Origin of the sequence: Paraburkholderia phenazinium (assembly GCF_900100735.1) — a bacterium.
Classification (GTDB): domain Bacteria; phylum Pseudomonadota; class Gammaproteobacteria; order Burkholderiales; family Burkholderiaceae; genus Paraburkholderia; species Paraburkholderia phenazinia.
The window spans coordinates 1-57479 of record NZ_FNCJ01000030.1; the positions used below are offsets into that span (position 1 = coordinate 1).

Consider the following 57479-nt stretch of genomic DNA (forward strand, 5'->3'; position numbering starts at 1 on the left):
CCTGCGCGGCAATATCGCGCCCGACGGTGCGGTGATCAAGCCGGGTGCAGCCGATCCGAAGCTGCATGTGCATACCGGCCGCGCCGTAGTGTTCAAGGACTACAACGACATGGCCGCGCGCATCGACGACGACGCGCTCGATATCGACGAAACCTGTGTGATCGTGCTGCAGCACGCGGGTCCGGTAGGCGCGCCGGGCATGCCGGAGTGGGGCCAGTTGCCGATCCCGAAGAAGCTGCTGCAAAAGGGCGTGCGCGACATGCTGCGCATCTCCGACGCGCGCATGAGCGGCACGAGCTACGGCGCATGCGTACTGCACGTGGCGCCGGAATCGTTTATCGGCGGACCGTTTGCGCTGGTGCAGGACGGCGACCTGATCGAGCTGGACGTGCCGCAGCGCAGGCTGAACGTGCTGGTATCGGATGAAGAACTGGCGCGCCGCAAGGCGGCGTGGGTGGAACCTCAGCCGCGCTTCACGCGAGGCTACGGCGCGATGCATCAGGTGCATGTGATGCAGGCCAACAAGGGTTGCGACTTCGACTTCCTGCAGCGCGATGGCGCGAGCGGCGCCAGTAGCTGCAGCAGCGGCAGCGAGCCCGAGATTCACTGAGTTTAGCTGTGCGGCCGTTCGAAGCTGGGTGCTTCGAACAGCCGTAATCGCCTCGAAAGGCATCCGGGACAAGCAGGTTTTCGAATTACGTTTTTTGGTAGTCAGGCCGCGCGCAGGAGACCAGGCGGCGAAGCATACGATAAGGACTACATATCGTGCCGGTCGGCGGATTGGCGGATGTGTGGCGACGAGAGTGATTACTGGGTGCCGGACGGTGGCCAGGCAATTTCATGCGGCATAACGTGCCGCCATAATTCCAACGACGTGAAAGGATGATCTGATGAAAAAGAGTTACAAAGAAGCCAGGCTAGCCGTCGCCGGCATGGCAGCTATGCTCGCTACGGGCGGAGCGTTTGCGCAGAGCAGCGTGACCCTCTACGGGGTGATCGATACCGGAGTCGGTTATCTGAGCAGCCAGGCGCCCTCGACCGGCGCGACCAAGGGCGGCCAATCGGTGGTCAAGATGCTCGAAGGCGTCTGGGGCGGCGAGCGCTTCGGCTTCAAGGGGAGCGAAGATCTGGGCGGCGGCACGAAGGCGATCTTCCAGCTCGAAGAAGGTTTCAACACCGACACCGGCGCAGAGAGCAAGTCCGGCCTGATGTTCAGCCGCGCTTCGTGGGTCGGCCTGACCAATGCGAGCTACGGTACGTTCACCGCAGGTCGCCAGTACACCCCTTACTACAACATGCTCGCGCAGTACGGCCCGACCCCGTGGCTGACCGGCGCCCTCGGCGCCCATCCGGGCGACCTCGACGCACTCGACACCGACTACCGCGTCAACAATTCGCTCATGTACACCTCGCCGACCTTTGGCGGTCTTAAGCTGAGCGGCATGTACGCACTGGGCGGCGTGGCCGGCAGCTTCAACGCCGGTTCGACCTGGAGCGTGGGTGCACAGTATCTGGCGGGTGCGGCGGGCATCGGCGTCGGCTTCGCACGCTTCAACAACGCGACGAGCGGCGGCGGCGCCTGGAGCTCCAGCTCGACGGCCTACTCGGGCACGGGTGAGCAGGGCGAGTCGAGTATCACGAACGGCTATCAGAATGCGGCGGCACAGCAGCGCTTCGCCGTGACCGGTGGTTATCAGTTCAGCCCGCAATGGGATGTCTCGGCGTCGTACTCGAACGTGCAGTACATTGCCGGTCCCAATTCCGGCTTCTCGACGACGGCGATCTTCAATACCGGCGGCGCGGTGCTGCACTATCGTCCGGCCGTGTCGTGGGACTTCGCTGCGGGTTACAGCTACACGCGCGCCACCCAGGCAAATGGCGTTCAGGATGCTGCGACCTACCAGCAGATCAACCTGACCGAACTCTATAACCTGTCCAAGCGTACCCGTATCTACGTGCTGGAAGCATTCCAGCGCGCCAACGGCCAGACTATCAACGGCGGCAAGGTTGTCAACGCAACCGCAGGCATCGCCGAGCAATCGGCCGCGTCGTGCCGCAGCCAGTTCGCGGCGACCATAGGTATCAACCACCAGTTCTAATGCGGTAGCAGGTTGAGGGTGGCGGCATCGGATGTCGCTGTCACCCTTGCATCAAGTCTTACTGGTTCCTGTCAATTGTTAAGCATAACTTACGTTGTGCTTGGTAATAGATCTTCCGAATGGGCCAGGAGGAAGTTGTAGTTGCCGGGTCTGGATCCTTGCCAGGCGTGGCGCCTGGAGCGAGACCCGTGAAAAAAAAGCCTGTGCCCGCTGATAGCGCGAGTGCCAATTCGTCCGCCGGCAAATCCGCGGCGCTGCCCGTGGTGGCGGGAAACTTCCGTGCCCCGGCCGCGACGCCGACCCAGCAGGGCGGCAACGGCATTCGCTTCGACTTCAACGACGGTTGCCGGATCGCGTTGCCGGAGGGCGACTGGCATGTGCGTTTGAGCGATGCGCAGACCAACAACACGTTGTTTGAGACGCAGATCAAGGCGGGCGTCGTCGCAAGCAGCAAGAAGTATTTTGTGCCGTTTCAAATCGAAATTCGCTCGGGCGATCAGGAGGTCTTGCGGCACCGCTTCGACTGCAGCGGGCAGAACGTTCTGATCCAGTTTCCAGTGGGCACGCTGGGCGATCTGATTGCCTGGTTCCCTTACGCCGTCAAGTTCGGCGAACAACATGGTTGCCGGCTTACCTGTGCGATGGGCGCGACCCTGATTGCGCTGTTCAGGAACCTGTACCCATCGATCCGGTTCATGACACCCGAAGAGATCGATCCCGACGAGTACTACGCCACCTACAACATCGGCCTGTACTTCGACGATGAGTCGAACGTGCGCCAACCCAGCGATTTCCGCCTGGTGGGTTTGCACCGCACCGCCGGCTATATCCTTGGCGTCGATCCTGAGGAGGCGCCTCCCGGCATCGAGATTCCGGACGATACCCGGCCGATTGCCGAAAAATACGTGTGCATCGCCGCGCAGAGTACGACCCAGTGCAAGTACTGGAACAACCCGTCGGGCTGGCGCGAGCTGGTGCAGTTTCTGAAAGACCACGGCTACCGGGTGATCTGCGTGGACCAGAAGGCCACGCATGGCACCGGCATGGTCTGGAATCACATCCCATACGGCGCTGAAGACCACACCGGTGACCGGCCTCTCGCCGAGCGCGCGCGCTGGCTCAAACATGCGGAATTCTTCGTGGGCTTGAGCAGCGGCCTGTCGTGGCTGGCATGGGCGGTCGGCACGCCGGTCGTCATGATCAGCGGCTTTACCCACCCCACCAACGAGTTTCATACGCCCTACCGCGTCATCAATTACCACACCTGCAATAGCTGCTGGAACGACGTGCGCGTGAAATTCGACCACAAGGATTTCCTGTGGTGCCCGCGTCATGCGGGTACACCGCGTCAGTTCGAATGCACCCGGCTGATTACGACTGAGCAGGTCAAGAATGTGATTCGCCGCATACCGGTGTTTGCCGCATAGCGGGACAGCGGTTGCGCGCAGTGCGAGTTCAAAAAAACACGATAAAGCACATCAGGGAGGCATAAGAATGAGAAGCTTGACTTGCCGTAGAAAATACGGAGTCCGTTATTTCGGCAGAAAGAGGATTGGCCTGTCGCGCCTCGTGCGGCTGCTGATGGGCGTCGCGCTATTACAAACGGTCGCGATGCCGGTGCATGCGCAGACGTCGGTGGCCTCGGGGGTGACGTCCACAGGGGTGGCGGTTACCGCGGGCGATAACCAGACCGTCGATGGCGGCGGCCTCGCGATCAGTTCGTTTGTTTCATCCGGCGGCACGCAGATCGTCTCGTCGGGTGGCGTGGCGAGCAGTTCGGTCGTGTCGTCGGGTGGTACCCAGTTTGTGTCGTCCGGTGGGGTGGCGTACGGCGCGACACTACTGGCCACCTCGGCCAACCAGACGGTTTCCGCAGGCGGGGTGGCCAGCAATACAGTCGTGTCCGGCGGCAAGCAAGCGGTATCCAGTGGCGGTGCTGCGTATGGCACGGTGGTGAGCTCCGGCGGCTCGCTTTATGTGAGCTCGGGCGGTACGGCCATCTCCGCAGGTGTGCTCGCGGGCGGCAAGATCGTCGTGGGCAGCACGTCCGGTGGCGGCGTGACCAGCAATACGACGGTGCAATCTGGTGGCCAGGAGGTCCTGTCGTCTGGCGGTGTGGCTTCTGCTACGGAGGTGATGTCGGGTGGCTCGCTGGTGATGTCCGGTGCGGGGAGCAGCTATGCGACCACGGTTTTTGCCGGCGGCACCGAGAAGGTGGCAAGCGGCGGCACGGCGGTCGATACCGTGTTGAGCGGCGGTACCTTGGGATTGGCGTTGTCGGGCGTCGCCAGCGGCACGACGGTCGGCGGAGGCGTGAACTCCGGCGGCACCGCAGTGACCGGGCAGTTGAACGTGTCGGCATCGGCCGGCAGCGCTGGCTCCGCGCTCAATACGACAGTGATCAGCGGTGGCAGCGTGCAGGTGATATCGGGCGCCTTCGTTAGCGGCACGGTAGTGAATAGCGGCGGTAGCGTGTCTCTTCAATGGGGTGTGGCAAGCGGCACGACCGTCAACAGCGGCGGGATCCAGACCGTGTGGGACGAGACCAGCACCGCATCGGCCGGCACTTCGCTGGCGACGGTGGTCAACAGCGGCGGTCTCGAAGTGGTGTCGTCGGGCGGCAGTGCGGTCGGCACGAACCTGAGCGGCGGCACGCAGAGTGTGAGTCTGGGCGGCTCGGCCATCAGTGCGGCCGTCGACGCCGGCGGTGTGCAACAGGTCGCGGCCGGTGGGGCCGTGGCGGCGACCTCGGTGAACGCAGGTGGCAGCGAGGTGCTGTCGTCGGGAGGGGTGGCAAACGGCACGACGGTTAACGGCAGCGGCACGCAAAACGTGCTGTCGGGCGGTGTGGCTAGCGGCACGGTGGTCACGAGCGGTGGCGAATTGAGCGTGCAGGCGGGCGGCAGCGCCACCGGCGTGGTGCAGAGCGCGGGTGCGGCGCTGGTGGCCAATACGGCGGACACGGTCTCGGGCTCCTATGTATCGTCGGGATCGACCGCCACGTTCTCGATTTCGAACAATACGGCATCGAACGTCGTGGCTGAAGACGGCGGCAACCTGGCGGTGCTGGCCGGTGGCTCGTCGTTTGACACGCTTGTGAACAGCGGCGGCAGCGAAGTGGTGTCGTCGGGTGGTGTGGCGAGTGGCACGACGATCAATAGCAGTGGCGCGCAGGACATTCTGTCGGGTGGCTCGGCCATCGGTGCGACCGTCAACAACGGCGGTGCGCAGAATGTGGCGCGTCTTGGCACGGCTCTCGACACGTTGGTCAATAGCGGCGGCAGCGTAGTCGTGTCGTCGGGTGGTGCGGCAAGCGGCACCGTGCTCAGCAGTGGCGGCGCGTTGAACGTGCAGGCCGGCGGCAGCGCGACGGGCGTACTGCAGAGCGCCGGGGCGGCAGTCGATGTCAATACCTCGGCGACGCTGTCCGGCACTTACGTGTCGGGGGCGTCGTCCAGCACTGACTCGATTGCGAACAATACCGCGTCCAACGTGGTGCTCGAAAACGGCGGCAACCTGTCCGTGCTCGACGGCGGCACGTCGCTCAATACGGTGGTCAACAGCGGCGGCAGCGAAGTGGTGTCGTCGGGCGGCGTGGCAAGCGGCGCGACCATCAACAGCAGCGGCACGCAAGCGATTCTGAGCGGCGGCCTCGCCGTCAGCGCAACCGTCAACAACGGCGGCACGCAAAGTGTCGCTAACGGTGCGGTGGCGAGCGGCACGGTGGTGAACGCCGGCGGTACGCAGAACGTGAACTCGGGTGGTTCGGCTGTCGGTGGCGCCATCAACAGCGGTGGTCAGCAAAACGTGGCCAACGGCGGCACGGCGATCGGCACCGCGGTGAATAGCGGCGGCACGCAAAACGTCGCGAGCGGCGGCACAGTAACCAGCGGCGTGGTGAATGCCGGTGGGACGCAGAACGTCACCTCGGGTGCAACGGTCAGCGACGTCGTGCTCGACGGCACCGAGAACACCTTGTTGCCTCCGGCGGTTCTGCCGAATCAATCGGGCGGCGCCGTGCAGGACGTTTCGAGTGGCAGCAACGTGAGCGGCACCGTGGTGAATAGCGGCGGCACTCAGGTGGTGTCCTCCGGCGGCGTGGCGGGCGGGACGCTGGTCAACAGCGGCGGTGTGCTGAACGTGCAGACTGGCGGCAGTGCGACGGGCGTGGTGCAGAGCGCTGGTGCCGCATTGATTGCGAACACGGCGGAGACGCTGTCGGGCACCTATGTGTCGTCATCGGGTTCGACCAGCAATGCGTTCTCGATTTTGGATAACCTGGCCTCCGCGGTGGTGGTGGAAGACGGCGGCAGCCTGTCGGTGCTTTCGGGAGGTTCGTCGCTACGTACGGTCGTGAACAGCGGCGGCAGCGAAGTGGTGTCGTCAGGCGGTGTCGCGACCAGCACGACGATCAACACGAGCGGCGCCCAGAACGTGATGTCCGGTGGCCTTGCGCTCAGCGCGACCGTCAACTGCGGCGGCACGCAAACCTTGCTAGGCGGTGTGGCGAGTAGCACCACGATCAACAGCAGCGGAACACAGAGCGTGCTGTCCGGCGCTTCGGCGTTCGGCGCGACCGTCAACCATGGCGGCACGCAAAGCGTGTCGAGCGGCGGGGTGTCGATCAACACGGTGGTCAGCAGCGGCGGCATCGAGGTGGTGTCGTCGGGCGGTGTGGCGAGCGCGACCACCGTCAATAACAGCGGCACGCAAAGCGTTTTGTCGGGCGGTTCGGCGGTCAGCGCGACTGTCAACGGCGGCGGCCTGCAAGCGGTGGCGAGCGGCGGCACTGCGCTCGACACGCTGGTGAGCAGCGGCGGCACGCAGAACGTCAGCGCAGGCGGCGTCGTCAGCGGCACGACGATCCAGGTCGGTGGAATGCAGAACGTCCAGTCGGCGACGGTGACTGGTTCGGTGGTGAGCAGCGGCGGCTCGCAGACCGTCGCGAACGGCGCACTGGCGCTGGGCAGCATAGTCAGCAGCGGCGGTAACCAGACCGTCTCGTCGGGTGGTGTCGCTAGCGCCACGACGATCGATGCCAGCGGCACGCAAACGGTCGCGAATGGCGGCGTGGCAACCGGCAGCGTCATCAACAGCGGCGGCAGCCAGAATGTCTCCTCGGGCGGCGTGGCGAGCGCCACGACGATCAACGCAAGCGGCACGCAAACCGTGACGAACGGCGGCATCGCAACCGGCGGCGTGGTGAACAGCGGCGGCAGCCAGGTGGTGTCCTCAGGTGGGGTGGCGAGCGCGGCGACTATCAACAGCGGTGGCAGCCAGAGCATCGTCTCGGGTGGCACGGCGAACCAGACGACGGTGGGTAGCGGTGGCTCGCAACTGGTGCTGGCGGGCGGGGTCTCCAACGACGCGATGGTGAACAGCGGCGGCTACCAGTACATCGACGGTGTCGTCGAAGGCTATGCCTACAACGCCACGGTCAATAGCGGCGGCGTGCAGGAGGTCGCCACCGGCGGCACGGCACAAGGCACGCTGGTGGCGGGCGGTACCCAGCAGGTCGACTCCGGCGGCCTCGCGACCAGTACCACCGTGAATAACGGCGGGGTGCAGGATATTCTCGCGGGCGGTTCGGCTACGGGGACCACGGTGTCCTCGGGTACGGTGATCGTCGACGGTACGGCCAGCAACCTCACGGTAGGCTCCGGTGCGGTCGTCACCGGCACCGGCACGGTCATGCCGGGTCTGACGATGACGAGCGGCAGCACGCTTGTGCAGAACACGCTGGGCGCCGGCTTGCACGTGAGCGGCACATTGAGCCTCGAGAGCGGCTCCACGTACAACGTGACGCTGAGCCCAGGCGGCACGAGCGGCACCGCTGCCGTCACAGGCAACCTGACGATCGGCTCGGGCGCGGCGCTGACGCTGACCTCGCTAAGCGGGACTTATTCCGTCGGGACTACGTACACGGTGCTGACGTATACGGGTTTGCAGACTGGTGCGTTCGGCACAGTGACTTCGAACTTCGCTTACCTGACGCCCGGCGTCGCTTATTCAAGCGGGGTTGTCACGGTCACGCTGAATGCACCCAGCACAACGGGTACCTCGGGCACGACGACAACCACGGGCTCGGGTACAACGGCGACGACGACAACCACGACCAATGGCTCCGGCAATACGTTCAGCTTTGCCCTGGCGGGAGACTCGCTTAACCAGAACAACGTGGCGAGCGCATTGACGGCGAACTACGGCAAGGGCGGTAGCGCCGTGACGAACGCGCTGCTCGTGACGACCGTGGCGCAGGCCTATAGCGCCTTGGATGAACTGTCGGGCGTCGACGCCGTGCCGTTCCGGCAGATTGCCGAGGCGCGCACCGGCCAGGCGCAAGACACGGTTGCGCAGCATCTGGCGAGCCTCGACCCGGCCACCCAGCATGGTCTGTGGGTGAGCGCTGCGTATCAGCAGACCTCGGTCGACGGCGACGCTGCGCTGGGCAGTAGTCCATACGACGATCATTCGACTGCCGTGACGCTCGGCTACGACCAGCGCTTGACGCAGACCGTGCGCGCCGGCGCCGCGTTGATGTTCAACAACGACAACGTGGACTTCTCCAATGACGGGGCCAGCGCCCGCACCGACGGCGTACTGGCCGAACTGTACGGCTCCTGGACGCCTGCCGGCAGTCCGCTGTACGCCACCGGGATCGCCGGACTGGGGTACTGGAATAACCGGCTCTCGCGCCAGGTGAGCGTCGGCGCGGTGTCGAACCAGGACAGCAGCACCTTCAATACCTCGAGCCTGGCGCTGTATGGCGAAGCCGGCCTGAAGCTCGCGTTCGCGGTGGGGACCGTGCAACCGTACGCCGCGCTGAGCACCGGCCACTACGCGCAGCAGGGCGCGACCGAGGGCGGCGGCGTGACCGCGCTGACCTACGCCTCGGCGAACACCAACGCGCTCTCGAGCATCCTCGGCGCGCGCTTCCTGAAGCAGGGCATGTGGCTGTTCGGCCATGCCCTCGATCTGCAGGCGGACATCTCGTGGGAGCACCGCCTGACGGGCGCGGATCAATCGCTCACCGCTGCACTTGCCGATGCCCCGCAAGAGAGCTGGCAGGTGTTCGGCACGCCGTCGGACCGTAACGCCGCGAAGCTCCAGATCGGCGCCGACTGGCAAGTTGCTTCGCGCACCAAAGTGTTCGCCAGGCTGGGGGCCGAGTACGGCACGAATACCCATGACTACGGCGGCGAACTGGGCGCGCAGTGGAAGTGGTAAGTCTGCGCCGCGCGGGCAAGCCAGATCTTCTGGCTTGCCCCGGGACAAGAACACACATTGTTGAAGGGAGACAAAATTGATCAGGTATTCAAACCAGTTTTGCGCCGCCGGCCTTTGGGTCGCGCTTCTAGCCGGGTTGCTGGCCGGATGTGGCGGAGGCGGATCTTCGGGTTCGACAGGAGGCTCGGGCGCGGCGTACACGGTGCCGGCGAGCGGGTCTTCGAGCACAGGCACGAGCACCCCTGCGAGCACGCCAGCGGCGAGTACGCCGGCGGCGACCACCACCACGGCCTATCAGGTCGGCACGACGACGACCGATCCGAACCTGCCGGCCGCGCCGACCATGCCCACCTTGCCGCCGGCCAATGCGGCGTGCCAGCTAACGGCCAATTACGCGGCGCAGAGCAATGGTCTGTTGCCCACCACCACCGAGGCGACGGCCGGCTCGACCGCACCGGACACGGCCCGTATCCAGGCGGCGCTGTATGCGTGTGCGAACGCGGCCAATGCCTACACGGCCACCAACACGCTGAGCAGCAACGGCGTGGTCGAGTTGAGTGCGAACGGCGCCAACAATGCCTTTCTGACAGGACCGCTGTCGATGCCCGGCGGCGTGACGCTGGTGATCGACTCAGGCGTGACGCTGTTCGCCTCGCGCGACCCGACCCAGTACGAATCCGGCACCACAGGTGCTTCGACGGCGAACCTGCCTGGGACGCCCAACGCTGGACAGACCGGCGCGACGACTAGCGCCATTGCTGGCAACGGTACCTACTATTGCGGCCAGATCTATCCGAACGACGATGGTTGCAAGCCGTTGATCAGCAACGTGGTGTATAGCGGCTCGGCGAAAATCTATACGAGCAACAACGCGATCATGGGTCCGGGGACAATCGACGGCCAGGGCGGCCAGCCGCTCTACACGACGGCGGCGAATCTCGCGGCAGCCGGTGCGCCGCCGCTGATCAAGCGCCCGGACGGGACCAACATGAGCTGGTGGGATCTCGGCTGGGAAGGCAATGAGGCGCTGTCCGGCGAAGACGAGAACAATCCGCGTCTGATCGAACCGCTCTACGGCTACAACTTCACGCTGTTCAACCTGACGCTGCAGAACGCGCCCAAATTCCACATCACGCCGACCGGCATCAACGGTTTCACCGCGTGGAACGTGAAGATTTTCACGCCGACTGCGGTCTATCAGACGATGACCAATTACTGGGGAGCGCCGTACAGCTACGCCTCGATCAAGAACACCGACGGGATCGATCCGGGCAGCAAGAGCCCGACGACTTCGGCCACCCCCGCGTCGCCCGCGCTACCCGGCGGCTATAGCGGCTCGGCAGGCAGTTTTACCGGCGATATCAGCAACGTCCTCGTGGCCTATTCGTACATCAGCGACAGCGACGACAACATGGCGATCAAGGGCGAATCCAGTATCGCCGACGGCCGCGTCTACAACATCACGGTTGCCCACAATCACTTCTTTTATGGGCACGGCATGTCGATCGGCAGCCAGACGTCGGGGCTGGACGGCAATCCGGCCAATTTGGCCAGCGCCGATCCGGGTGTGGTTGCGAATACCACGCCGCTGCTCGTGCAGGGGCAACTCGTCTATCCGAGCGTGTCGAATGTCAATGTGTACGACCTGTCGATGAACTACACCGACAACGGCGTGCGGATCAAGACCAACTGGAGCGAAGGCGGTCTGGTGTCCAACGCCAACTACACGAACCTTTGCATGCAGGGCAATCCGAGCCCCAATACGCTCGACTCCACGCCGCAGGCGGCCATCATCATCACGCCGTACTACACGGCTACCGGGAACGCAGGCTTGTATCCGAGCTACCAGAACATCACCATCAATGGTTTGCACGAACTCACCGCGGCGAGCTGGACGTTCCAGGGCTTCAACTCGGCGAGTCCGAACCTGCAAGGCTGGCCGACCGGCAGCGTTGCGGTACCCAGCCCGGCGGTGGTGAATCCCTTGGGCCTCACGCTGAATAACGTGGTGGCCGACGTGGCGCCGCTTTCGGTCACATCGAGCGACGCCAGCATTACGCTCGGCAACAACGTGAATGTGCCGCTGGTGACGTCGACCACCAACAATGTCATCGCGGCGAGTAACACCGCTATTGCAGCCGCTCCGACAGTGGACTGCAGCAAAGCGTTTGTGCCGTTCCCGGGCCAGACCTTCCCATGACGAACGCCAGCGATCGATGAGCGCCTCTTCCCAAACCAACGGGGCCGGCCAGCCGCAGCCCGCTGGCCCCCCGGCCGGCGGCCCCGCCGCTGGGCCGGGTCAAGCCCCTTTCGTCAAGCTCGGCGAGCCGCTCTTCGAGGGGCCGGCGGGGATTCGCTACGACTTCAACTACGGCTGCCGCGTCAAGGTGAGCGGGGCGGGTTGGCGCGTGCGTTTGCTGGATCGCAACGCGGACGTGGTGCTGTACGACGAGGAAGTTGCCGACGCAACGGTGTGCAGCACCAGCCGTTACTACGTCAATTTCCGCATCGAAGTGCTGCGCGACGGCAAACTGGTGTTCGAGCACGATCAGGATCTGTACGGCAGAAAGGTGTTTGCGCGCTTGCCGGTCTCGACGATTGGCGACGTGATTGCCTGGTTTCCGTATGTGGATGAGTTTCGCAAGCGGCATCAGTGCGAGATGTACGTGTCGATGGGCGAGGCGCTCTGGTCGCTCTTCGAAGACGCTTACCCGCATTTGCACTATGTTCACCCCGAGGACGAGGATGCCGGCGCGTACGGCTTCTACGCCAGCTATTTTCTCGGCATCTTCTTTCCGAGCAGCGACCGAACGCACCAGCCCACGGACTATCGGGTGAGCGGCCTGCAACGCACCATTGCCTGGCTGCTCGGCCTGCCGGCGCAGGAGTGCCGGCCGCGGATCGGCGTTCGGGATACCCGCAGGCGAATCGCGGAGCCCTATGTCTGCATCGCGGCGCAGGCGTCGTCGCAATGCAAGCACTGGAACAATCCGACCGGGTGGTACGAGACGGTCCGGTATCTGAAGGCGCAGGGGTACCGGGTGCTCTGCATCGATCGCGACGCGTTGACCGGCCAAGGTCTGCAATGGAACCACATTCCCTACGGCGCGGAGGACTTCACCGGCGATCTGCCGCTCCAGGAACGCGCCAGCCTGCTGCTGCATGCTGAGTTCTTCGTCGGCCTGTCGAGCGGCCTGTCGTGGCTCGCATGGGCGCTCGGCAAGCCGGTCGTGATGATCAGCGGATTCACGCATCCGCAGAACGAGTTCGGGACGCCGTACCGGGTCATCAACTTTCATGCTTGCAACAGCTGCTGGAACGACACGAGCGTCGAATTCGACAACACGGACTATCTGTGGTGCCCGCGCCATGCCGGCACCGAGCGGCAATTCGAATGTTCGCGCCTGATCGCACCGGGGCAGGTCGTCAAGACGATTGCGCGGGTGATCGACGATGTGAAGCATGACCCGCGCCCTTAGGCCCGGCTCGACGGCGGTGACGGGCGGGTAGGGCCTGCCGGGCCCCCGGCCTGAAGACGGGCCCGGCGTTGCTTCAATGTGTAAGACATCGCGCCGGATCGTCTGAACGTCATCAGGCAAATATTGAATGCCAAACGTGGTCGCAGCGACCCCGCCGGGCTTGGCTGGGACGGCCATAAAGCATATTTTCAGCGGCCTTGGCCATCAATTTAGCGTACGGGTATGTCCTAGGCCGCAACACGGGGAGATATCAATACAATCCCATCTTGTCTTACAACATAGCTGATTGCGCTAAGTTGTAAATCAGCAGGGGATAGACCGTAGCGACTGTGCCCATTCGAGTGAAGCAGCTATGCCAGGTCAGCGCCGACAGCCGCAGAGCGATTCAACGTCGGGGATCCGGGACAGGTTCGAATTGCGCCAGACACAGTCGATTGATGATTCATTTTTGAGGAGATCACACGATGAAACAAAATTTCGCCCTGACCGGTGTGTCGATGCTGGTAGCCGCCTCGCTGCTCGCGTTCAGCGCAGGTGCCGCGCAGGCTCGCACCTTCCGTGTCGCCGACGTGCATAGCGACACCTTCCCGACGGTCATGGCCCTGAAGTACATGGGCGACGAACTGGCCAAGGAGACTAACGGCCAGGACACCGTGAAAGTCTTTAGCAACAGCGCTCTGGGTTCGGAAAACGATACGATCGACCAGGTCCGGATCGGCGCGATCGACATGGTGCGTGCCAACGCCGCGGCGTTCAACGACATCGTGCCCGAATCGATGATCCCCTCGCTGCCGTTCCTGTTCCGCGACGTCAACCACTTCCGCAAGGTCATGTATGGCCCGGAAGGCCAGAAGATCCTCGACGCCTTTGCGGCGAAGGGCATGATCGCGCTGACCTTCTACGAGAGCGGCGCGCGTTCGATCTACGCCAAGAAGGCGATTCACTCGCCGGCCGACATGAAGGGCCTCAAGGTGCGCGTGCAACCGTCCGACCTGATGGTTGACGAAATCAAGGCGATGGGCGGCACGCCCACGCCGATGCCGTTCGCGGAAGTCTATACAGGGCTGAAGACGGGTCTGGTCGACGCAGCCGAGAACAACATTCCGTCGTACGTGGAAACCAAGCACTACGAAGTGGCGACGCAGTTCTCCGAAACCGAGCACTCGATGACGCCGGAAGTGCTGGTGTTCTCCAAGAAGGTCTGGGACACCCTGACGCCGCAGGAACAGACGGCGATCCGCAAGGCAGCGGCGGATTCGGTGCCTTACTACGTCAAGTTGTGGACCGCGAAGGAGGCCGAGGGCGTCCAGACCGTGACCAAGGCTGGGGTGACGATCACGCCGGCCGCGCAGATCGACCGTCCCGCTTTCGTCAAGGCGATGCAGCCGGTCTGGGCGAAGTATGAGAAGACGCCCGAGATGAAGCAGATCGTCAACGAGATCGAGGCGGTCCAGTAAGCCGTTCGCACAGCTAGCGCTGCCGGAAACCCTTGTGGAGCAATCTCGGGGTTGTCCGGCGTTCGTCGTTGGCGGCTGCGTTGCGCAATGGTTTGGCGGCGAGTCCGTATGGGCGTGCCGGCAGGTTCGTGGGGCCAGTCACGACTGCCCCGGAATGTACGAGGAAGAGAGAGAGAGATGAACTTCGTGAAACGCCCGCTCAGGGTGCTCGCTCGCGTGGCGACGGCGGTGTCGGCGATTTGCCTCGCCGTGCTGACGGTGCTGGTGATGTACAGCGTGGTGATGCGTTATGTCTTCAATGACGCGCCCGACTATGTCGAACCGATCGGTCTGCTGCTGGTTCTCGTCATCGCGTTCTTCGGCGCCGCCCTGAAAGTACGCGACGGCGGACATATCGGCCTCGATTCGCTGGTCAAGAAGCTGCCGCCGAAAGGTCAGGTCGCGATGGCGGTGTTCCAGCAGGTCTGCGTGGCGGGTTTTTCGATTGCGGTGTGCTTCGGCGCCTGGAATATGGCCACCACCACGCTCGACGACCAGATCCCGATTCTCGGCTTGCCGGAGGCCGTGCGTTACGCGATTCCGTTCGCCGCCAGTGCCTGCACCATTCTCTTCTCAATCGAACATCTATTGGAACTCTTCGCGCGGAAGCGGGCGTGATCAATCATGGAACTTTTGATTCTTACTATCAGTTTTCTCGTCTTCCTCGTGCTGGGGGTTCCCGTTTCGTTTGCATTGGGGCTGTCCTGCATCCTGACTTACCTGCATGAGGGGCTGCCGGCGGCGACGGCGATCCAGTCGATGGTGTCGGGCATCAACGCGTTCTCGTTCCTCGCGGTGCCGTTCTTTATTCTCTCGGGCGAGCTGATGCTGCACGGTGGCATTGCCGACCGCATCCTGCGCTTTGCGCAGGCCACGGTGGGGCATTTCCGCGGCGGACTCGGCATGGCCAACGTGGTCGCCTGTACCCTGTTCGGTGGTGTCTCCGGATCGCCGACCGCCGATACCTCGGCGATGGGCGGCGTGGTGATTCCGTTGATGAAACGCGAAGGGTATAGCGCGGCTTACGCGGTCAACGTCACGACCCACGCTTCGCTAGCGGGTGCGCTGATGCCGACCTCGACCAACATGATCATCTACGCGCTGGCGGCGCAAGGGATCACGGGGATCGTGGCCGGGCAGTCGGTGAGTGGCGTGTCGATCGGAGACCTGCTGTTTTCCGGCCTGATTCCGGTGCTGTGGGTGATGGGCTTCGTGCTGCTCGCCGCATACTGGCAGGCGGTGCGCTACAAGTTCCCGCGCCGCGCCGACGGTTCGTCCGAACTGCCGAAATTCCCCGGCTGGTTCATGGTGGCGAGGACTTTCGTGGGGGCGTTGCCGGGCCTGATGGTTATTCTCATCATCCTGACCTGCGTGGCGAAGGGGATTGCCACCGCAACCGAGGCGGCGGCGATTGCCGTGGCGTACTCGCTGGTGCTGACCTTCGTCGTGTATCGCACGATGACGCTGAAGAAGCTCTCCATGGCGTTGGCCCGTGCGACGCGGACCACGGGCGTGGTGCTGCTGTTGATTGGCGTGTCGAACATGCTGCGTTTCCAGATGGCTTACCTGGAAATTCCCGACGCGATTCAACATCTGCTTGAACATGCAACGACCATCCCCTGGTTGATGCTGCTCTACATCAACATCCTCCAGGTGTTCCTCGGCACGTTCGTCGACATGGCCGCGCACATCCTGATCACCACGCCGCTGTTCCTGCCGATGGCGATGCACTACGGCGTCGGTCCCGTGCAGTTCGGCATCATGATTCTGCTGAACTGCTCGCTGGGTCTCGTGCACCCGCCGATCGGCTCGGTGCAGTTCATTGGCTGCGCGATCGGCGACGTGTCGATCGGGGAGACGACGAAAATCGCCTGGCCGTACTACCTGGCCATTTTCAGCGCGATCAATATCGTCACCTACGTGCCGATGTTTTCGACCTGGTTGCCGAGCCTGATCAACGGCCATCCGGTGTTCTGATCCCGGAGCAACCGGCGCAATGAGGATACGGAACCCGGCTGGCCAGGTTCCGTTTTTTTTGTCCGAGACACTGCGAACACACCATGCTCAACAACATCAAGATCCGTACGGGTTTGACGCTGATCGTTTGCATTTTCGTTGCGTTCCTGATGACGGTGATCGGCGTCGGCTACGGCGCACTCAAGCAGGCGATGAACGGCTTTCAGGACGTGCAGCGCAGTTCGGCCGCGCTGGCGTCGTTGAACGCGAGTTCCGAGAAGTTGCTGCAGGCGCGGCTCGCATTGGGCAGCTTCGAGATCCTCTTTCATGTGGGCAAGCCCACGGACGGTTTGCTCGCGAGTGCTCAAGACATGCTGCGCGAGTCGAACAAGGACTTCCAGATCTACGCGAACGGTCCGTTCTCGAGCGATGCCGAGCGCGAGCTCGCGCAGACCGTGGGTGAGGCTCGCGCGGCTCTCGTCGAGCAGGCGATCGAACCGGAATACAAGGCGCTGATGGACGACGACTTCAGCACCTTTCGCGCGATTCAGGGGGACACGGCGGACCGCAGCTACCAGGTCTACGCCAAAGCGATCGATACGCTCGAGCACCTGCAGTCGGACAGCCAGGGCCGCAGCGGCGAAGCCATGACGCAGCGCTTCAGAATCTCTGTGTTGATGTTTGCGGGCATCGGCGCGGCGGCGATCCTGATTTGCCTGTTTGCACGCGCCATGCTGTCGGCGGCGTTGCTCAAGCCGGTCGAGCGGGCCATCGAGCATTTCGGCCGGATTGCCGCTGGCGATCTGACCGGCCCGATCTCCGGCCACTCCCACAACGAAATGGGGCACCTGCTTGGCGCCTTGAAGCAGATGCGCGGTGAACTTGCCGATACGGTGTCGAAGGTGCGCGGCAGCGCCGGGGTGATTGCGTATGGCGTCAAGGAAATCGCGGCGGGTAATCTCGATCTGTCCGCGCGCACCGAGCAACAGGCCGCCTCGCTGGAACGGACGGCGGCGACGATCGAGGAGTTGTCGTCAACCGTCAAGCAGAATGCCGACAACGCGCAGGAAGCGAACCGGCTCGCGCACGGCGCACTGGAGACGGTCACGCGGGGTGGCGCCGTGGTGAAACGCGTGATCGAGACCATGGACGATATTACCGGGTCGTCGCGCAAGGTGAGCGAGATCATTGGCATGATCGAAGGCATCGCGTTCCAGACCAACATCCTTTCGCTCAACGCGGCCGTGGAAGCCGCGCGTGCCGGTGAGCAGGGCCGCGGCTTCGCGGTGGTGGCCTCGGAAGTGCGCAGCCTCGCCCAGCGCTCCGCGACGGCGGCCAAGGAAATCAAGGACCTGCTGAGCGAGTCGGCGGCGCAGGTCGAGCAAGGCGCGTCGCTGGTCGCGCAGGCGGGCGGCACGATGCAGGAGGCGATGCAGGCGGTCGAGCGGGTGACGCACATCATGGTCGAGCTCGAAGCGGCCGCGCACGAGCAGCGTTCCGGCATCGAGCAGGTCAATCAGGCAATCAACCAGATCGACGATGTCACGCAGAACAACGTCGCGCTGGTCGAGGAAGCTGCGGCAGCCGCGAAGTCGCTCGAGGAGCAGGCGTTGGTGTTGCGGGAGGCGGTTGCCGTGTTTCGTCTTGAAGAAGCGGCTGCACCGGGGGTGGACAGCCGCTTCGCCGCGCGCGCCGATGTTCAGGGTAGGGACTTGAAGCGTGCGGCAAGTTGTTCGGCGCCGCGCCCGAGAATCCCGACGTCCGAGCCGACCGCCGTGAACGTGCAGCCGAGTTCGATATAGCGTCGCGCGAGCGCCTCGTCGCCGATCAGAATGCCGGCGGGCTTGCCGGCAGCGACGATGCGCGTGATCGCGTTCTCGATGGCCGCTTGCACCTCGGGATGTTTGATTTCACCGATATGGCCGAGCGCGGCGGACAGGTCGCCGGGCCCGACGAACACGCCGTCGATGCCCTCGACCGCGGCGATCCGTTCTAGATTCTCGAGACCGAGCCGGCTCTCGATCTGCACCAGCACACACAACTCGCTCGCACACTGTTTCGCGTAGTCGGCGACGCGGCCGAAGCCGGACGCGCGTGCGGCGGACGCATAGCCGCGCACGCCTTCGGGGGGGTAACGGGTGTAGGCGACCGCATTGCGCGCTTCCTGCTCGGTTTCGACGTAGGGAATCAGCAGGGTCTGTGCACCGAGATCCAGCAGGCGCTTGATCGTCACCATCTCGTTCCAGGCGGGGCGCACAATCGGATGCGTGCCCGATCCCATCATGGCCTGTAGCTGGGTGTGCACCATCTGCAGTTCGTTGGGTGCGTGCTCCATATCGAGCAGCAGCCAGTCGAAACCGGCCCCGGCCAGGAGTTCCACCGACCCGTGGCTCGCGAGACTCGACCACAAGCCAATCTGTTGCTCGCCTGCCGCGAGCGCGCGTTTGAAACGATTTTCGGTCAGCTTCATGGGTGTCTCCTGGCCGGTGAGTGGGTATGCGGTCTAGCGCCGCTGCTTTCTGCGTTCTTGCGGTGTGAAATCGAAGCTGGCGAAGCTGCCACCCTGATACTGCTGGGCGGTGGCATCGAGCGGATTCGGTTTGGCGAGAATCTCGGCCGCATACTCCTCGGCGTTCTGACGAGGCTGATAGCCGAGACGCGCGGCGCCGGCGTTATCCCAGTAGCTGCGCGTATTGTTGGAGACGCCCCAGACAACCTGATAGCCGAGATCGGGCACGTTGATCGACTGTTCGATCAGATGCAGCAGATCTTCGAAACCGAGCCATGTGCTGAGGTGGCGGAATTCCGTTGGCTTCTCGACGCAACTGCCGATACGGATGCACACGCTTTCGATGCCGTGCTTGTCCCAGTACAGACGCGCGAGCGCTTCGCCCCACACCTTGCTGAGGCCGTAAAAGCCGTCCGGGCGGAATTCGCAGTCGAGCGCGAGTTTGTCCTCGACCGGGTGCATGCCAATCGCATGGTTGGAACTCGCGAAGATGATGCGCCCCACGCCGTGGCGGCGCGCGCCTTCATAGACTTCGACGAGCCCGCGCAGGTTGTTCTCGATGATTTCCGGCAACGGGCGCTCGACGCTGGTGCCGGCCATGTGGATCAGCACGTCGACGCCTTCGAGCAGCCGGTCGACCACAGCCGGGTCGCGCAGATCGCCGTGCATGACTTCTTCGCCGTCCACGATCGGCTCCAGCGGGCGCGAACCCGCTGCCGAGCGCAAGTTAGCGCCGCGCTCGATCAGGGCTTTGCGCAAGACACGACCAAGCTGGCCTGCCGCGCCGCTTAATGCAATTTTTTTCACAGTACTTATCCTTTTCAAGCGGTGTTAGCAAAGCGGGCCGCCGGTCAGGCGTCCGGCTTTTCTGGGGAGAAATTGGCCATCGACTCGAGTGCGCGGACAATCGCTGAGTGGTCCCAGCCCTTGCCGCCGTGAGCGACGCACGAGCTGAACAGTTGCTGCGTGCTGGCCGTGTTGGGCAAGGCCATGCCGAGACTGCGAGCGCAATCGAGCGCCAGATTCAGGTCCTTCTGATGCAGCTCGATGCGAAAGCCCGGATCGAAGGTACGCTTGATCATGCGCTCGCCGTGCACTTCGAGCACGCGCGACGAGGCGAAGCCACCCATCAGCGCTTCGCGAACCTTGGCCGGATCGGCGCCGGCGCGGGCGGCAAACAGCAGCGCTTCGCCCACTGCCTCGATGTTCAGCGCAACGATGATCTGGTTGGCGACCTTGGCGGTTTGACCGTCGCCATTGCCGCCCACCAGCGTGATGTTGCGGCCCATCAGTTCGAACAGTGGCTTGGCGCGCTCAAAGGCCGTTTGCGGGCCCCCTACCATGATCGTGAGGGTTGCCGCCTTCGCACCGACTTCGCCGCCCGATACCGGCGCATCCAGATAGTCGCAGCCGAGTGAGTTGATGCGCTCGGCAAACACGCGGGTGTTGATCGGCGAGATCGAGCTCATGTCGATCACGAGCTTGCCTGGCGTCAGGCCCTCGGCGACCCCGTTGGCGCCGAATAGCGCGTCGGCCACATTGGGCGTGTCGGGCACCATCGTGATGATGATGTCCGCTGCCTGCGCCACCGCCTTCGCGTGTTCGCATACTGTCGCGCCGGCCGCTATCAGTTCGTCGGGCACCTTGCGACGGGTGTAGGCGAATAGTTGATGGCCGCCCTTTTGCAGGTTAAGGGCCATCGGGGTACCCATGATGCCCAGGCCGATAAAGCCAATCTTGCTCATGCTTTTGATCCTTGTGTTGCGGGTTACACGGCTGGTCGAAGATAGCTGGCAGCCCAGCCAAGCCCTGCAGCGGTGATCGAGGCAGGCTTGTACTCGCAGCCTATCCAGCCGTCGTAGCCGATTTTGTCGAGATGGGCGAACAGGAACGGATAGTTGATCTCCCCGCTGCCGGGTTCGTTGCGGCCGGGATTGTCGGCAAGCTGAATGTGCGCGATGCGTGGCAGGTGCCGCGCAATCGTCGCGGCGAGCTCGCCCTCCATGCGCTGCATGTGATAGATGTCGTATTGCAGATAGACGTTGTCGCTGCCGCTGGCGGCAATCAACTCAAGTGTCTGTTGCGTGCCGGTGACATAGAAGCCCGGTATGTCGTAGGTATTGATCGGCTCGATCAAGAGCCGTATGCCGGCGGCGTCCAGTTGCGCCGCGGCGAACTTCACGTTGGCGACGAAGGTGTCGCGGATCTTGTCGGCGGCCACACCGGCAGGCGCAATGCCTGCCAGCACGTTCACCTGCTTGCAGCCGAGCGCACGCGCGTACTCGATCGCCGTACCGACGCCGTCCTGGAACTCGGCGACGCGATCCGGCAAGCACGCAATGCCGCGCTCGCCGCTGGCCCAGTCGCCTGCCGGCAGGTTGTGCAACACCTGGGTGAGGCCGTGCTTGCCGAGCAGCGCGGCAAGCTGAGCCTTGTCGTAGGCATAGGGGAACAGGTACTCGACGCCGCGGAAGCCGGCGTTCGAGGCCGCCGCGAAGCGGTCCAGAAAGTCGACCTCGCCGAACAGCATCGTGAGGTTGGCACAGAGTTTCGTCATGGTGTGTCTCGTTGCAAGCGCGTTGTCGCCGACCCGGGTGCAGGTCGCGTGCGCGATAGGCGGAACGGCACGCCGGCCCGCTGGATCCGGGTGCGGCGCTCGAATGAGCCTGATTGATGGTGCCAGGCAATCATGTCGATTGGTCCAAAAGTTGTCAAGCAAATAAGATCTTAATCGGGATTTTCCCTGGCACAAACAGACACAATCGACGGCTTGTTCCACATTCCAGATACTAGCCGTGATGCCGGAAGCACCGAATTTTCTGCGAAAAACGAATTCAAGTCTGTTTGACTTCGCTGCTGGCGACGGTCGAGCAACGCAATTGTGATCTGCTAGCATCGCTTGACATCTATTGCGTTGTATAACAACAATGGTTTGGACCTTGCAGTATCGATACGCCGTTCGCATGTGGAGAGACCGCACCCATAGCGCTCTTGCGATCGATACCCGCCAGGTCAGCACAACGCTCAGAAAAACACAAAAACATCAGGAGGCATTCGTGGCAACACGCAATAGAAACGTTCGTCAAGGCAGGGAGCAGGGCAGTCGTAACAGCAGCGAACCGGGTTCGCGAGGCCGTCGCGCATTTATGGTCTTCGCGGGAGCATCCGCGGGGGCGACACTACTGGGCACGCTCCCAGGCTGTGGAGGAAGCGTGACGAGCAGCGCGGCCTCCGCCACGCCGGTCGCCGCCGATCCGATCTGGGGACCGACTGGCGCCGCCACGCAGATCATCAATTCGCTGCAGGGCATTACGCAGTCGATGTTCCCGGGTGTCGATTTCATCGTGACCAGTTACGGCGCGCAACCCTGTGCGGTTGTGGCCGCAACCAATCCTTATACTGGCTCGACCTCGCCCACCAGTCCGGGCGCTACCCTGACCAATGCAGCAGGCGCATTCGATTCGCGGCCCGCGTTCCTCGCTGCGATTGCGGCGTGCAACGCGGCCGGCGGCGGCCGGGTGGTGGTGCCGTCGGGTAACTGGTATTGCGCCGGGCCGATCGTGCTGCTGAGCAATGTCAATTTCCATCTGAGCGTGAACTGCACGATCTACTTCAGTCCCAACCCGGCGGACTATGCGAAGGACGGTCCGGTCAATTGCGGCGCCAACGGCAATCTGTTCTACAGCCGCTGGCAGGCGAACGATTGCCTGAATTTCGGCGCGCCGGTCTATGCCCGCAACCAGACGAAAATTGCGCTGACCGGCGAAGACACGACCTCGGTCCTGAACGGCCAGGCGATGACGCCGTTCGCCGGCAGCGGCAACACGAGCACCTGCTGGTGGACCTATAAGGGCTCGAAAGAGGAATATGGCTGCGCAGGTTCGTCGACCCCGTCGCAGGCCTATGCGAATCCGAACAACGTGGATCTGCAGACCATCGCGCCGAACATCTCCGCGACGCTCTACGCGCAGTTGACCAGCCCGACGACACCCTGGCAGCAGGACCAGAACTACCTGCCTGCCTTGTCCGAAGCAGGGGTGCCGGTCGCGCAGCGGATCTTCGGCCTGGGGCATTACCTGCGCCCGTGCATGGTGGAGTTCATTGGCTGCACCGACGTGCTGATGGAGAACTATCACACCAACAACACGCCGTTCTGGCAGCATCATCCGACCGATTGCAGCAACGTGGTGATACGCGGTGTGTTCGCAGACAGCATTGGACCGAACAACGACGGCTTCGACCCGGACGCGTGCAACAACGTGCTGTGCGATACCGTCACGTTCAACACGGGCGACGACTGCATTGCGATCAAGTCGGGCAAGGCGCTGGATACGGAATACGGCTCCGCACAGAACCACGTAGTGCAGAACTGCACGATGAATAGCGGACACGGTGGCATCACGCTGGGGAGCGAGATGAGCGGTGGCGTGCAGAACATCTACGCCCGCAATCTGCAGATGCTCAACCTGAACTGGGCCACCAATCCGCTCAACATCGCCATCCGCATCAAGACGAATATGAATCGCGGCGGCTTCGTGAAGAACTTCTACGTCGATACGGTCACGCTGCCGAATGGCATCAATCTCACGGGCGGCGGCTACGGCAGTTCGTTGCTCGCCGGCAGTCCGATCAACAGCACCGTGCCGCTTGGCGTGGCTACCGCAACGGCAGGCAATCCGTCCGCGTCGCAAGGCGGCCTGATTACCTTCGACTGCGACTATGATCCGGCTGGTGATGCCGTGCGGGAAAATCCGCCGGTCGTGCAGAACGTGAACATTTCGAATGTGCAGGTAAGCAACGTGACGCTAAACGGCACCACGGCGTCCTGTTTTCAGGCCATTGTGGCGCAAGGGCCGGTCGGCTTCGACTACAACGGACCGGCGCCCACACCGACGATTCCGCCCATCGGCGGTGTCACAATCTCGAACTGCAACCTCGGCACGCCGGTCAGCGACGGCACGGCCACCGCCACGACGCCGGGGCCGATTTACGCGTACAACGTCAACGGCATTGCGCTGAACAACGTGATCATTGGCGGCACGACTTACAACACGACGATTGTCGATCTGCGTTAGCAGGGTAGCGCGACGCGCATGCGTCGACATCGAGGGGACGAGACGGGCTTGCAGCGCGCTGAGCGTGGCTGTGACGCCCGTCTCGTCTTCGTATTGACGAAGGAGAAGCAGATGGAGTTGGGCGGAACGATGCGCGCTGAACGCGTGGAGGCGGCGGGTTCATTGCCTGCGACGGTTGGGGAAAGCCCCGTTTGGCATGCGCAGGAAGGGGCTTTTTATTGGGTCGACATTGTCGCGCAGAAGATCATCCGGTTGCATCTCGAGTCTGGCGCGAGAGCGGAATGGGTGTTGCCGGAACGCGTGGCGTGCCTCGCTTTCGGACGTGAGGGGGGCCTGCTGGCCGGCCTTGAAACAGGCCTCTTTGCTGTGACGTTGCCCACCTCGCACTCTGGAGCGGGGCCGATCCCGGCACAGGTGCGCAAGCTGGCTGCCCCTGTGTTCCCGTTGCCGGACATGCGTTTTAACGACGGCCGCTGCGACCGCCAGGGGCGCTTCTGGGCGGGCACGATGGTGCAGGACAATCCGGCGGCTCAACCCGCCGGTGCGTTGTTCCGTTTCGACACGGCGGGCAGGCTGTCGGCGCCGATCGTCGACGGGCTGATCGTGCAGAACGGACTCGCATGGTCGCCCGCTGGCGGCATCATGTATCTGTCCGATTCGCATACCTCCCGCCGGCTCATCTGGGCGTTCGATTACGATGGGCAAACCGGTGAGCCGCATAACCGGCGGCTCTTCGCCGATCTGCATCACTACGTGGGCCGCCCCGACGGCGCAGCGATGGACGCCGACGGTTGCTACTGGATTTGCGCCAACGACGCGGGCCGGGTGCTGCGTTTTACGCCACAGGGTAAGCTGGACCGGCAGATCGAATTGCCGGCGAGGAAGCCTTCGATGTGTGCCTTCGGCGGACGGGAGCTCGATACCTTGTTCATTACTTCGATTCGGCCGGACCAGGGGGCGAATGAAGACGATGGGCACGTGTTCGCGGTTCGACCGGGGGTGAAGGGGTGTGCCGAGACGGGGTATGGCGGGGTGTTGTGAGGCGGGGCTTGCGCGACATTGCCTGATTGTCGCTTCCGTCCGGCAAACGGCTCCGCCGATGTTGCCATCGACTAGGTGGATCCATCCGCATCCATAGGCTCACCGAACCATCGCGACAGGGCTTGGGAAGCCCCCTCATCGTCAGCGGCGGCCTCACTAGCCCAGGCGACGAACCCGTCCGGGCGCACCAGCACAGCGCGCAAACCCAGGCGGTCCCTGACGTCGCTTGCGACATAGACGACTCGCTCTCGCCAGCGGTTCGTAAGCGTCCGAAGCGATGCGGCGGCATCGAAGTCCAGAAAGAGGCCTTTTGCTTCGCGCAGAAGGCCGCCGACCTTCGTTCCGTCGATCAGTTCGAAATCAGGAACGCTTCGGCCCACCAGCGGATGAGCGCTGCCAAGATCGTATTGGAGCGAAACGCCCCACACGCGTTCGGCGAAGTACGTCGCACCATCGCGGGTCTCGATGAGATCGCGGATGATGGCTTCGAGTGCGCGCGTGCTTTGAGTGGGGCGCATGATTGCGACTTGCGCGCGTGACCAATCAAGCACGTCCGCCCCCACCGGATGCCGCTCCATCTGATACGTGTCGAGTAGATCCGCCGGCGCGTCGCCACGGATCGTGGCTGCCAGCTTCCAACCCAGGTTCATTGCGTCTCCGAGCCCGAGATTGAGCCCCTGACCGCCCAAGGGCGAATGGATATGCGCAGCATCGCCTGCGAGCAGCACCCGTCCTTTGCGATACGCTGCTGCCTGGTAAGCGCGATCTGTCCAGGTAGTAGCGAGCTGAAGGCTTGTCAGGGTGATCTCTGTGCCACACACCCGGCGCAACACCGCCTGCACATGCTCCAGCGTGATTGGCTGGATCCGGTGAAAGGCGCCGCCGTCGAATTCGATCATCGCTATCGTGCCGGGCCGCGCATAGGTGTACATACCGGTCGCCGTATAGTGCCGGCCGGGGGAAAGCGCTTCCGGATCGGCCATCTCGACTTCGACGGAATAGCCGGTAAATTCAGCAGAGGTGCCGACAAAATCGAAGGCGCCTGCCTTGCGTACCGCACTGCGGCCTCCATCGCAACCGACAAGCCAGCGTCCGCGAAAAGTCTCCGCGCTAGCGTGAACGGTTACGTCTTTGTCGGACGCGTGAAATTCGTCGACGCTGAAGGAGCGTCGGATCTCGACTCCCATCGCGTTGGCTCTGCGGGCCAGGACAGTTTCGAGTGTCTCCAGTGAGACTGCCATGCTCGTATCGGCCGGGCTTGGCAGGCGATACGGCCACTTCGAAGTGTCGACGTCATCGTGATAGAACTGGATGCCCGCGAAATGGCCGGCTGGCCGGCGCGGTTGCTGCATCCAGTGCGCGGGCGTCGCAGTCTTGCCCGCAGCATCATTCGCACGTTGCGCAGCGATTAAGTCGTCCAGCAACCCCCGACGGTAAAGGGCTTCAAGGGTGGGCGCCGAAAGTCCGCGCATGCCGAACGGAAGACGTTTCAAGGGAGAATGGGGGGCTTCGGCTTGCTCCAGCACCAGGACCGATAGGTCAAACAGGCGCAGCTCGCAAGCGAGAAACAGACCGACGGGGCCGCCCCCGGCAATCACGACGTCATAGATATCTGGATGGTGATGCTTGTGCATGAACGACTCCTCTGTCGATGTCCGACCGGAGCGTTTCTCAAGCTGAGACCCGCACGGACGAACGTTGGGACGCCTGAACAGCGTCATATGTTCGTCGCGGGGATCTTATGCACGAGGCCAAAGACCAGAGCTTTCGTTACCGAAAGGACTTGGGCTTACCAAACCAAGTCTGCCTTTTCCGACACGGCTTTATAACATTGTGACGATGACGCCGCAACAAGCGGCGCTCGGTCATGGTCATGGTCATGGTCGTGGTCCGATTCGAGCGCCGCAAAACGCTCGGATGGCGCAATTTAAGGGTTTTCCGTAAAATACGTCATTCCAGGTGTTGTCGGTTAACTACTTCATGACGCATAGAGTTGGATTTTTCGTTTGCGGTGGCCACGATGCTCTTGATCTTGCTGGGCCACTTGCGGCTTTCAATCAGGTGGCAACAGCAGCTGGCCATACTCCATATGTTCTGCATGTGCTCTCGCAGTCGGGCGGCCCGGTTATTGGCAATGCGGGCCTTCCGATCGAGACGAAGTCCATTGGGAAGCACAGGTTTGATACCGTCGTATTCGTGGGCGGTGATATCGATCCGATGCAGACATCGGAGAACATCGCCGCTGCCAAGCAATTGGCTTCCCGCGCCCCGCGGGTGGCAAGCGTATGTACGGGGGCGTTTTTGCTTGCAGAAACGGGCTTGCTGGACGGGCTGAGAGCAACGACGCACTGGCGGTACGCTGCTCAATTGCAGTCGCGCTTCCCTCGCACCAAGGTCGAGGGCGATAGCATTTATATAGCGGACGGCCGCATTTGGACATCGGCGGGGATCGCCGCGGGAATAGACCTTGCGCTCGCCATGATCGAAGCAGATATGGGTACGGCAATTGCGCGCGCTACCGCCAGGCTTTTGGTCGTTCCGTATCGTCGACCAGGAGGTCAGTCCCAATTCTCCGCTATGTCGCAAATGGAACCGGAGTCGGACCGTATCCGCATTGCTCTGAATTTTGCCAGGGAACATCTGGCTGAAGCGCTACCTGTCGAGCGACTCGCCGAAGCCGCAAGATTAAGTCCGCGGCAATTCGGACGAGCATTTCGCCGGGAAACGGGTGAAACGCCTGCTAAGGCGGTCGAGCGCTTGCGCGTCGAAGCCGCGCGGTTGCGCCTGCAGGATGGCAGCGAGCCAATCGAACAGATTGCTCTGGCTGTGGGATTCGCCGATCCGGAACGGATGCGCAGGGCGTTCGTCAAACTGCATGGACATCCGCCACAATCGATCCGGCGCGAGAGCAGACTAAACAGTGGGCGCTGATCGATCGACGGCCGATCAGCCCGCTGTTTAGTCGGTGGCCGTCTAACGGCCCATTGGCGCTTTCGGTACGTGACTATCTATTTCGCCGAACGCTCAGCGTCCGTCAGACTTTAGGGGTGCGTAATCATTCCAGATGTCGCGATGCAACTTCCAGGCGCCGCCCTGCTTCAGGAAGATGAGGATTTGTTTTCCTCGATATTTGAGCTTTCCACCAGGGTCGCGGATTTCCGCATCCGAAACTTCCGTCACGATCTGATCATTACCGTAGAACTCGTAATGGCTGAACGATACGGTATCGGGCTTTGATCCGGCATACCCCTTGGTGAAGTGTTCAGCGATCGCGCTGCCCCCCGTGACTTTGTCGCCCCCGGGCGGCAAGAGCGCACCATCTTTCGTATAGAGGCGGCCTATCGCCTCATAGTCCCCTCGCGCAAAGGCTTCCGCCCATCGTGCGTTCTCGGCTTTGATAGCCGCTTCGATCGGAGGTTGCGGGCCATCGGCAGTTGCTGGTACCGCAAACGCGAAAAGGGGGAGGCAGGCTGCAACGGCAGCCACACAAAGACGAATCTGTCGCATCTAATGATTTCCGATTTTGGTTTGAATTGGAGAGCGCTGCACCAGATTGGGCAGGTGGAGGGAGCAGATAATGTCGGTTGAATCTTCGTCGAGGCCAGCGGTTTGGCCTCGAACAGATTGCCGAGCAGTGTTTCAGCGAACGCCTGGGATTCGGGCGAGACCCCTGAATGCGCCGGGCAGTTCCTTGTCGACCATCGCGATTACTTCTGGCCGCGCGTCTCTGGGATGACCGGAGTGGAACGGCGGAGCGGGATCATATTCGATCACGAGTTGCGTGAATTCGGCGGCCTGTTGACCGCGCAGCTTCGCTGCAACGCGAAGTGCAAAGTCGATGCCCGCTGTCACGCCGCCGCCGCTCATGAAGCGGCCGTTGTCGTCTTCTACGAAGCGATCCGGAACGGGGATGGCGCCATATTCAGACAGCTTGTTGACGAAGGCCCAATGGCAGGCGCTTCGCTTACCTTTGAGAATGCCCGTTGCGGCAAGCACGAGCGATCCGTTGCAAACCGACGTAACATGTTTGGCGCTTTCGGCTAGACGCCGGATCTGCGCTTGATACTCTGGGCCCATCGGCGCTGTCAAATCAGATCCGCCGGGGACCAGGATCACGTCTGTCTTCTCAATGTCGGTCAGTCGTTCAGTCTTTCCATACACGACCCCAAATTCGAGCGTCACGTTGCCCCCATTGAGGCTCGCATAGCGAACGTTCGTATTCGGTAGCCGGTGAAAAATCTCGCTGGGGCCGGCGAAATCGAGAAGCGTACCTCCATCGTAATTCACGATCAAAATATTCAGCGGATCACTCGGGGCAAGTTCCCCCGCGCTGCCTGCCTGCGCAAGAGCAGGAGTGGCGCGTGCAAGCAGGCCTCCGCCTCCCAGGATGGCGCCGAGCGTGGCGACGCTTCCAAACTTGAGAGCATCGCGGCGGGAATGGCCTGCTCTGGTGAGTTGCTCGCCGGAGGCGTTGTTTTCGCTATTGTCGATCAAGATAATTTCTCCTTGCGCTTAAAGCTGCGAGGCGCCGCCATCGACGACAAGTTCGGTGCCGACGACGTAGGAGGATTCGTCGCTGGCGAGATAGAGCGCCGCGTAGGCAATGTCCTCGGCCTTGCCCATGTAGCCCACCGGAATAGCCTTGGCGAACTCGGCCTTACGGTCGCGAACCCACTCGTCGGACATGCCCCACTTGGTGATCAGGGGCGTGTCCATCGCACCGGGAGCGATCGCGTTAAAGCGGATTTTGCGGTTGAGAAACTCGTAGGACCAACTACGGGCGAGTGATCGCACGGCTGCCTTCGCCGCCGCGGTCAAAGAGATGCCATGCTTGCCGGTCTGCGCGACGAAGGATGTATTGAGGATGACTGAGGAGCCCTCTCGCAAGTCTGGCAACACCGCTTGCAGCGTGAACACCACGCCCTTGACGTTGATGTCCATGATCTCGTCGTAGAGTCGTGCGTCGATGTCGTCGACTGCGGACGGGAACGCCCAACCCGCATTGGCGAACACGACATCCAAGCCGCCGAACTTCTCTTTTACCTCTGCGGCAATCGCCCGCATGTCTTCGATCGAGCGTACATCGCCCTTTAGAACGAGTGCATTCTCGCCAAGCTCGGCCTTCACGCGCTCAAATGCAGCATCATCTCGACCAGTAACCGCGACACGGGCGCCTTCTGCAATGAAGAGCTTGGCGGTTGCAAGACCGATGCCGCTGGTACCGCCCGTGATCAAAGCTGACTTGTTCTTAAGTCTCATCTTATGTTCCTTTCCTTAATCTCATGATTGATCAAGCCGAAGGTTCAAAGTGCAACCGGAATGGCGCGTGTTTCGGTTTGATCTTCCATGCAAATTATGGAAGGTGACGCGAATGGCGCAAAGGTCGTATATCCCTCAAAAAACGTCGCCAAATCGGAGGCCGCGTCGGGCACGATCGGATCTCCGTCGAGCAGCGGATGGCTGCCAACCTATTCATCGTGAAGCCCCCGTCTGCTGATGCGTGCGGTCTGTACCGCGTTCAAAGCTGCGACCACCCCCCGTCAACCGGCAGTTCGGCGCCGTTCGTGAAGGTCGCGTCGAACCCGAGGAAGAGGACGGCCTTGGCGATTTCCTCCGACGTCCCGAAGCGCTTCATGGGGACCATACCGCTCGCATGTCCCCTCATCTGGGCGGCCGCATCTTTGTCGGGGAATGCCTTTTCGAGGATGCCCGTATCGATGGGACCCGGCATGCGTGCGCAGTTAGGCACGCCGCGCAAGACGCTCCTCAGGGATGCCGAGGAAGCGGCCGACCTGGTGCTCCTGCCGCGGCGTGGAAACGCGGGGCCAGAAAGTTGACGCCGGCGTTAGAGGGCGTTGCGGGGCAGTAGGCTTTGATAGTTGCCGATTTGAGAGCGCGCGAGATTTTATGGGTCAAACAGCAGGTCAACGGTTTTCTGTTCCAGCAACTGTGGCGCAATCCTATCTGAACATTTCGATTTAGTCCCGTACGTGGAGACACGCTTGTCGTAGCTGCCAATGGCGCAGGCAGGTGGATGTTAATTCGCAGAAATCATCTGGAAAGGCGCTCGCCAGTAAAACAGATAGGGAGCCTAAATGACGTGACAGCGTAAGTGGCGAGCGACCCTCGGCTGCATCGTTGGGAACGGCCGTTCCACTATCTGCAGGCGCAGGGTGGTCAGTGGCGGCTTGTGGCCCGAGAGCGTCGTCTCCCGCTTTATTCTTTATTGATAGCTGGTCGGTTCCCGATAGTAGTTTGCCTCAGCTTCGCGGGTGGGATATAGCCGAGTGGTTCCATCAGCCGATGGTGATTGAATCAGGCCACCCATTCCAGGGTCACGGAAAGTACTTCCAGCTTCCTTCCGACACCACCTCAACGGTGCCGCTGTCCACTTTTATGGCCGTCTGGTCGTCGATTGCATACGCGGGGCCGCCAATGCCAGCTGCCCAGCGTTCGGCGTTCGCCAGTGTGTTCTCGGGCATGAACTCGTTGCTTAGGTGCGGAAAGATTGAGAAGTCGACTATGCCCAAGGTACGGTCGTTCCCATTGGGTGACCTCCAGTTCACGAAGTCTTCACCGATGCGTGGCGTCATGACCATGCTCCCAGCACTGACACCAACCCACACTGTATTCGGCAGCGATGGAAGAAGTGCTGCCAGCCCGGATTGCCTCATCCAGTGGGACAGGTAACATGCGTCACCACCGTCTACGAGCAACACGTTTGCTTCTCTCACCCACGGTTCCCACCGCTCGTTTCCGATGCTAGGAAGCGCAGTGAGCTCCAGGAGACCGACTGACTTCCAACCCAGGTCGCTCATAGGCGCGGGCGACTTCCCCGCGACAAAGCGCCACGCCGACGCGGGCGTGCACATTGGATGGCCGTATTCCGCCGTGGGGATGCATAAGGCATTGCATTCGACAAGAGGCCTGCCGAGGAGACCTGTGAGTGCGCTGTGAATGCTGGCATTCGTGACACCGCCGGAGGTGAGGAGCAGCTTCATGTTCCCTGAGCGTGTTCCGCGAGGCTTAACGCTTGAGCTGAGCGGCGGCTGCCGCAACGCCCAATAGTCTACTGCAACCGACCCTCAGCCATCCGCTTGAGCGAATAGTCAGGTTGCAACTGGAGCATTACATTGATATCGAGACTGGAGCGACGGTCGCCGCAAAGTGCTTCGCGCGACTGCGTGAGCAGCAGATCGACGATTGAACGCACCCGCCAAAGCGAATCATCCCTGAAGTGTGCCACCGAACATACTCAGCGCGTTCTATGCGGATATATTAGGTCGCGTCGGCTACGCCCTAGCAATGCGATGGCTTGATGCTCTCGGCATCCATCAACCCGATCTCAGTGCGGTGCTTTTGATGAGCATACGTTTGAATTCGCCTACGAGCACCCCAGTCGATCTTGTCGCCTCGTCCGGACGGGAAACCCTTTCAGACCTTTCAGATCCGACACGCATCGACCGAAGGTTCGGGCGCATGCTCATCCCGGCGGTCCTTGTGGCGGCACCACTTGCGATCCTGCTTTTTCTAGTACTCCGGACTACGAACGGACATTTCACCTACACGCTCGACGACCCATATATTCACCTCGCGCTCGCTCGAAACATCTGGCATGGTCACTATGGGATCAATGGCTCAGAGTTTTCAGCGCCGAGTTCGAGCATCTTATGGCCGTTTCTGCTCGCGCCTTTTTCCGCGAGCGGCAGGCTCTTTGAATATGCGCCACTGGCTTTGAATTTTATGTGCCTATGGGCAACGATCGGTGTGATGTGTCGCATTTTCCGCGATCTGCCCGTGGTCTCGCGTGTCCTGGTTGTTGGCTCGATAGCCATTTCGCTCAATTTGTATGGGCTTGTGTTCATCGGCATGGAGCACAGTCTTCAGATCCTGCTCGTGACTGTCGTCATGCTGCCCCTTATCTATCGCGACTCGGAGGGCGGCATAGGCATCAAGGTGCCCAATTACGTCTTTGCTGCCTTGATTGCGCTGCCGCTGACACGCTACGAAGGCTTGGCGATCTCGCTGCCTGTGCTGCTCTTCCTGTTCGTGCATGGGTACAGGAAAGCAGCCGTTCTGTCGATAACGATCATCGCGCTAACAGTTGGCAGTTTTTCAGCTTTTTTACATGTAAACGGATTGAATTACCTGCCGTCTTCCGTTCTCGCGAAGACAGACCTGGGCGGAATACCGGGAATTGCGTACAACCTGCACGAGAACCTGCAAGCGTACGGCTTTATTTTGCTCCCGGTCGCATGGGTTCTCGGCGTGTATTGGCAAACAAGCAGGTCGCGCTGTTTTGTTGTGCTGGCCGCCACGGTGTTCCACTTTGTTTTTGGCCATTTTGGCTGGTTCGGCCGCTACGAAGTGTATTACATACTTTTTATCGTAGTCCTGAGCGTACGGCTCGCGGTTGATTCTGGACTTAAGATGATTCCGGCCATACTTTGCTTGCCATTTGTATTCCAGTCGCTAATCGTGGCGACCTTGTACACACCTCAGGCAGCAGAAAATATCTACGGTCAGCAGGCGCAAATGGCGCGGATTACCGCCATGCTCGGTGCGCCGATCGCGGTGAACGACCTGGGTCTCGTGGCGCTGCGCTCGGGGCAGTACACGCTGGATCTATGGGGGCTGGGGTCGATTGAGGCACTGCGCAATCGGCTGCGCGGAGGTGACTCCGAATGGATCGCTGCATTGATGGCTAGAAAGCACGCGCAGTATGCTTTCGTGTACGACGCGTGGTTTCCCCACAAGCCCGCTTCGTGGATCAGGGTGGGCGAACTCAAACTGCTGCAGAAGAAAATCACGCCGTATAGCGACCTGGTGAGCCTCTACGCCGTGGATCCGTCGTCCGCCGCGAAACTTCGGTCGACGTTGAGGAGCTTTGCGCAGCAAAACGTTTCGCAGGATTTCTCGGTGGCGATCTATTGACGTCCCGGGGATCGACAAACCGTTTCCGTTTTTTTAACACTTGAGCAACCGCCGACCGTGCGCAGACGCTCGCCTCGACCTGGCTCAAGGTTGGGGGAAATTAGGCGATGACCGCTGCACTCCAAAAGTCGTCGATGAGTTGACAACTGGTCCTGTGTTCGAATCGGGTCGGCTACGGCAGTTCAACGTAGGACCAGATTCGGCCAGCAGCAGCCACCGGGATTTGCTTCTATCTGGACAATCCAGTGTCGTGCGCGCTTCGGCGACGGACATTCCCTGTCTCGTCGTACACCATGATGTTGAATCCTTCGCTTGGATCTGGTGGAACGAAATACCGGGTGATCAGTTCATACTGAGCTTCGGATGTCTGGAATGGATGTTCGCCTGACGCGTTTCTCGCCCTTAGCCGGGATTTGCAGATCTCATCGCTCACATCCAGATAGTGGAGCTGATGTTCGCAGCCGGCGGCTCGAAATAAAGAGTGCCCCCATGCACGAGTGTTGGTCGTGTTAAACGGGAAGTCCAGTACCACCGATATCCCTGCCGAGAGGATCGATTGAATGTGCCCGGTGAGGACCGTCTTTAGGCGTCCCGCATAGCGCACGTAGTCTGCCAGCGCATGAATTTCGTCCGGATAAAGACGCTCGATCCATACGTCTTCGCTGATCAAGACCATCCGCTGAGAATTCAACAGGCCAGCCGTTAGCGTTGACTTGCCCGAGGCAATTTTGCCGCAGACCATATGGAGAGTGGTTGCGTTACAAGGTCCAACGCCGTCAAGAAAGCTGCTCTCACTCGTCATTTCCAGGCGCTCCAGTTGGGGCCCAGAAAGCAACAACCCGCCTTCTGGGCGGGTTGTGATTGCGTATTGTCAACTCAATAGCTATCCCGCCGGGACTGTCGCGGCGTTAATAATCGAGTTGATGTGGGATCGGCTCATGTGGCAAAGGATAATGCAGTGCACGGAATGAGACAAGTAAGAGTTGCTCTGAGAAATCCGGTCACCGGGGAATGACAACCCCCGCCGGACGGTAGCTAAAGCTTCTCGTGCTGCCGATCGCCGTCAGGCGGTGACCGGTAACGAGCTGCCGTTCGACGGCCACATACCAATCGTCGCAAGACCACTTCGAGAGTAGCGCAAATCGGAGAGGGGATGACAATGGGTTCACTTGAGCGAATGCTCTTCTCCTGGATAAAACGGACATGAGAAAACCGATTCATCGAAAACTAGAAGTGACCACGGATCATTGGGCACTAATCAGTGGACGAAGCCCTACCGACGCGCTGTCATTTCAGTCGGAGCGACTGCAAGTCATCTTCAACGACACCTCCACGCCATGGCATGACACCGTGGCCCGTGCTCATCGGGAAAGCGACGAGATTTATATCGTTCTCGAAGGGGAGATGGTAATCGCCGTCAACGACGAGTTGTTCAATGTCGCCGCCGGCGAAGTCCTGTGCGTCCCGTCGGGAGCAGCGCATCAGCTCATGCGCGTGGAAGTACCACATCGTTCACTGGTCCTGCGCTCACCTTCGGTGAACGACAAGATAGTGGAGTCACCTTCCGGCATGTCGTAGGTCAAGAGGATCCCGAGTTTGAAGGGGGACTCGGCGGCTTGAGGCAGTGGCCGGCTACTTTCATTGAGTCGAAATTCCGCAATGTTGGGGCCATTTGGTAATGGTCCGGTCGACCGCGAGGAAAGATAGCGGTCGCACGCAAGACTGCGCTGCCTCGCTCCGGTCGGTGCGAACATGATGCTCGGCTCAAAATGGCTCAGGTGCGCCGCAATCAGGATTCCATGCACTCCTAAAAAAAGTGCTGGATACCAACCGACACACCTGTCGTAGACCGGCCGGATGCCAGACCTGCGCCCGTAAGCGAGGCGACGCTATTGGGGCCAGACGCGTGCTGGAAGGTCACCTGCTGGTAGACCGTAGTTCTCTTCGAGAAGAGATAGGAGTTCGAGATGGTGATGGTCTTCCAGTTTCCGCCGTCGAGATTTTCCACCCACCCGCCAATCGCGAGGACATCATAGGGAGTGATCGTCCAGTTCGCCCCGGCGTCAACCGTGTTGGCGTTACCCTGACCAGTCGTCAATGTGATGCGTGACTGCGTGAACGTGGTGTGCAGAAGCACATTATTGAATTGATACGATGCCCCGAGCCCCCAATTGACGAGCTTGTTGGCAACAACGCCTTGGGCCTGCGGAAGTGGTGTCCCAAACAGCGACGGAAGACCAATAAAGCTGGAAAGCTCCAGAAAACGGTTGTTCTCGTTCGCGTACGTGGCGGCCAGACTCAGAGGTCCTCCCTTGTACTGAACAAAGAACGAGTAGTCCCTGCTTTCGCTGAAATTGCCAGCCACATTGCCAAATGCAAATTCCGCCCCTGAGGAGAACCCGCCAAGGGTCGGGCTCACATATTTCACCGCATTGTTGAACTGGAAGAAGTTGGCAATTTCATCCAGATTGCCCTCGTGAAGCGAGAGAATGTTGCCGAGGACGAGAGGCGTTTGATAATTGGACAGAATGTCATACATGAAGCTGGGTTGGTGACCGAGCGTCAACGTGCCATAGGTGTTCGACTGCAGTCCGACATACGATTTTCTGTTGAATAACGTCCCGGGAACCAGCGCCTGGCCATTGTTCAGCAAGTACTCGTTCTGAAGATCGAAGATGGCGCGCAGGCCGCCGCCGAGATCCTCAACACCCTTCAAGCCGAACATGTCGGGTGAGTGCGTGTTTGCCTCCTGAAACAGGGCATGTCCTCCGACATTGCTAATGTACTGTATTGCAGTGTCCGCAATTCCATACAAGGTAACGTTGGATTGCGCGTTGGCGGAACCGGTCACGGAAAGTGCCACGACCGCGCCTGCCACTGTACGTCCAAAACTTGCCATGCCCTGTCTCCAATCCGGTTGTTGCTTCTTCCGAGGAAGCTATATGAATAATAAATTTGTACTACTAATGATATGAGACGCTGAAAAATTCAGACGTTTGTTCCGGTTGCTCGCTTCTCGCCGATCCCCTCCCAAGCTTGCCGGCGTTGCATTCAACAATAATGAATGACATAATCTATGTTGAACACTATAGGGGGCCACTCCTAGACGTGTCAACATGAGGGCCGTCCGTGGAAACCCGGGGCGGCGATTTTTTGTGACTTCCCTATGGCCCAAAAAATGACCGATGTGACTGCGAGGCGCGGTATTCAGTCTGTTGAGATTGCATTCCGAATCCTTTCGGCGTTGCAGACCAGCGTGCGAGCACTCCCTCTCAAGGAGATTGCTGCGTTGTCCGAACTGTCGCCGAGCGCGACGAGCAACTACATGATTAGTCTGGTGCGCACCGGGCTGGTGTCGCCGGACGAAAAGCCAGGCTGCTACAAGCTCGGGCCGGCGTCGCTTGCCTTGGGTATGAGCGCGATCAACCAGCTGGACGGATTCGATATCGTTCGCCGGGAGGTGATCGCCTTGCGGGAAGCAACACTGAGCGGCGCTGCGGTGACCGCATGGACCGAAGATGGGCCGGTGAGTCTCTTCAAGCAGGAGGGGCAGACGCGCAGTATTCTCGAGCTGAGAACGGGCCTGATTCCGCTGGTTACGACTGCCGCGGGAAGGCTCTTCATTGCCTGTCTTCAACCGGCGCGCACCGACGATCTCATTAGCCGGGAACTGCCTGCGGGACCGGAGTGGACACCGGCTTCCTTGCGGGAGGCGGCGATCACTGAATTGCGCACCTGTGGCTTCACAACGGTTCATCTCGGGGACATGGGTTACGTGTCTATCGCGGCCCCCGTCTGGGACAGGGACGGAGATCTCCGATTTGCCATCAGTCTCATCGGATCGCCTGCAACACTGAATACGGAAGTTGATGGTAAAGAGGTGAAGGCGCTACTCGATAGCGCGGTTCGAGCTACGGTTGCACTGGGCGGAAAGGTCCCCCTTAAAATCGGTTAGAAGCCGCGTGCATTACTGCCGATGCGCGCCGTCTTTCCCCACTGCGGCAGCAGTCAACACGATGGAATTGAATATCCCCGGTGCTTCAAGCTTCGGCATGTGGCCGATCGCATCGAGCACGTGCAGTGCCGAACTGCGGGCGGCCTCGTGGATCGGCCGGGCATGCTCGTCGATTGGTGCGAGGCGGTCCAGCTTGCCGATGATGACGGAGATCGGCGCCTGGATAGAAGGGACGAGGGATGGCGTATGTGTGGAGAAGAGCATGTCCACCGCGTGTTCCCATCCTGTAGGGGTCACCGCGTCTCTTAATCGGGATACGACCTCGCGGACCAGGGGGCCGGCGTTCGGAGCGAGCAGGGTGTCGACCACAGCGGCGCGCGTCTCGCTCGATTGCGCCGCTGCACCTCGCATCAGGAGTTCTCGTGCGGCGTTACGTTCCGCACCGGATAGATGGCCTCGCGCAACATTCGGAGCGCTCAATACGAGGGCGCGGGTAGCCGCTGGGTACCGCGCTGCAAACGTTGCAGCGACGACGCTGCCCCATGAACTGCCTACGACGGTTGCGCGCGAGATGCCGAGCGCAGACATCAGGTCCGCGAGTGCATCCGCATAGTCCGTGGCAGCCGGCGTGCTGATCGCAAAGGGACTGCTTTGCCCATAGCCGGGGGCGTCCCATGCAATCACCCGATGGTTCTTGCTCAGTGCGGCGAACTGCGCGCGGTATCCCGCCGAGCTCGAACCAATGCCATGCAGCAGTACGATGGCGGGCGCGTGCTCGTCGCCGGCAGCCCGATACGTGATGACCGGTTTGTCGCCCAAGGTGGGCAGACGCAATTGCACGTGTTCGATCGCGGGCAGCGAGGCTTCAAGTAGATGGCTATCTGTGTCAGTCATGGATCGGGTCTGGCCTTTATATCAGTCGCTTTAGCTTAGGGAAATGCCAATTCACGCTTCGCTCAATGCAGCAGAGATCTCCTGCGCAGCGGCCTGGAGGGCTTCCGCACAAGGGCCGTCAACCGCGGCGTCGAAATGCTCTGCCGGCCCGATTGCCGTTAGCGCCAGCACCGCCAGTCCGCTTGGAGAAAGAATGGGCACGCTGATGGCGTTGGCGAGTGCCCGATCGTCATAAAACGGCCCGGGCCGTCTCGTCGCGACATGCGAGGACCTTATGGACTCAAGCACGTTTGCGAGTGATACCGCGGTGAGAGGTAGTTCGTCTACGGCTTGTCGCGTGTTGTCGCGCAGTTCCGCCGTTACGAATCGATCGACCGCTTCGGGCGGAAGGAACGCCGTCAGCGCCAACCCCGAAGCGGAGGAAGTCACCGGAAGCACAAGCCCCAACGGCAGATCGGCGGCCACCGGCGTGGTTGCGGCTTGCCACGCGATCACCGTGGGACCGTGATTGCCCCACGCTACCAGCGCAAGTGTCTTGTCCAGCGTCCGCGCGAGCCGCAACATGGCGCGGCTTGCCAGCCGTACTGCGTGTGGCTGCGATTTCATCGCGCCCTTCGTTCCGACTGGCGCGATGCCGAGGTCGTGCGGGTCGGTGACCAGATACTGGCCGCCGCCAAATACCAGCGGCCGTCGCGTGCTCTGGCGTATGCAATCCACCGATCCGACATAAATCACGTGGTCTCCCCCGGGGTAGCGGGCGGCCACCTTGCACTCCAGCCATGCGCTGCAATCGCGCAACAGCGGCAGGCCGTCGACCCCACGCTCATAGTCGATGCCGGAGAATTTGTCCGGCGACCGGGTCGCAAAGTGATTGGCGAGGTCGTATTGGTCCTCAGCCAGAATGTTGATGGTGAATCTCCCGGCATCCTTGAACGCCGAATGGCTTCCCGCGGATGTCGCCTGGCTCCATAGAACAAGAGGCGGGTCGAGGGAGACCGAGGAGAACGAATTGGCTGTGAGGCCGTGCATTCGCCCCTCGGCGTCGAGCGTGGTGATCACGGTGACACCGGTGACGAATGACCCGAGCACGTCTCTCAGTTGACGTTTGTCGAACGTCCTGGTCGCGGGACGTTCGTGGTCTAACGAAGTGCTTCCGGTCATGACAGAACCTTTTGCGACTCGCTGAATGCCGGCATGACGGCCTCGTGAAACAGACCGATCGATGTCCAGGCTTCCTGAACGGACATGTCCCCGAACATGAACGTTCCGATCAGGTAGTTGAAACCCCCGTCGTTCGCCTGCTCTAGCAGCTTTTCACGAACCGTTTCCGGGCGGCCCACGACGGCGAGACCCGATTCCAGGAGCGGTTCGATCGTCGGCGGAAGCTTTGCGTTGACCGGTTCCGTGCCGTGCTTTTTCCAGAGCTTGAAAAAGTTCGGATAGAAGACCGACCATGCCCGTGAGGCAATTTCCATTGCCTCCTGATCCGTTTCCGCGACGACGATATAGCGATTCACGCCGATCAGCGGCTCAGGGGTGGATGGATGCCGTTTGCTGAATTCTTCGCGATATCGATCGGTGATGGCTGTGACTCGCTGGACCGGACCGCCGCACACGATGTTCATCTTCTCCTGGGCGGGCCACACCGTCGACTCCGGCGAGGCCAGCGCGTACCAGGTCGGAGGGGGCGTCTGCAGCGGTTTGAGTTCGATCGGCATGTCGTTGAACTGCCAGAACGTCCCCTGATAGTTGAGGGTGTCCGAGCTGAGATACCGCTTGATGATTTCGTGCGACTCGATGTATCTGGCCTGAGCCGTGGACGGATCGATGCCGAGCGCCTCGATTTCGTGGGGCGAGGCGCCTCGCCCCACGCCATACTCCAGGCGGCCGCCGCTCAGATTGTCGAGCATGCAAATTTCTTCGGCGAGACGCACCGGATGGTGGATCGGCAGAATGTAGACCAGCGGAGACAGGCGCAGTTTTTGGGTGCGCTGCGCGGCAGCCGCAAGAAACACGCTTTGCGATGGGCAAGCACTCAGGGTAGTCGCATGGTGTTCCGACATGTGGTAGCAATGGAAGCCGAGCCTGTCGTAGAGTCCGATAATCTCCAGCCTGTCTTCGTACTGCTTATGAATAGGCAGGCCGTTGCGGTCGTTTTGGTCAAATATGCCGAATTTCATCGATTTTCCAGTAAGGTATGAATTGAGCGATCTTCCGACTTAGCGCGGCGACGACTTGCTGAATACCTGAAAGATGTTCTCTTCCGGATCTTTGTAGGTGGCAACGACGCCGTGTGTGCCCATGTCGCGCTGCGCGAGTAGCTGGCCTCCGGAAGACAGGATTTTCTGCTGGACCTCGTCCTGCGCCTCCCCGGCAACATGGAAAACGGGGACCGCGCCAACGGCTCCTTGCGCCGCTTCCTCTGCCGAACTCAGTGCAAATGCGCTGCGCTGCAGACGGAACTGTGTCCACTTGTTCTCGTCACGAAACTGGACAGGCATCCCCAGCGAGGATGCATAGAAATTTTCCAGTCTGGCAATATCCTTGGAGACGAAATAGACCGTTTGTATGTCAGCTTCTGCCATCAAAGTACTCCTAAATGGTTATAAAGAAATTGCTGTCGCGTCCTCGTGAAGGAGCGTCAAGCTGTGTGTTGTTCTTTCAGTCCAAGCTCATCGATCATAATTTTCCGAATCAGGTACTTCTGGATTTTTCCCGTCACGGTGGTCGGAAACGAATCGACAAAGCGGATGTATTTAGGCACCTTGTAATGTGCTATCCGACCCTTGCAAAAGTCGCGGACTGCGGCGTCGTCCAAGGCCATCTCCGGCTTGACGACGATCCATGCGCAGAGTTCTTCGCCGAAATGCCGGTCCGGTACGCCGACCACCTGCACATCGAGAACGCCCGGGCAGGTGTACAGAAACTCTTCAATCTCCCGGGGATAAAGGTTTTCACCGCCGCGGATGACCATGTCCTTGATTCGCCCGACGATGTTGACAAAGCCATCCGAATCCATCGTGGCGAGATCGCCCGTGTGCATCCAGCCTTCGGCGTCGATTGCCTCGCGCGTCCGTTCGGGCTGGTTCCAGTAGCCAAGCATCACCGAGTAGCCACGGGTGCAGAGTTCGCCGGACTGACCGCGTTCCACGGTCTGGCCGGTCAGCGGGTCGACGATCTTTACGTCGAGATGAGGCAATACCTGACCGACCGTGGCAACCCGCTTCTCAACCGGGGTATCCGTCATGCTTTGGCAGCTCACCGGACTCGTTTCCGTCATGCCGTAAGCGATCGTGATCTCGGGCAGATGCATATCGCCGACCACCCGCTTCATGATCTCGATAGGGCAAGGCGAACCAGCCATGATGCCGGTGCGCAGGCTGCTCATATCGAACTCCGCAAAGCGCGGGTGATTGAGTGCAGCAATGAACATGGTCGGCACTCCGTACAGCGCAGTGCATTTTTCCGCCTGCACGGTCTCCAGGACGGCTTCGGCGTCGAAGCGCTCGGCGGGATAGACGATCGTCGAGCCATGGGTCAGGCAAGCCAGGTTGCCCATGACCATGCCGAAGCAGTGGTACATCGGCACCGGGACGCAGACTCGATCCGCGTGGGTGAGCTTCATGCACTCGCCCACAAAGAAACCGTTGTTCAGGATGTTGCGATGACTCAGCGTAGCGGCCTTGGGAAGCCCCGTCGTCCCGCTGGTGAACTGGATGTTGACGGCATCGTCCGGGCGCACGGTGCGGCGTACCGCCTCAAGCGCTGCACTGTCCGCAGCGGCAACGCGGAGCAGGTCGGAGAAGCGTTGCGCGCCGGGCTCGTCCGGGCAGTCGGCAGCGTCGATCCACCAGATCGTCTCGAGGCTCGGCAGCCGGTCCTTCCCCAGCTCCCGCAACATGCTCAGATATGCGCTCGACCGGTATCGGGCCATCGTCACAATGGCTTTGCACCCCACCAGGTTGAGTGCATGCTCCAGCTCCGAGGTCCGATAGGCTGGATTGATGTTGACGAGTATCAACCCCGCCTTTGCCGTGGCTACTTGCAATAGTAGCCAGGCGATATTCGTCTGGGACCAGATACCGATCCGGTCGCCCGGTTTGAGCCCTGAATCGAGAAGCGCTGCCGCTAGCCGGTCCGACTTTTCGCGAAGTTCGCGGTAGCTTAGCCGAACCCCTTCATGACGGCTGACCACCGCAACATGGTCGCCCATTTTGCTGGCGATCTCGTCGAATGCGTCGCCGATGGTCTTGTCGATTAGTTCGGGGAAGCGTGTTCCGCGCTCATAGGAAAGTGTCTGCATCGATATTTTCCGCGCCGTTGGTTTGCCTGAACTGAAGACTCATTTGCCGAGGAAAACGACTGGAGCCGGCTCTTCGCCGCGAGTGACGGCTTCTGCTCGTGCAGTTCGCCCTTTCCTGGCGTCTTCCGTCGTGTGCAGTGGCATGGTGAGGTCCAGGGTCAGCACGTCGGCACCGGGCACGCCGCCGCCCGACCATGCCTTGAGGAGCGCGCGAACGGCGCCATACGAGCGAGTCGGGCCGTTGGCAAGCTTGATGGCGAGATCCTCGGCGACTTTCTCGACCTGATCTTCGCCGACGACGAAGGCGGCAACACCGAGCTGACCGGCGGTCGTGCCGGACATGGGTTCGCTGAGCATTGCATAGCGAGCTGCATACGCGCGCCCCGCTCTTTCCGCCAGACGCTGCACGCCGCCCGCGACAGGCGCCGAGCCGACGGACGCTTCAATGCAGCGGAAGGTGGCGTTCTCTGCCGCGACAATGAAGTCGCAAGCGAGAGCCAGCTCGAATGCGCCGCCGAATGCTGCGCCGCGCACCGCGGCAATCGTCGGGATCTGGAGGCCTTCGATTGACCGATAGGTATGGTGAATCTGCGCAATGAAGGTTCGCCAATCGTCGAAACCTTTGTCGATGAAATCGAGGACGTCGCCGCCCTTGCTGAAATCGGGGCCCTGGGCACGGAACAGGAGCGAGCGGATATCGGCCTTGCTGGCCTCCCGGACCGAACTCTCGAGGCAGTCGGCGAAATCGGCCGCAATGAGATTGAAGGGAGGATTGGCCAATACGATATGGCCTACGTTCTGACGACGTTCGAAGTAGATGCTTTTCATTGAAAGGAATCCTTAATAAATGATGGCGATCCTGAAAGCCTTGATGTCTCCTGCCAGGCTCTGCGCATTCATTCAACAATAGTGAATGCGTGCAGCATTGTTGTATATTAGGATGCCGGTGAAGGCGTGTCAACCTGTTCGCCGATGACGGCATGCCAGGGATTACACCTTGGGTGGCATCTCTGGATTGATTCTTGTCGTTCTGCCAAGGGCAACGATGCGTTGCAACCGTGGAGATAGGCGAGTGAGCGTGGTGGACGTAGCATCCAGATCGAACCCCTCGCCGGGTGCAAGCGATTTCCCCCAGCGGTATCACTGCAGATATAGGAAGGAGCTCGAAATGTCGAAAGTTCTGGTTTTGTACTATTCGTCGTATGGCCACGTCGAAACGCTGGCGGATGCCGTCGCCGAAGGCGCGCGCTCGACAGGCGCTACGGTCGACGTCAAGCGGGTGCCGGAAACTGCCCCACAGGAGGTCGCCAAGGCCGCCTACTTCAAGCTGGACCAGAAGGCGCCGGTTGCCACGGTCGCCGAGCTGGCCGACTACGACGCCATTGTGGTCGGCACGCCGACCCGGTTCGGGCGCATCTCGTCGCAGATGGCGGCATTCCTGGATCAAGCCGGCGGCCTGTGGATGAGCGGCGCGCTGAACGGCAAGGTCGGCGGCGCCTTCACTTCCACCGCCAGCCAGCACGGCGGACAGGAAACGACGCTGTTCTCGGTCATTACCAATCTGCTGCACTTCGGCATGACCATCGTCGGCCTGCCGTACAGCCACCAGGGGCAGATGACGCTGGACGAAATTGTCGGCGGTGCTCCCTATGGCGCCACCACGATCGCCGGTGGACAAGGCCAGCGCCAGCCGAGCGCTATCGAGCTTGCCGGCGCTCGCCACCAGGGCGAACTGATCGCCCGGACGGCAAACAAGCTGTTTGGCTGAGCGTCAGTCAAATTCACCCCATCAATTCGAAGGAGCGGACCATGCAACGTCCGACGACTGCAGGTGTGTCGAGGAATTTCGTCGTAACCCATCCGCTGGACCCGGAAGATGGGGTGATCGTCACCGCCTCGCGAGAAATGGCGAGGCCCATGAAAGGTAAGTTGAGGGGAATTGAAGGACGTGAGCCATTCAATGCCTTGATGGAGGGCGTTTTGCCACGCGATGACGTGAGCTTCGAATCCGACACGGTTGGCGGTATCCCGGGGCTCTGGGTTCATCCCGCGCATGGCCGATCCAGCGAGGCGATTCTCCATCTGCACGGCGGATGGTTCAACCTGGGAACGGCGAAAGCATTCCGTCACCTGGTCGGGCAGATCGCTGCGAGGGCGGGAGCGAGTGCATTTATCCCGGACTACCGGCTTGCTCCCGAGCATCCCTTTCCTGCGGCCGCCGACGATGTGCTGGCGAGTTACCGCGGGCTCGAGGAAAGGGAAATTCGCCGGATTGCCATCACGGGAGACTCTGCCGGGGGCAATCTCGCACTGGTACTCGCTGCGCGCGTTTCCGGCGACGCGGTCTCCGCCCAGGCGGCCCTGGTTGGAGTGGCCGCACTATCGCCGGTGACTGATTTGACGCTCTCGGGCGAGACATACGTGACGCGCGCGGATGCCGATCCGTATTTCACCCTCCCGCAGGTAGCGGAACTGGTGCGTTCCTATTTGGGGAGTGCCGATCCGAAACTTCCGCTCGCTTCGCCGCTCCACGCGCGGCTTTCCGGGTTGCCACCCGTACGCATTCATGTCGGAGACGACGAACTATTGCTCGACGATTCGCGCAGCTATGTCGAGCGTGCAGTTGCCGCCGGAACCGATGCCCGGCTTGATGTCTGGATGGGGATGCCGCATGGATTCGCCGGCAGTATCGGCAGGTTGAAGGCGTCGGCACAAGCGTTGGATGCCATCGGCGTGTTTCTCGCTGAGAAGCTGCTGGCAGGTGCTGGCCCGCACACTGCACGCTGAAACCACGGCGCAAGTTGCGGGGCACACCGCTGGCGGCCGCGCTAGCGCTGCCGGTTCAGACCTTCACATCCTGCAACGAGTGCATCGAGCAGGTGACGGACTGCTGGGACCATGCCTCGGCGCGTGGGGAAGATCGCATGGACCAAGCCCGGCGTGGTGGCCAGATCCGGCAGCAGGTGTTGCAGGCGGCCGGCCTGAAGATCGGCCTCAATCAGTTCCCTGGGCAGCATTGCCACGCCGACGCCCGATATCGCCGCCACCCGAAGACTCGCCAGGTCGTCGGTCGCCAGGCGCGGCTGATGCGCCCATGATGTCACGCGCCCCTCGGCGTCGACCACGTTCCAGACGAATCGCTCACTGCTGCTCGCCATGGAGAGGGTGGGCCAGTCTTTTACGGATTCGATCGAACTGGGCGCCGGATGGCGCGCCGCCAGTTCGGGACTGGCCACCAGAATGTGGATCGACAAGCCCAACTGCCGGACGGCGAGATCGGTATTTTCCAAGGGTGGAAGCCTGACCCGGATCGCAAAGTCCAAGCCTTCCTCGACGACATCCACCCGGCGGTTGGTTGCATCCAGCAGGACCTGGACATCGGGGTTGTCCTGGACGTATCGCGCGATGATCGTGGAGATGCCGGACTCCAGCAAGGCTACCGGGCAGGCGATGCGCACGGTGCCCTGCGGCTTGGAGCGGGTGCGCTCCACGATGTCTTTGGCGGCCTTGGCTTCCGCCACGAGCGCCAGGCAATGCTGGTGGAACTGCCGTCCGGTTTCCGTCAACGACAGACTTCGACTGGTGCGATTGAGCAGGCGCACGCCAAGTTCTTCTTCCAGGGCGCGAATGCGCCGGCTGAGTTTCGACGTCTGCAGGCCGAGGTTGCGCGCGGCCGCCGTGTAGCTGCCATGCTCGACCACTTCTGCGAAGAGCCAAAGATCATTGAGGTCAGCGATTGCGTTCATGGGCAGATTTCAGCTCCTTCTGATCGTTCTATCTGAAGCAATGATGCGTTCCAATGCAGGAGATATGCGCGTGTTCATTGCAAATATAGCATTCGTCTCATCAGCTGCACCAGCGCCGAATTGGCAGGTGGCACAGGTGACCAGCGCCGTCGCAATTGCGGTGGCGGGAAACGGAGTCGGACATGCTCACACACAGACGTTGGGAATCATTGGACCGGGGAGATCTCGGCTGGCTGCGCGCGAAACATCATTTCGCAGTTAGCGCCGACGGCAACCCCGCGCACGCCGCCTTGGGCCCGCTGATTGTCTGGAACGACGACGAGATCGCCGTGGGCAGCGGCTTCCCCATGCACGGGCATCGTGACATGGAGATCATCACCTATGTACGCCAGGGCCTGCTCGGGCATCGGGACACTTTGGGCTCCGAAGGAACGATCCACGCAGGCGATGTGCAGGTCATGAGCGCCGGAACGGGCATACGTCACGCTGAATTCAACCGCGGCGAGGTGCCGCTCAAGCTTTACCAGATCTGGCTGCTGCCTCGTGAAGCCGGTGGCAAGCCCGCATGGGGTACCAAGCAGTTTCCAAAAGGCGACCGGTCCGGACGATTCGTAGTCCTTGCCAGTGGGTTCGCCGGCGATGAAGGAGCGCTTCCCATTCGCGCCGATGCACGTGTGCTTGGCGCGATGCTAAAGGCTGGCGAAAGCGTTCGCTACGAGCCAGGAACAGCACGTCGTGCCTATCTCGTCGTGGCCTCGGGACGCATCGAAGTAAATGGCGAGCCCGTTGGGCCGCTTGACGGCGTGGCGATCACGAAGATCGCCGCGGCGCAGATTTCGGTTCTTGAAGATTCTGAGCTGGTGATGGTGGACGCCGGCTAATTCCCTTTTCGTAATCCACCTTCGCATATTCACTTCAGGAGTTTGTCATGGAACGTTTTAAATTTCTTCCGCTGTTGGGTCGTATCTTGATCGGTGCGCCGTTTGTCATGAGTGGGCTGGGCAAGCTCGCGGCGTACGGGGCGACGGTTGGCTACATTGCAGCCATGGGTCTGCCCGTGCCGCCACTCGCGTTCGTTATTGCCGTGCTGACCGAGCTGGGCGGCGGCCTCTTGCTGCTGTCGGGCTACAGGGCTCGCGCCGTGTCGCTGGGGATGGCAGTGTTCTGTGTGGTCACTGCGATTTTCTTTCACCACAATTTCGCAGATCAAAACCAGATGATTCACTTCCTCAAGAACGTGATGATGGCTGGCGGCCTCCTGCAGATCACCTGGTTCGGCGCCGGCGCGTTCAGCCTGGACGCGCGCTCGGGGCGGGTCGCTTTGCGTGCTTCGCGTCTGAAGGCAAGCTGAGCCCGGCATGCGGTTTTCCATGCACCCTCATTCCGGTCTCGCCACGACGACCGTGCTGCTGGAAGGTGAAGTGGAGTATGAAGACACCACCGGTGCAGCAGGGATCATGCCGTCCGGCAGCGTCGAGTGGATGAATGCGGGCAGGGGTGTGTGGCACGATGGCCGCGCCAGAGGCGATGGGCCGGTGCGCGGGTATCAGTTGTGGGTCGCGTTGCCGCCTGAGCTCGAACTGGGCGAACCCCGCAGCCAGTATTTATCGGTGAGCGAGATCCCCCACACCGGTCCAGCCCGCGTCGTCCTGGGCCGTTATGGGAACGTCGAAAGCCCGGTACTCGCACCCGCAGGCATCAACTACCTGCTCGTGCGGCTATTTGCCGGCGAGCAGTGGCAGTACACGCCGCCGGCCGGCCACAACATCGCATGGCTAAGTATTCAACGTGGCGCACTGCGCATCGCCGACGAATCCATCGCCAACGAGCTGGCCGTGTTTGGCGAGTCCGAAGACGTGTTGGCATTTACAGCCGACGAAGATTCGGAGTTCGTCATCGGCTCCGCGGTCCCACATCCGCACAATCTCGTGCTTGGCTATTACTCGGTTCATACGTCGCTGGCGGCGTTGCGTGCGGGGGAGGCCAGGATCAAGGAGATTGGGGCACAACTGAGTCGCCGCGGGCGCATCGGGTAATCTGCCAAATGCGGTTTCGGCAGGTTGCGAAGACTCTATCGGGAAACCCTCATGCTAAACGTTCATGTTGGTAACGCGGCCATTCCGGCCATCGGTTTTGGTACTTACGGGATGAGTGCCGACGAGATCTATCGGCTCATTCCCGCAGCCCTTCGTGCCGGCTTCCGCCATATCGACACGGCGCAAATCTACGGTAACGAGGGCGAAATCGGCGACTGCGTCGCCGCGTCCGGTATTCCAAGAAGCGAAATTTTTCTGACGACCAAGGTCTGGGTGAGCAACTACTCAGAGCGATTGTTCGAAGCGTCTGTCGACGAAAGTCTCCGCAAGCTCAAGACGGACTATATCGATCTGCTCTTGCTGCACTGGCCGGGATCGAAGGTGCCGCTGGCCGAGCAGATCGCGGGACTCAACGCAGTCGTGCGCGCCGGCAAGGTTCGGCACATCGGCGTCAGCAATTTCAACCGCGCCCTGATGACGGACGCTATCCGGCTCTCTGCGGTTCCTCTCGTGACGAATCAGTTCGAATACCATCCGTATCTGAACCAGTCCTTGCTCATTGATAGCACGCGGCAAGCTGGGCTTGCCGTGACCGGATACTGCGGCATGGCGATTGGCCGTGTCTTCTCGGACCCGACGCTCAAGGAGATCGCGGCCCGCCATGACAAAACCATCGCCCAGATCGTCTTGCGGTGGCTTGTTCAACAGAGCGGGATGGTCGCCCTTTCAAGAACCACCCGGATCGATCGACTGGCGCAGAATCTGGCGGTATTCGACTTCGAGCTGGATGGCGAGGACATGGCGGCAATACATTCGTTGGCGACGGCAGGCAGCCGGATTGTCGATCCGCCTGGACTCGCGCCGGTGTGGGACAGTACGCCATAACGAATTCGTCAGGATGCCGGTCAGCTGGCCGCGAGCGTTCTCAGTCGCGCAAGCGATTCCTTCACGATCTCGACGTAGTCGCGTTGCTCGGACTCGCCGACCCACTGCACGAACGCAACCCTAAAGACGGCGATGCCCGCCTCGGCCGCGAGGCTCGCGTCCGGCTCACCGACACCGCGCTCGCGCAGTGCCTGTGCGAGCGCCGCGGATAGCGTCGCCATCTTGATCAGCTCGCGCTCGCGCAGGTCCGCGTTGGCCGCGATCACCTTGCTGCGCAGGCGCGCGAACGGGCGACGGTCGTCATCGAAGAAATCGCCGGCGCTCGACAAGGCGGCTGCGATCGCATCGACCGCTGAGGCCTCGGTTGGCGCCTGCGCCAGCGCATCGACCATCTTCTGCTGAAGACGTTCGGAGCCATTGAAGAGCACTTCGCGCTTGTCGGCGAAGTAGCGAAAGAACGTGCGCGCAGTCAGCCCCGCGCGTTCCGCGATGGCTGCCACGGTCGTCTGTTCGTAGCCGATCTCTCCGAACAGTTCGAGGGCCGCGGCACGGAAACGGCTCTCAGCATCGGGCTCCCAGCGACCCATATTTTCTCTCTTTTTGTTGACACAGAGTGACATCATAAGCCTATACTGATGTCACTCAATGACATCAAGGGAGTCTCTAATGCGAATTCTCGTTACCGGCGCCTCGGGCTGGATCGGCTCGGCCAGCGTTAAGGAACTCATTTCTGCAGGACACCACGTCCTCGGCCTCGCCCGCAACGACGAGTCCGCAGCCAGGATCGCGAAGCTGGGTGCCGAAGTGGTGCGCGGCAGCCTGGATGACCTTGCCAGCCTGCGCGGTGCAGCGGCGCTAGCCGAGGGCGTCGTGCACCTCGGTTACAACCACGATTTCTCGCAGATGGCGGCCGCGGCGCAGACCGATCGCGCGGCCATCGATGCGTTCGCGGACGTGCTGCAAGGCACCGGCGGCCCGCTGCTGATCGCGTCGGGCACGCTGGGGCTGCCCCGGGGCCGCGTGGGCACCGAGGAGGACATGCCGAGCGCCGGGATCCACCCGCGTATGGCCAACGCGGCCTACACCTTGGGCCTGGCTGATCGCGGCATCCGCTCGATGGTTGTGCGCTTCGCTCCGACGGTGCACGGCGCGGGCGGCGACCACGGATTCGTCGCGGTGCTGGCGCGCATCGCTCGCGAAAAGCGTATTTCGGGCTACATCGGGGATGGCCAGAATCGCTGGCCGGCGGTGAACAGGCTCGATGCCGCCAAGCTCGTGCAACTCGCAATCGATAAGGCGACGCCTGGCAGCGTGCTGCACGCTGTCGCCGAAGAGGGCATTGCCACGCGCGAAATCGCGACGGCGCTGGGACAGTTCCTGGACGTGCCGACGGAATCGATTCCCGTCGACCAAGCACAGGCTCACTTTGACTGGCTGGGTATGTTCTTCGGCGCCGATGCCCCGGCCTCCAGCGCACGCACGCGTTCGCAGCTTGGCTGGGAGCCGACGCACGGGACACTGTTGGAAGACATTGCGGCCGGACACTACCCCGGGAACTGAGGTGGGGCGGCCTGCTACGCGCGGCCCTCGCCAAAATGGCCGATGCCAAAAGCGAGGGCCGAAATTCTGGACCTCTAACTCATGAGCGTCATCAACCCCTGACGCAGCGAAACCCCGCATAAACATACTGATAATGCGCCTGAAACCAGTTGCGAAACGCAGGCCGCAACATGCATTGCGCGGTGCGCGCCGAGCCGCCCTTCAGCACGTAATGTTGCCCGTCGAAGAAGTTGGCCGAGTACCCCAGATAAAACGGAAACGGCTCGAAGCCGGGCAGTGCGTCGAATAGCGTCGAAGTCCATTCCCAACCGTTGCCGAACTGGCCTTCCACACCGAACGCGCTGATGTTGTCCGGGTGCGCGTCGACCGCCTGCGGGTCCCAACTGCGGAAATCGAAGTTGCCCGAAGCCGCGTGCGGGGCACCGTGCGCAGCGCGCTGCCATTGCGCTTCGGTCGGCAGTGCTTTGCCGGCCCAGCGGGCATACGCGCTGGCTTCCGCATGGCTGACGTAGACCGGCCAATCGAGCGGCAAGGGGATCTCCTCGAACATGGTGCGCAGCATCCATGTGCCGTTACCATCGCCGTCGCGTTGCGACCAGCCTGTCGGGTGGGTGATCCGCTCGCTTTCCTTCCAGTCCCAGTCCCTGTCCTTCCACCACGTGCGCTGCTGGTAGCCGCCGGCGTTCACGAACTCCAGGTACGCGCCGTTGGTGACCATGTAGCGGTCTATCTCGAAGGCCGGCACGTCCACACGAAGTTCGCCGAACTCGTTGTCCCAGCCGAAACACCCGCTATCGCGCGGCATGCCGAGCAGCGCCGGGCCGGCCGGAACCAGGACCATCTGGGTGTGATCGGGCTCGCTCGCACGAAGTCCATGGCGCGATGCTGCGCCGCTGGCGTGACCCTCAGCGTCACCATGGCTGGGGCCAATCTTCTGCGCAAGCGGCAACTGATGCAGCATGTACGCGAGGGTCTCGGCGTGCATCAGGCGATGCTCGATGGCGACGTGCAGCAATTGCTCGGCCGCGCCGACTCGCGCGCCCTCTGCTTGCGGCTGCCCGTCGATGTTCAACGCCGCCAGCTCACGATCGATCTGCGCGCGCGCTTGCTGCCCATAGCCGCGCACGACTTCGAGCGACGGCCAGTCGCTGGGCACGTCGGTGGGGAGATCGCCGTCGACGGGATCGATGCCGAACGCGAACAGGTGGTCCAGTGAGGCATTGAACGCAGGAAGCGCGCACAGCCTTTGATCGAGCAGATTGCGGTCGAACGCTTCGAGATGCCCGATATAGAACACGATCCGGTGACGCTCGCGGATCGGCCGTTCGTACAGGTACTCGGGTTTGACGATGGAGAAGAGGGCGTCGGTAATCTGACGCGCGTCGATCAGGCGCTGGACTAGCGGATGATGCGGGGCGGGGTCGCGATTCATGTCGCCGGGTCTCCTTGAGGAGGACAGTTTGAAGACTGTACCCTACCTTCCCGCAGGACGCATGCCACGCGCCACTGGAAGCAGAGAGCCGTAGCGGCGCGGCTGGCCGCGCTGCACGACATTACATGGCCTACACGTGCCGCAGACCTTCGAGGTCGATGATGCGAATGAACTTGCCTTGCGTGTCGATCAGGCCGCGCTTTTGAAATCTTGACAGGGTGCGGCTCACTGTTTCGAGCGTGGTGCCGAGATAGCTGCCCATATCTTCACGCGTCATGCGCAGATTGAATTCCGCTGAGGAATAGCCGCGTTTCGCGTTGCGCTCCGAGACATCGAGCAGGAATGCGGCGACGCGTTCTTCCGCGGAGAGGGAGCCGAGCAGCATCATTTGTCCGCCCTCGCGGACGATCTGCTCGCCCATCATTTTGTGCAGCCGTTCCTGCATGGAGCCGATTTCGCGGCACAAACGTTTGAGCGCGACGTAGGGGATGATGCAGACGGTGCTGTCTTCCAGCGCGGTCGCGCTGCACGCGTGTTTGTCCTCGCTGATGCCGTCGAGACCGAGCGCTTCGCCCGCAAGGCGCAGGCCGGTGACCTGCTCGCGGCCGTCGCGGTGTGCCATGGTGGTCTTGAGGGAGCCGGAGCGTACCGCATACAGATGCTCGAATGCGTCGCCTGCCCGGTACAGCTTGTCGCCGCGCCGCACCGGGCGTGCGCTGCAGATCAGCGCTTCGAGCTTGGGCAACTCGTCGGACGAGAGCCCTTGCGGCATGCACAGTGGACGCATCGCACAACTGGAACAGCGCGCCGCGCTGCGCACGACAGGGCGCACGGGACGGGCGGGGCCAGCGGGAGGACGGCGGGCTGCGGACGGGGTGACGACGGTGGGCGTAAGCATGGTGTACGACCGGTTGTAAGGAAACAAACCCATTGTCCCACCATGGTTAATCGCTGTTTTGCGACAAAGTGACGCGTCAGGGCGCCGCGTCTCTTTGCGCAACGTCACAAGGCCGCAAGGTTGCATCCGGCCCCGGGAACACTGGGCCGCAGGTGCCGTCAGGGCGCCCAGCGGCCGCTGGAAATCACGCCGTTGCCTGCGCCGCGTGCTCCTGTCCGGCGGCCGATGGAATCAGCAGTACGGGTAGCGCCGCCTGCCGTACACAGCGTTCGGCGACGCTGCCGAGGAACAGCCGCTGTACGCCCCGGCGCCCGTGCGTGCCCATCACCAGCAGATCCGCATTGAACGCGGCGGCGGCTTTCAGCACGACCGTGGCGACGTCGTCGAGCGAGGACGCTTCACCCGCCGCCGCTTCCCCCGCGACGCCGCTTGCCCGCATGGCCTGGGTCAATTCGGCACCGAGTTCCTTGCCCTGTTCGACCAGCCGGTTGCGCAGGATGGACGGGTCGTAGCCCGGCGCTTCGAAATACAGCGGGGTGTTCTCGACAACGTAGAACGGCTGAAGCACGGCGCCCATCGAACTGGCCAGGTTCAGGGCGGATTCAAAGGCACGGCGAGAGGTGTTGCTGCCGTCGACCGCTACGAGGATGCGTTTGTACATAGTTGGACTCCACGTCGGAAGGGTTCGGGACCGGCTGTGCCCAATCGCGACTCAAGATGGGCGACCGAGTGCCGGTGTCAGCTTAAATGATGGCTGAAGAATGTGCCTTTTCGTCAGGATGTAAATCAAACACTTGTCAAATTTACAGATGTAAAACCACAACGTCATTGCACCGCCCAGCCGGCCTCGGCGGGCTTTTTTGACACACTTGGGACGATCTTTGCGCATCCGCGGCGCCTTGTTTGCCTTACAATCGGGGTCTATTCAGACAAGCCAACTTCTCAGCGAAGATGAACGAGCGCAAATCGACGGGCTTGCCCGACAAGATCTACGGCGACATCCTGAACCGCATACTCGAAGGCGAGTACAAGGAAGGGGAGCGCTTGCCTACCGAGCACGCCCTCGCCGAACGTTTCGAAACCTCGCGGCCTACCGTGCGCGAAGCGCTCGCCCGTTTGCGCGCCGACGGCATCATCGTCACGCGGCACGGCTCGGGCACCACAGTTGCGCGCCGGCCCGATCCGGATGTGCGCCGCTTCGCGCCGCTCGAGACGCTCTCCGATATTCGCCGCTGCTACGAATTTCGCATCGTCACCGAAGCCGGCGCGGCCGAGCTCGCGGCGCAGAAAGCCGAGCCGGACGACATCGCCGCCATCCAGCACGCCTGGGACGAACTCGAGCGTATCGTCGAAACCCAGGGGATCGGCGCGAAGGACGACTTCTCGTTTCACCTCGCGGTCGCACGGGCCTCGAAGAATCCGTTTTTCATTACCGTGATGTCGTTCATCGAAGAGCAGATCGTCTTCAGCATGAACCTGTCGCGCAACCTCTCGCTGGTGAAGACGCTCGAGCGGCAGCGGCTGGTGCAGGCCGAGCATCTGGCGGTGCTCGAAGCGATCCGCCGCAAGGACGGTCCCGGCGCCGGGCGCGCCATGCGTGCGCACCTCGAAAACGCGCTTGAACGGATGTTCGGTTCCTGAGTTGTCCCCGTCTCTCCGGGCCGCGTAAAACGCGGCCCGTTTTTTAATCGGTCCGGCTCCGTGTCTGGCTTTTTCGCGCGCTGTGCCGCGTCATCGAAGTGAATCTTCCCCGCCCCCTGCCTTTTCGCGATGCCTTGCTGGCGATGCTCGGCATCGCGCTCGTCAACATGCTGGTCGCGCTCGACCAGACCGTGGTCAGTACCGCCTTGCCGTCGATCGTGTCCGAGTTGCGCGGCTTCGAGTACTACGCGTGGATCGCGAGCGCTTATCTGTTGGCCTCGGTGGTGACGGTGCCGGTGTTCGGGCGGCTCGGCGACTACTTCGGCCGCAAACGTTTCGTGCTGGCGGCGGTGATCGTCTTCACGGTGGCCTCGCTGTTGTGCGGGGTTGCGCCCAGCATGCCGTTCCTGGTGGTGGCGCGCGGCCTGCAAGGCGTGGGCGGCGGGATGATGGTCGGCACCGCGTTCGCCTCGATTCCCGATCTGTTTCCCGATGCCCGCGCGCGAGTCCGCTGGCAGGTCATCATGGCGGCGGCCTACGGCATCGGCACGGCGGCGGGGCCGTCTCTCGGCGGCTGGCTGAGCCAGCAGTTCGGCTGGCGTTCGACCTTCCTCGTCAACCTGCCGGTCGGCGCGCTCGCGCTGTATTTCATCTGGGCGCATCTGCCGAATTACCGGCGCGCGGTGAGCGGCGAGGTGCGCATCGACTGGACCGGCGCCGCGCTGGTGGCGCTGGTGCTGGGCGGCCTGCAGACGTTTATCGAAGCCGTGCCGAAGTCGGGTCTCACGACGGGCAATCTGCTGCTGGCGGCGCTCGTCGTAGTCGGCGCCGCAGCGCTGCTGATGTGCGAGCACCGCGCGACGCACCCCATCATCCCGCTCGATCTGTTCCGCGACGGCCAGCTCGTCACGCTGTTCACGCTGTCGCTGCTCTCGGGCTTCGTGATGTTCTCGCTGATCTTCTTTGCGCCGCTGCTGCTGCAAGGCGGCTTCGGCCTGACCCCGCAGCAGGCGGGGCTGCTGGCCACGCCGATTGCTGCCTGTATTGCGCTGGGCAGCGTGATCAACACGCGCATCGTGATTCACATGCCGAAGCCGACGCTGATTCTTTCGATCGGCTTCATCTTGCTGGTGGTCGCGTCGGCCGGCATTGCGCTCGCCACGCCGGCTACGCCGCATCTGTACCTCGAACTGGCGATGGCCGCGGTTGGCATCGGCCTCGGCTTCATTCTCAACAACCTGAACGTGTTCGGCCAGGAGATCGCCGGTCGAGAACGCTTCGGCATCACGACGGCGCTACTGCAGTCCACGCGGATGGTGGGTGGGATGCTCGGCACCAGCATCGTGGCGACGATCATCAACCGGCGCTACGAAGCCGGGGTGGCTGATGCCCTGCAGGTGCTCGGCGAGCCGGTGGCCTCTAAGTGGCTGCCAAAGTTGTCTGACCCGCGGATTCTGATCGACCCCAGCCTGCGCGATACCCTGCTTGGGGAGCTGGGACGGGCTGGCCTCGCCGGTCCCGCGCTAGTGGAAGCGGCGCGTCATGTGCTGGTTCAGTCGATTCATATCGGTGTGGTCCTGACAGGCGCTGCCGCGTTGGTGGCGGCTTTTGTGGTGCGCAGAATCTCGCATATCACTTTCAAGCGCAGCGGTAATTAAAAACGGCGTTTTTTACCTATTTTCAGGGGCCGCCATTCGGCGGTCCGGAAATAATTTCTCCATTTTCTGCCGTTAAAAACGCGCGAAAATCGCTATGCGTGTTGGGTCGGATTTGCACCTACCTACCTGGATAGGTGTGTCCCGGATCAGGGTCGATCAAAATTCATACAAATAACACCCAATCAACCTGAGAGACTCAACATGGAATTACTCGAAAATCACTGGAAAGCACCTGTCACCATTCAAAACCGTTCGGTTGACGTTGCAGAAGAGACGCCATCCACGGTTGATCGTCACCTCATCATTGCTTATCGCAAAATGAAAAAGGAGAGCCAGCGACGTTTCTGGGCGCGCTTTGGGGTCACCCAATCGCGTGGCAGCCGGTTCGAGTCGGGCGCGGAAATTCCGCCTCCGGTTTCAATCCTGCTGGGGCTTTACTTCCTGAAGACGATTTCTGATGGCGATTTGGGGCGTGCGGAGCGGGTGATTTACAGCCGTGACGCCGCAGCTTTGCTTAGCCAGGGTCAATAAGACCCAGTTGTGTAGCAATCACGGCCGCCGCGCGCCGCGAATTCACCCCGAATTTCGCTCTGATATTCTTGACGTGGAAGTTCACCGCAGCTTCCGAGCAGCTGAGAATATGTGAAATCTCCCA

Annotated in this window: 49 protein-coding genes and 1 pseudogene (1 of these 50 running past the window's edge); 26 read left to right on the forward strand and 24 right to left on the reverse strand. The window is 61.6% G+C overall.

Annotated elements, in window-relative coordinates:
* From BLQ92_RS36445 to BLQ92_RS36490, 10 genes and pseudogenes are all read left to right on the forward strand, one after another.
* A pseudogene (locus tag BLQ92_RS36445) lies at positions 1–610 on the forward strand (dihydroxy-acid dehydratase); the annotation flags it as partial.
* Positions 611–890: 280 nt separating this feature from the next.
* On the forward strand, positions 891–2099 hold the full coding sequence (locus BLQ92_RS36450; protein WP_090695180.1) for a porin: 1209 nt from the start codon (positions 891–893) through the stop codon (positions 2097–2099).
* A gap of 188 nt (positions 2100–2287) precedes the next feature.
* On the forward strand, positions 2288–3526 hold the full coding sequence (locus tag BLQ92_RS36455) for an autotransporter strand-loop-strand O-heptosyltransferase (RefSeq protein ID WP_244106625.1): 1239 nt from the start codon (positions 2288–2290) through the stop codon (positions 3524–3526).
* Positions 3527–3593: 67 nt separating this feature from the next.
* Entirely contained in the window at positions 3594–9326 is a 5733-nt protein-coding gene (locus BLQ92_RS36460) for an AIDA repeat-containing protein (protein WP_090695187.1), read from the forward strand.
* A 76-nt stretch (positions 9327–9402) separates the two neighbouring features.
* A complete protein-coding gene (locus tag BLQ92_RS36465) occupies positions 9403–11526 on the forward strand; it encodes a glycoside hydrolase family 28 protein (protein ID WP_090695190.1) in 2124 nt (707 codons plus the stop codon).
* Positions 11527–11542: 16 nt separating this feature from the next.
* The gene (locus BLQ92_RS36470) at positions 11543–12805 is read left to right on the forward strand and encodes an autotransporter strand-loop-strand O-heptosyltransferase (protein WP_244106624.1); all 1263 of its coding nucleotides are present in this window, start codon (positions 11543–11545) and stop codon (positions 12803–12805) included.
* A gap of 464 nt (positions 12806–13269) precedes the next feature.
* Complete coding sequence (locus BLQ92_RS36475; RefSeq protein WP_090695196.1) at positions 13270–14262, forward strand: TRAP transporter substrate-binding protein; 993 nt, start codon at positions 13270–13272, stop codon at positions 14260–14262.
* 177 nt (positions 14263–14439) lie between these two features.
* Complete coding sequence (locus tag BLQ92_RS36480; RefSeq protein ID WP_090695199.1) at positions 14440–14919, forward strand: TRAP transporter small permease; 480 nt, start codon at positions 14440–14442, stop codon at positions 14917–14919.
* 6 nt (positions 14920–14925) lie between these two features.
* Positions 14926–16278: a TRAP transporter large permease gene (locus BLQ92_RS36485; RefSeq protein ID WP_090695203.1), complete on the forward strand. Its 1353-nt coding sequence runs from the start codon at positions 14926–14928 to the stop codon at positions 16276–16278.
* A gap of 83 nt (positions 16279–16361) precedes the next feature.
* Positions 16362–18059, forward strand: a complete 1698-nt coding sequence (locus tag BLQ92_RS36490) for a methyl-accepting chemotaxis protein (RefSeq protein WP_090695206.1) — start codon at positions 16362–16364, stop codon at positions 18057–18059.
* Here the strand turns inward: BLQ92_RS36490 and BLQ92_RS36495 are convergent.
* From BLQ92_RS36495 to hyi, 4 genes are read right to left on the reverse strand one after another with little or no spacing between them, the layout of a single operon-like run.
* Positions 17957–18727, reverse strand: coding sequence for an HpcH/HpaI aldolase family protein (locus BLQ92_RS36495; RefSeq protein ID WP_090695210.1), 771 nt, complete (start codon positions 18725–18727; stop codon positions 17957–17959). The two genes, BLQ92_RS36490 and BLQ92_RS36495, sit on opposite strands and share 103 nt — an antisense overlap.
* Positions 18728–18760: 33 nt before the next feature.
* Positions 18761–19573 (reverse strand): NAD-dependent epimerase/dehydratase family protein, encoded by an 813-nt coding sequence (locus BLQ92_RS36500; protein ID WP_090695214.1) that lies wholly within the window; start codon positions 19571–19573, stop codon positions 18761–18763.
* 44 nt (positions 19574–19617) lie between these two features.
* Positions 19618–20511, reverse strand: a complete 894-nt coding sequence (glxR, locus tag BLQ92_RS36505) for a 2-hydroxy-3-oxopropionate reductase (RefSeq protein WP_090695217.1) — start codon at positions 20509–20511, stop codon at positions 19618–19620.
* Positions 20512–20534: 23 nt separating this feature from the next.
* Positions 20535–21323 (reverse strand): hydroxypyruvate isomerase, encoded by a 789-nt coding sequence (hyi, locus tag BLQ92_RS36510; protein WP_090695221.1) that lies wholly within the window; start codon positions 21321–21323, stop codon positions 20535–20537.
* 589 nt (positions 21324–21912) lie between these two features.
* Between hyi and BLQ92_RS36515 the strand changes: the two genes are divergently transcribed.
* Both BLQ92_RS36515 and BLQ92_RS36520 read left to right on the forward strand, forming a co-directional pair.
* Positions 21913–23841 (forward strand): glycoside hydrolase family 28 protein, encoded by a 1929-nt coding sequence (locus tag BLQ92_RS36515; protein WP_090695225.1) that lies wholly within the window; start codon positions 21913–21915, stop codon positions 23839–23841.
* A 111-nt stretch (positions 23842–23952) separates the two neighbouring features.
* Positions 23953–24882, forward strand: coding sequence for an SMP-30/gluconolactonase/LRE family protein (locus BLQ92_RS36520; RefSeq protein WP_090695229.1), 930 nt, complete (start codon positions 23953–23955; stop codon positions 24880–24882).
* A 71-nt stretch (positions 24883–24953) separates the two neighbouring features.
* On the opposite strand, the gene BLQ92_RS36525 is transcribed toward BLQ92_RS36520, so the two are convergent.
* Positions 24954–26516, reverse strand: coding sequence for an FAD-dependent monooxygenase (locus BLQ92_RS36525; protein WP_090695234.1), 1563 nt, complete (start codon positions 26514–26516; stop codon positions 24954–24956).
* A gap of 346 nt (positions 26517–26862) precedes the next feature.
* Here BLQ92_RS36525 and BLQ92_RS36530 point away from each other — a divergent pair, with 346 nt between their 5' ends.
* The gene (locus BLQ92_RS36530; RefSeq protein ID WP_090695390.1) at positions 26863–27813 is read left to right on the forward strand and encodes a GlxA family transcriptional regulator; all 951 of its coding nucleotides are present in this window, start codon (positions 26863–26865) and stop codon (positions 27811–27813) included.
* A gap of 93 nt (positions 27814–27906) precedes the next feature.
* Here BLQ92_RS36530 and BLQ92_RS36535 read toward each other — a convergent pair whose 3' ends face one another.
* From BLQ92_RS36535 to BLQ92_RS36555, 5 genes are all read right to left on the reverse strand, one after another.
* Positions 27907–28389, reverse strand: coding sequence for a YybH family protein (locus BLQ92_RS36535; RefSeq protein WP_090695238.1), 483 nt, complete (start codon positions 28387–28389; stop codon positions 27907–27909).
* A gap of 132 nt (positions 28390–28521) precedes the next feature.
* Complete coding sequence (locus tag BLQ92_RS36540) at positions 28522–29376, reverse strand: DJ-1/PfpI family protein (protein WP_090695242.1); 855 nt, start codon at positions 29374–29376, stop codon at positions 28522–28524.
* Between the two features lie 18 nt (positions 29377–29394).
* Positions 29395–30141, reverse strand: coding sequence for an SDR family oxidoreductase (locus BLQ92_RS36545; protein ID WP_090695246.1), 747 nt, complete (start codon positions 30139–30141; stop codon positions 29395–29397).
* Between the two features lie 259 nt (positions 30142–30400).
* A complete protein-coding gene (locus BLQ92_RS36550; protein WP_090695249.1) occupies positions 30401–30613 on the reverse strand; it encodes an SDR family oxidoreductase in 213 nt (70 codons plus the stop codon).
* A 604-nt stretch (positions 30614–31217) separates the two neighbouring features.
* Entirely contained in the window at positions 31218–31883 is a 666-nt protein-coding gene (locus BLQ92_RS36555; protein ID WP_090695254.1) for a Type 1 glutamine amidotransferase-like domain-containing protein, read from the reverse strand.
* 304 nt (positions 31884–32187) lie between these two features.
* Here BLQ92_RS36555 and BLQ92_RS36560 point away from each other — a divergent pair, with 304 nt between their 5' ends.
* A complete protein-coding gene (locus BLQ92_RS36560) occupies positions 32188–33816 on the forward strand; it encodes a hypothetical protein (RefSeq protein ID WP_143016739.1) in 1629 nt (542 codons plus the stop codon).
* 229 nt (positions 33817–34045) lie between these two features.
* On the opposite strand, the gene BLQ92_RS36565 is transcribed toward BLQ92_RS36560, so the two are convergent.
* Positions 34046–34618, reverse strand: coding sequence for a P-loop nucleotide/nucleoside kinase family protein (locus BLQ92_RS36565; protein WP_090695261.1), 573 nt, complete (start codon positions 34616–34618; stop codon positions 34046–34048).
* 401 nt (positions 34619–35019) lie between these two features.
* On the opposite strand from BLQ92_RS36565, the gene BLQ92_RS36570 reads away from it, so the two are divergent.
* Positions 35020–35394 (forward strand): cupin domain-containing protein, encoded by a 375-nt coding sequence (locus BLQ92_RS36570; protein WP_090695265.1) that lies wholly within the window; start codon positions 35020–35022, stop codon positions 35392–35394.
* 229 nt (positions 35395–35623) lie between these two features.
* On the opposite strand, the gene BLQ92_RS36575 is transcribed toward BLQ92_RS36570, so the two are convergent.
* The gene (locus BLQ92_RS36575) at positions 35624–36715 is read right to left on the reverse strand and encodes a porin (RefSeq protein ID WP_090695270.1); all 1092 of its coding nucleotides are present in this window, start codon (positions 36713–36715) and stop codon (positions 35624–35626) included.
* Positions 36716–36994: 279 nt separating this feature from the next.
* Here BLQ92_RS36575 and BLQ92_RS36580 point away from each other — a divergent pair, with 279 nt between their 5' ends.
* The gene (locus BLQ92_RS36580) at positions 36995–37771 is read left to right on the forward strand and encodes an IclR family transcriptional regulator (protein WP_175773396.1); all 777 of its coding nucleotides are present in this window, start codon (positions 36995–36997) and stop codon (positions 37769–37771) included.
* A gap of 12 nt (positions 37772–37783) precedes the next feature.
* On the opposite strand, the gene BLQ92_RS36585 is transcribed toward BLQ92_RS36580, so the two are convergent.
* Genes BLQ92_RS36585 through BLQ92_RS36610 form a run of 6 tightly spaced genes read right to left on the reverse strand, consistent with a single transcriptional unit; the run spans position 37784 to position 43796 of the window.
* Positions 37784–38665 carry an alpha/beta fold hydrolase gene (locus BLQ92_RS36585; RefSeq protein WP_090695278.1) on the reverse strand — a complete coding sequence of 294 codons (882 nt, stop codon included), beginning with the start codon at positions 38663–38665 and terminating at the stop codon, positions 37784–37786.
* 51 nt (positions 38666–38716) lie between these two features.
* The gene (locus tag BLQ92_RS36590) at positions 38717–39826 is read right to left on the reverse strand and encodes a flavin reductase (RefSeq protein ID WP_090695282.1); all 1110 of its coding nucleotides are present in this window, start codon (positions 39824–39826) and stop codon (positions 38717–38719) included.
* Positions 39823–40845, reverse strand: a complete 1023-nt coding sequence (locus BLQ92_RS36595; protein ID WP_090695285.1) for an LLM class flavin-dependent oxidoreductase — start codon at positions 40843–40845, stop codon at positions 39823–39825. Before BLQ92_RS36595 ends, BLQ92_RS36590 begins: the two co-directional genes overlap by 4 nt.
* Positions 40846–40884: 39 nt before the next feature.
* Positions 40885–41250 carry a VOC family protein gene (locus tag BLQ92_RS36600; RefSeq protein ID WP_090695289.1) on the reverse strand — a complete coding sequence of 122 codons (366 nt, stop codon included), beginning with the start codon at positions 41248–41250 and terminating at the stop codon, positions 40885–40887.
* A 56-nt stretch (positions 41251–41306) separates the two neighbouring features.
* Positions 41307–42968 carry an AMP-binding protein gene (locus BLQ92_RS36605; protein WP_090695292.1) on the reverse strand — a complete coding sequence of 554 codons (1662 nt, stop codon included), beginning with the start codon at positions 42966–42968 and terminating at the stop codon, positions 41307–41309.
* A 39-nt stretch (positions 42969–43007) separates the two neighbouring features.
* Positions 43008–43796, reverse strand: coding sequence for an enoyl-CoA hydratase/isomerase family protein (locus BLQ92_RS36610; protein ID WP_090695296.1), 789 nt, complete (start codon positions 43794–43796; stop codon positions 43008–43010).
* Positions 43797–44136: 340 nt separating this feature from the next.
* Here BLQ92_RS36610 and wrbA point away from each other — a divergent pair, with 340 nt between their 5' ends.
* Together wrbA and BLQ92_RS36620 are read left to right on the forward strand one after the other, a co-directional pair.
* Positions 44137–44736 carry an NAD(P)H:quinone oxidoreductase gene (wrbA, locus tag BLQ92_RS36615; protein WP_090695300.1) on the forward strand — a complete coding sequence of 200 codons (600 nt, stop codon included), beginning with the start codon at positions 44137–44139 and terminating at the stop codon, positions 44734–44736.
* A 41-nt stretch (positions 44737–44777) separates the two neighbouring features.
* A complete protein-coding gene (locus BLQ92_RS36620) occupies positions 44778–45755 on the forward strand; it encodes an alpha/beta hydrolase (protein ID WP_090695304.1) in 978 nt (325 codons plus the stop codon).
* A 41-nt stretch (positions 45756–45796) separates the two neighbouring features.
* Here BLQ92_RS36620 and BLQ92_RS36625 read toward each other — a convergent pair whose 3' ends face one another.
* Positions 45797–46714: a LysR substrate-binding domain-containing protein gene (locus BLQ92_RS36625; protein WP_090695307.1), complete on the reverse strand. Its 918-nt coding sequence runs from the start codon at positions 46712–46714 to the stop codon at positions 45797–45799.
* Between the two features lie 182 nt (positions 46715–46896).
* On the opposite strand from BLQ92_RS36625, the gene BLQ92_RS36630 reads away from it, so the two are divergent.
* From BLQ92_RS36630 to BLQ92_RS36645, 4 genes are read left to right on the forward strand one after another with little or no spacing between them, the layout of a single operon-like run.
* Positions 46897–47595 carry a pirin family protein gene (locus tag BLQ92_RS36630; protein WP_090695311.1) on the forward strand — a complete coding sequence of 233 codons (699 nt, stop codon included), beginning with the start codon at positions 46897–46899 and terminating at the stop codon, positions 47593–47595.
* 47 nt (positions 47596–47642) lie between these two features.
* Positions 47643–48065 carry a DoxX family protein gene (locus BLQ92_RS36635; protein ID WP_090695314.1) on the forward strand — a complete coding sequence of 141 codons (423 nt, stop codon included), beginning with the start codon at positions 47643–47645 and terminating at the stop codon, positions 48063–48065.
* A gap of 7 nt (positions 48066–48072) precedes the next feature.
* Entirely contained in the window at positions 48073–48750 is a 678-nt protein-coding gene (locus BLQ92_RS36640) for a pirin family protein (protein WP_090695318.1), read from the forward strand.
* 51 nt (positions 48751–48801) lie between these two features.
* The gene (locus tag BLQ92_RS36645) at positions 48802–49635 is read left to right on the forward strand and encodes an aldo/keto reductase (protein WP_090695322.1); all 834 of its coding nucleotides are present in this window, start codon (positions 48802–48804) and stop codon (positions 49633–49635) included.
* A 20-nt stretch (positions 49636–49655) separates the two neighbouring features.
* Here the strand turns inward: BLQ92_RS36645 and BLQ92_RS36650 are convergent, their stop codons facing one another.
* Complete coding sequence (locus BLQ92_RS36650; protein WP_090695325.1) at positions 49656–50222, reverse strand: TetR family transcriptional regulator; 567 nt, start codon at positions 50220–50222, stop codon at positions 49656–49658.
* Between the two features lie 79 nt (positions 50223–50301).
* On the opposite strand from BLQ92_RS36650, the gene BLQ92_RS36655 reads away from it, so the two are divergent.
* On the forward strand, positions 50302–51195 hold the full coding sequence (locus BLQ92_RS36655; RefSeq protein WP_090695329.1) for an SDR family oxidoreductase: 894 nt from the start codon (positions 50302–50304) through the stop codon (positions 51193–51195).
* A gap of 91 nt (positions 51196–51286) precedes the next feature.
* On the opposite strand, the gene BLQ92_RS36660 is transcribed toward BLQ92_RS36655, so the two are convergent.
* The 3 genes from BLQ92_RS36660 to BLQ92_RS36670 form a co-directional block, all read right to left on the reverse strand.
* Positions 51287–52627: an SUMF1/EgtB/PvdO family nonheme iron enzyme gene (locus tag BLQ92_RS36660; RefSeq protein ID WP_090695333.1), complete on the reverse strand. Its 1341-nt coding sequence runs from the start codon at positions 52625–52627 to the stop codon at positions 51287–51289.
* Between the two features lie 130 nt (positions 52628–52757).
* Positions 52758–53414, reverse strand: coding sequence for a helix-turn-helix domain-containing protein (locus tag BLQ92_RS36665; RefSeq protein ID WP_090695337.1), 657 nt, complete (start codon positions 53412–53414; stop codon positions 52758–52760).
* 295 nt (positions 53415–53709) lie between these two features.
* Entirely contained in the window at positions 53710–54186 is a 477-nt protein-coding gene (locus BLQ92_RS36670; RefSeq protein WP_090695341.1) for a universal stress protein, read from the reverse strand.
* Positions 54187–54476: 290 nt separating this feature from the next.
* Here BLQ92_RS36670 and BLQ92_RS36675 point away from each other — a divergent pair, with 290 nt between their 5' ends.
* From BLQ92_RS36675 to BLQ92_RS36685, 3 genes are all read left to right on the forward strand, one after another.
* On the forward strand, positions 54477–55166 hold the full coding sequence (locus BLQ92_RS36675) for a FadR/GntR family transcriptional regulator (protein WP_090695344.1): 690 nt from the start codon (positions 54477–54479) through the stop codon (positions 55164–55166).
* Between the two features lie 143 nt (positions 55167–55309).
* Complete coding sequence (locus tag BLQ92_RS36680; protein ID WP_090695349.1) at positions 55310–56824, forward strand: MFS transporter; 1515 nt, start codon at positions 55310–55312, stop codon at positions 56822–56824.
* Positions 56825–57025: 201 nt separating this feature from the next.
* Positions 57026–57355: a helix-turn-helix domain-containing protein gene (locus tag BLQ92_RS36685; RefSeq protein ID WP_090695353.1), complete on the forward strand. Its 330-nt coding sequence runs from the start codon at positions 57026–57028 to the stop codon at positions 57353–57355.
* Here BLQ92_RS36685 and BLQ92_RS36690 read toward each other — a convergent pair.
* Positions 57339–57479, reverse strand: the 3' portion of a protein-coding gene (locus BLQ92_RS36690) for a helix-turn-helix transcriptional regulator (RefSeq protein WP_090695357.1). The gene runs 564 nt beyond the window's last position; the window shows 141 of its 705 coding nt (coding positions 565–705); the start codon falls outside the window, past its right edge; its stop codon occupies positions 57339–57341. The genes BLQ92_RS36685 and BLQ92_RS36690 overlap by 17 nt on opposite strands.

What these genes read in the sequence shown, in the direction of transcription:
- BLQ92_RS36485 (WP_090695203.1), top strand. Translation starts at nt 14,926, where the DNA reads ATGGAACTTTTGATTCTTACTATCAGTTTTCTCGTCTTCCTCGTGCTG.
- BLQ92_RS36600 (WP_090695289.1), bottom strand. Translation starts at nt 41,250, where the DNA reads ATGGCAGAAGCTGACATACAAACGGTCTATTTCGTCTCCAAGGATATT.
- BLQ92_RS36570 (WP_090695265.1), top strand. Translation starts at nt 35,020, where the DNA reads ATGAGAAAACCGATTCATCGAAAACTAGAAGTGACCACGGATCATTGG.
- BLQ92_RS36635 (WP_090695314.1), top strand. Translation starts at nt 47,643, where the DNA reads ATGGAACGTTTTAAATTTCTTCCGCTGTTGGGTCGTATCTTGATCGGT.
- BLQ92_RS36610 (WP_090695296.1), bottom strand. Translation starts at nt 43,796, where the DNA reads ATGAAAAGCATCTACTTCGAACGTCGTCAGAACGTAGGCCATATCGTA.
- BLQ92_RS36520 (WP_090695229.1), top strand. Translation starts at nt 23,953, where the DNA reads ATGGAGTTGGGCGGAACGATGCGCGCTGAACGCGTGGAGGCGGCGGGT.
- BLQ92_RS36605 (WP_090695292.1), bottom strand. Translation starts at nt 42,968, where the DNA reads ATGCAGACACTTTCCTATGAGCGCGGAACACGCTTCCCCGAACTAATC.
- glxR (WP_090695217.1), bottom strand. Translation starts at nt 20,511, where the DNA reads ATGAGCAAGATTGGCTTTATCGGCCTGGGCATCATGGGTACCCCGATG.
- BLQ92_RS36495 (WP_090695210.1), bottom strand. Translation starts at nt 18,727, where the DNA reads ATGAAGCTGACCGAAAATCGTTTCAAACGCGCGCTCGCGGCAGGCGAG.
- BLQ92_RS36555 (WP_090695254.1), bottom strand. Translation starts at nt 31,883, where the DNA reads ATGAAGCTGCTCCTCACCTCCGGCGGTGTCACGAATGCCAGCATTCAC.
- BLQ92_RS36525 (WP_090695234.1), bottom strand. Translation starts at nt 26,516, where the DNA reads ATGCACAAGCATCACCATCCAGATATCTATGACGTCGTGATTGCCGGG.
- BLQ92_RS36655 (WP_090695329.1), top strand. Translation starts at nt 50,302, where the DNA reads ATGCGAATTCTCGTTACCGGCGCCTCGGGCTGGATCGGCTCGGCCAGC.
- BLQ92_RS36545 (WP_090695246.1), bottom strand. Translation starts at nt 30,141, where the DNA reads ATGAGACTTAAGAACAAGTCAGCTTTGATCACGGGCGGTACCAGCGGC.
- BLQ92_RS36650 (WP_090695325.1), bottom strand. Translation starts at nt 50,222, where the DNA reads ATGGGTCGCTGGGAGCCCGATGCTGAGAGCCGTTTCCGTGCCGCGGCC.
- BLQ92_RS36535 (WP_090695238.1), bottom strand. Translation starts at nt 28,389, where the DNA reads ATGCGACAGATTCGTCTTTGTGTGGCTGCCGTTGCAGCCTGCCTCCCC.
- BLQ92_RS36560 (WP_143016739.1), top strand. Translation starts at nt 32,188, where the DNA reads ATGCGATGGCTTGATGCTCTCGGCATCCATCAACCCGATCTCAGTGCG.
- BLQ92_RS36530 (WP_090695390.1), top strand. Translation starts at nt 26,863, where the DNA reads ATGACGCATAGAGTTGGATTTTTCGTTTGCGGTGGCCACGATGCTCTT.
- BLQ92_RS36625 (WP_090695307.1), bottom strand. Translation starts at nt 46,714, where the DNA reads ATGAACGCAATCGCTGACCTCAATGATCTTTGGCTCTTCGCAGAAGTG.
- BLQ92_RS36470 (WP_244106624.1), top strand. Translation starts at nt 11,543, where the DNA reads ATGAGCGCCTCTTCCCAAACCAACGGGGCCGGCCAGCCGCAGCCCGCT.
- BLQ92_RS36590 (WP_090695282.1), bottom strand. Translation starts at nt 39,826, where the DNA reads ATGACCGGAAGCACTTCGTTAGACCACGAACGTCCCGCGACCAGGACG.
- BLQ92_RS36675 (WP_090695344.1), top strand. Translation starts at nt 54,477, where the DNA reads ATGAACGAGCGCAAATCGACGGGCTTGCCCGACAAGATCTACGGCGAC.
- BLQ92_RS36450 (WP_090695180.1), top strand. Translation starts at nt 891, where the DNA reads ATGAAAAAGAGTTACAAAGAAGCCAGGCTAGCCGTCGCCGGCATGGCA.
- BLQ92_RS36620 (WP_090695304.1), top strand. Translation starts at nt 44,778, where the DNA reads ATGCAACGTCCGACGACTGCAGGTGTGTCGAGGAATTTCGTCGTAACC.
- BLQ92_RS36665 (WP_090695337.1), bottom strand. Translation starts at nt 53,414, where the DNA reads ATGCGTCCACTGTGCATGCCGCAAGGGCTCTCGTCCGACGAGTTGCCC.
- BLQ92_RS36595 (WP_090695285.1), bottom strand. Translation starts at nt 40,845, where the DNA reads ATGAAATTCGGCATATTTGACCAAAACGACCGCAACGGCCTGCCTATT.
- BLQ92_RS36480 (WP_090695199.1), top strand. Translation starts at nt 14,440, where the DNA reads ATGAACTTCGTGAAACGCCCGCTCAGGGTGCTCGCTCGCGTGGCGACG.
- BLQ92_RS36630 (WP_090695311.1), top strand. Translation starts at nt 46,897, where the DNA reads ATGCTCACACACAGACGTTGGGAATCATTGGACCGGGGAGATCTCGGC.
- BLQ92_RS36580 (WP_175773396.1), top strand. Translation starts at nt 36,995, where the DNA reads ATGACCGATGTGACTGCGAGGCGCGGTATTCAGTCTGTTGAGATTGCA.
- BLQ92_RS36670 (WP_090695341.1), bottom strand. Translation starts at nt 54,186, where the DNA reads ATGTACAAACGCATCCTCGTAGCGGTCGACGGCAGCAACACCTCTCGC.
- BLQ92_RS36645 (WP_090695322.1), top strand. Translation starts at nt 48,802, where the DNA reads ATGCTAAACGTTCATGTTGGTAACGCGGCCATTCCGGCCATCGGTTTT.
- BLQ92_RS36475 (WP_090695196.1), top strand. Translation starts at nt 13,270, where the DNA reads ATGAAACAAAATTTCGCCCTGACCGGTGTGTCGATGCTGGTAGCCGCC.
- BLQ92_RS36640 (WP_090695318.1), top strand. Translation starts at nt 48,073, where the DNA reads ATGCGGTTTTCCATGCACCCTCATTCCGGTCTCGCCACGACGACCGTG.
- BLQ92_RS36550 (WP_090695249.1), bottom strand. Translation starts at nt 30,613, where the DNA reads ATGCCGGGTCCCATCGATACGGGCATCCTCGAAAAGGCATTCCCCGAC.
- BLQ92_RS36460 (WP_090695187.1), top strand. Translation starts at nt 3,594, where the DNA reads ATGAGAAGCTTGACTTGCCGTAGAAAATACGGAGTCCGTTATTTCGGC.
- BLQ92_RS36565 (WP_090695261.1), bottom strand. Translation starts at nt 34,618, where the DNA reads ATGACGAGTGAGAGCAGCTTTCTTGACGGCGTTGGACCTTGTAACGCA.
- hyi (WP_090695221.1), bottom strand. Translation starts at nt 21,323, where the DNA reads ATGACGAAACTCTGTGCCAACCTCACGATGCTGTTCGGCGAGGTCGAC.
- BLQ92_RS36490 (WP_090695206.1), top strand. Translation starts at nt 16,362, where the DNA reads ATGCTCAACAACATCAAGATCCGTACGGGTTTGACGCTGATCGTTTGC.
- BLQ92_RS36575 (WP_090695270.1), bottom strand. Translation starts at nt 36,715, where the DNA reads ATGGCAAGTTTTGGACGTACAGTGGCAGGCGCGGTCGTGGCACTTTCC.
- BLQ92_RS36585 (WP_090695278.1), bottom strand. Translation starts at nt 38,665, where the DNA reads ATGACTGACACAGATAGCCATCTACTTGAAGCCTCGCTGCCCGCGATC.
- BLQ92_RS36660 (WP_090695333.1), bottom strand. Translation starts at nt 52,627, where the DNA reads ATGAATCGCGACCCCGCCCCGCATCATCCGCTAGTCCAGCGCCTGATC.
- BLQ92_RS36685 (WP_090695353.1), top strand. Translation starts at nt 57,026, where the DNA reads ATGGAATTACTCGAAAATCACTGGAAAGCACCTGTCACCATTCAAAAC.
- BLQ92_RS36515 (WP_090695225.1), top strand. Translation starts at nt 21,913, where the DNA reads ATGGTCTTCGCGGGAGCATCCGCGGGGGCGACACTACTGGGCACGCTC.
- wrbA (WP_090695300.1), top strand. Translation starts at nt 44,137, where the DNA reads ATGTCGAAAGTTCTGGTTTTGTACTATTCGTCGTATGGCCACGTCGAA.
- BLQ92_RS36680 (WP_090695349.1), top strand. Translation starts at nt 55,310, where the DNA reads ATGCTCGGCATCGCGCTCGTCAACATGCTGGTCGCGCTCGACCAGACC.